The following is a 43,813-nucleotide window of genomic DNA, read 5'->3' on the forward strand; positions in this document are numbered from 1 at the left end:
GTCTATCGTTTTTTGGAATTCCAAAAAACGATAGACTGCAACCGCTATACCCCTATAAAGCATTCTTATATCTTTATATCTTATCTTTTTATACCCTTTCCTGCGATCCCCCTTGTGCGATCGTGCGGGGATCAACCCTATCCCAAAACCCTGAAACCCTTATACAACAAGGCTTTTGGCCCTTTTGTCTCCCACTGCGATCCCCAGCGATCCCCAGACTTACATAAAAAATCCCTATGTTTATAACTGCTATTATATTAATTTCTCATATATATACCTGCGTGAAATGTGGAGACATAAGATATTTATATCAATCAAGGTGAACGAGGTTTCAATGCTTTCAGCCTCTTAGATCTGCGATCGCCCCCTCGATCCTGTGTAGTGAGATCCATGGGAAAACCACAAGAAGCCCTGAAACCCTTGTATAACAAAGGCTTTAGACTGCTTCATAACTGGTTGCGTAATACCTTGACTGCTATTGCATATTTATTGCAGTCAAGGTATTATGTAGTAGTCAGAGTTCAGGCAACGCCCCATGTTTGCTACCTCCGCTACCTCCAATCCAGAAGTGAAGCGCCACCTGGCCCTGGGGCTAGACCCCAAAGATTTGCAATTCCTCGGCCCCCAGCAGCCCCCTCAACCCCCTGCTGAAACCTACATGGGCTTCTCCATCGAATAGCGGCTACACGTCCCCTCATCCTTCCGGTACTCTCCATGAACACCTTAAACGCCCTACTGCACTCTCTTCGTCCCTTTGCGATCGCAGCATCGATCGCCTTTGACTCGGCCATCGCCATCGCCCAACTCACCCGCAATACCGTCCGCACCGTTCTCACCGCCCTCACCTCGGAGGGTGCGATCGCTACCTACCGCACGGCCTGGATCGGCCTACAACTGGCTTTCTGTCTGACCGTCGCCGCTGGCCTGCTCACCGTCCAAGCCGGTCGCCGTTTCCGCGCCTACTACGAGGCCGAATGGGCGGCTGATGTGCAGTGGCTCATTGACTACCCCGATCGCTGCATTACCGCCCCCGTGGGGAGCGTAGAGGCCGTTGTCGAAGCGTTTCTAGATGACACCCTCGACCTCAAAACCGCTGCTACAGCCATCGGCCTCAACCCCGACCACGTACAGAGCGTGATCAATGGTTCTGGCACAGCGACTAAGAAACTGCGCGGCCTCGCCTCCCTCGCTGGCATCCCCTGGCGCAATGCCAGAGGCAAAGGCAAGCACATGAGCAACGCCAACATTCGCTCAGCTATGGCCCCCTTCCTGGCCGCTGAGGTGCTGGCTCAACTCGGTTAACCGTCTCGCCGGAGGGAGTGCGATCGCACTCCCTCGACTCACTACAGCACCTTGCGATCGCCCTCTGCTCAACCGCTCCAGAGACAGCAGACACCCCTATCCCCAAAGCACCATGAACACCACCTTTGAAGCGACGAACAGCCAGTATTACGCCCTAGAGATGGCCAGAGAGACCTTTGGGCGGCAGTGGAAAGCCAAGCTGAGAGTTTGTTGGGAAACCGGGGTGTACCCCCGTTCCCTGAGCCAGTACAAGGCTGAGCTTCAGCAAGTCAGAAATGGCGGCGGGCCTAACTGGTTGACCCAGTCAGATTCGACGGCTAATCCCCTGGGGGCTGCTGTAGGCCCCCTCTGCCGGGTTGCGATCGCACTCTCCCCGCCGTCGCACTCTCCCCGCCTCTGGAGCACCTCATCCAGGGGCATCTCGCAGACTCCCCTATCCCGTTCTCCGGCTCAAGCCATGCCCTCAACAACAGCCAGTCTGCAACTTAGCTTTTTCCCCATGGTGCAACCTGAGAAGGAAGGGCTCTATCTCCCCCCAGTGATTCGGCAGGCCATGGATATGGGCGCTGCCCTGGTGGTCTCGGTGAGCGGCGGCAAGGACTCCGACGCCATGCTGGTGGCTACCGTGAAAGCATACCGAGCCATGGGCTGGAATGGGCCTATCTTCGCTCTCTTCTGTGACCTGGGCCGCATCGAATGGGCTGGGGCATTGGAGCACATTCGCAGCCGCTGCGATCGCCTGGGGGTACGCCTGGTCGTGGTAAAACGGCCCCAGGGTGGACTCGTCGATCGCTGGCGGCAACGGTTTGAGGCGATCGCGGCCAAACAAGACAGCGACGGCAGCGGCGGCGGTGGTGAAAAAGTCGGGGATACCCCTCTGTGGAGTTCGTCGCAAAATCGCTACTGTACGAGCCACCTCAAGGAGCAGCAGGCCGATAAGGTACTCAGGAAAATTGGGAATGCCCCCCTGTGGAGTTCGTCCCAACACCGCTACTGCACCTCTGAACTGAAGGAGGGCCAAGCCGATAAGGCGTTGCGATCGCACTCGCTGGTCGTCTGCGCCCTGGGCATCAGGAAGGAGGAATCGAGCAATCGGGCCAAGAAGCCGGGGGTTTGGGTGCGTCCTGGGCCGACCACGAAGGCGCTCAAGGAACCAGCTGGAATGTCGTTGGCCGCTGAGCGGGAGCAATGGGCCGCTGATGCACTCTCTAGTTGGGTGGAGACGGGCCGCAAGGGGCGGTTGGCGCTCAACTGGCTACCGATCTTCCGGTGGCCCCTACGGCGGGTCTGGGAGGAGCTGGGGGTGTCCCTCGATGAGCTGGAGCGGCGACAGCAGCTCTTTGGGAAGGGGCAATACGTTGAAGCCCTCGATGGCTTCCCCGGTCATTGGGTCTATGTTTCGGGCAACTCCAGGATGAGTTGTTCGATGTGTGTTTTGGCCAGTGGTGCAGACATTCGCAATGGCGCGATTCTCAATCCGCTCACCTGGCTGGAGTTAGCTCTACTGGAACTGGAGTCGGGTTGGAGTTTCAAGGCCGATCTGTGGTTGGCATCCCTGGCTGAGCTGGTGTCCCAATTCCCCCTAGAAAGGCGTAGACAGCTCCTCCATGCCCTCTATACCCTCAACCGGGTACGGCGCTGGCCACCCTCCTACTCTCTGCACCTGCTGGCCGCTCTCGCCCCAGCCATGACGATGTTTTGGTCTGAGACGTTCTTGATCTTCCTGAAGGACTGAACCCCCTGGGGGCCTCTCATCCCCCGTGGCCCAGGGATGCTGCTGGGGCAGCTGCCCCCGCCCCCCTGTGGGTTTCCTCCGCTCAGAGACTTTTGTCGCCTCAGTCAAGTGATTGAGTTCATCTGTACTACACTGCTCTAACGAGTTCCTCTTCAAGGTTCAAATCCTTAGCACACGCGGCTTTTACAGGTGCTCTACCGCTGTTGCGCTGAAGGACGTTTTGCATTGTTTATCGTCACTGTCCCCGCTGGGTTCCCTTCCCCAGCGGAAGATTATGCTGAGGGGCCTCTCGACCTAAACCGCTACCTCATCCACCATCCTGCTGCGACTTTCTTTGTGCGGGTCAAGGGCGACTCGATGATCGGGGCAGGGATCTTCTGTGGGGATCTGCTGATTGTGGATCGGGCGCTGATGCCTAACCACGGCAACGTGGTCATTGCTGTGGTCAATGGCGACCTGACGGTGAAGCGTTTTCATCAAGAGTCCGGGCAGATCCTGCTAATGCCTGAGAATCCAGACTATGCCCCTATCGTGATTGACTGCAATACTGACTTCGCGATCTGGGGTGTGGTCACCAGGGCCATTCACTTCCTGGGGGGCTCATGATCGCTTTGACAGACGCGAACAATTTCTATGTGTCTTGTGAACGAGTGTTCAATCCCAGGCTAGAGGGCAAGCCGGTGGTGGTGCTCTCGAACAACGATGCCTGTGTCGTGGCTCGCTCCAATGAGGTCAAAGCCTTGGGGGTGAAAATGGGTACTCCGCTCTTTCAGATACGATCGCTGATCCAGCAGCACCAGGTTCAGGTGCTTTCGAGCAACTATGCCCTCTATGGCGACCTATCGCGGCGAGTGATGGAGGTGCTTGGACAGTTCACTCCCGCTGTGGAGGTCTATTCGATTGATGAGGCTTTCCTGGGTCTCGCGGGACAGTCCTATGAAATAGTGGCTCACCACCTGCGGCTGATGGTGAAGCAGTGGACGGGCATTCCGGTTTCGGTCGGGGTGGCCACTACCAAAACCTTGGCTAAGATCGCTAACCACCAGGCCAAGCGGATGGGGGGGTCTGTGTGCTGGCCGATCCAGGGCCGGTGCTGGCCCAATTGCCGGTGGCGGAGGTATGGGGCATTGGGCGGCGGCTCTCTCAACGACTGGAAGCCCAGGGCATCACCACTGCTCTACAGCTGCAACAGGCTGACCTGGCTATGGTTCGGCAGCTGCTGAGTATCGTCGGGGTCAGGACGGTGCTGGAGTTGCGTGGGGTGGCCTGTCTACCTCTGGAGTTGTGTCCCCAGCCGAGAAAGAGCTGTTGTGTCTCTAGGGGGTTTGGGCGGCCTGTGGTGTCGCTCGCTGAGCTGAAGCAGGCGATCGCTTCCTATACAGCCACAGCAGCGGCTAAGCTCAGGCGCGATCAACGGGTGGCACAATCCTTGCAGGTGTTTATTAACACCAACCGCTTTCGGCCCCGAGAGCCGCAGTATGCCAATTCAGAGACTCTGGTGTTGCCTTACCCTACCAACGACTCCTCTTCGCTGGTGCGGGCGGCGCTGGGGGCCACTGAGCGGCTATACCGGCCTGGGTATACCTATCACAAGGCCGGGGTGTTGCTGTTGGATCTCAGCCCGGATGGCATTGCTCAGGGCTGTTTGTTCGCAGATGAGTCGAAGAGAGAACGGGCGGGGCGGTTGATGGTGGCGGTGGACGCGCTCAATCGGCGGTTTGGGGCAGGCACGGTGCGCTGGGCGGCGGAAGGGTTACAGCAAGGGTGGCAAATGCGGGCAGAGTGGCGATCGCCCAGGTTCACAACTCGGTGGGATGAACTGCTGGTAGTGAGGTAGTAGAAGGGGATTGAGGGCGATCGCGTCGAAGATGCAGTAAAAAGCCCCCGGCACAGACCAGGGGCTGAGGTGAAATTCCATGGCGCTATTCTATCCAACGCTGACCGATATAGTTTACTGACTGCTATAATTAAGCCTAGTAGATGATGCCGCTCTCTCTCGTTCCGTTTACCGCCTGTAGCTATGGCCTCTCTATCCCAAACCTTCGATACGACCCGCGCCGAAATTGTCGCGGCCATGGAGCAGCGCATCGATAAGGGCGATCGCACTAAGCTGACGAAGAAAGAACTGGAGGAGTTGATCGCTATCCTCGTCGCCAAGCTGGTGGAGATGAATACTCTCGGCACCGACACGAAGACAGCCATCGATAGTCTCTGTGCAGCAGAACAAATGCTATTAGAGAGGGCCTATCCCCGTAGCAGTATCAATTCGGTCTATTTCCCGCGTTACACGAAGGCAATTAAGGCGGCGATTGACGCGGGGCGTATTACCCTCAATGGCAAAAACTCGTACCCTCGGCGGTGGACGAAGCGCAATCCGCTGCCGGGGGAGCCCAGCAGCGGCTCCGAGAATCGTCACTACGCTTTAGACGGGTTCACCTACCCCATTGAGGTGCAGGCGCAGCTCAGAGCCGCTACCACCCAAAATGCCAATGCTCGTCAGGACGATCGCCAGCCCGTCGACCTCGATGCCTATATGGGCAAAATCAATCTCCTGCTGGCCTCGAATGACCCCATCGACTTAATCATCGCGATCGCCGCTGTCACCGGACGACGCCATACGGAGGTCGTCAGCCTCGGGCAGCTCCAACCCCAGGTCGGGGAGATGGCTCAGTTGATTCCCCAGGGGCATCCCTATCTGCTGCACTTTACCGGGCAGCAGAAGGCCGCGAAGCCTGCCTATGACGTGCTGACGCTGGTACCGGCCCAGGATGTCTTGCTGGCGGTGGAGAAGCTCAGGGCGACGGCTGACATTCATGATTTAGACGGGGTCGCCTCCGATGACCCCAGGATGGAGGCGCTGAACGCTCGGGTGAATCGTCGGGTGATTAAGGTGCTCGATGACGTACTGCCGACGCCGAAGGGGTTTACTAATATCTCCATTCATCGCTGCCGGGCGGTCTATGTGCCGATCTCCCTCCACTACTTCTGCCCTCCCAATATGGCGGAACAGCGTCTGGCTCAGCATCTCCTCGGTCATGTGCTACTCGATGACACCACCACTGGAAATGCGTCGGTGACAGGCCATTACTACCAGTACTATCTGACGCGCAATGGGAAACCCCTCACGGCGCGGGGGGTAAAACTGGCCGCGAGTGGCCCCATTCCTCTGCCGCCCGATGAGCTTGACGCACCAGAGATTGAACAACCTTTTATAGACACTGAAGGAGCACTGGCCGTGGTTGATTCTCTTCCCGCTAAGACAACACCGAGTCCGCAGGGTGATGGGGCTGGGGAGGGTGACCCGGTTTGGGCGACGATCTCCACTCAGGCGGCGACAATCTCGACTCAGGCTCAAACCATCTCGGCTCAGGCGGCAACCATCGATCGCCTGGCTCGCTCAGGGGGTGGGCAGAGCGACGATTCAGAACTCAAGGCGTTGAAGGTTGAACATGCTCGACTGGTAGCGATGCTCGATGAGTTGAGGGCGATCGCTGATGACCCCAATCAGCTTCAGGCTGCTCAGCGCTTCTTTGCTTTCAACTTTGACCGGGAGAGCGAGGGGCTCGATGGCGAGGGGGATGAGCTACCGGCAGAGTCACCGGCTGCGCCACTGGCTGCACCTAGACCGGCTCGGCCTAAGGATGAGGATGGCGGCGACCACGATAAGGCCCAAGGCACTAAGCCTTATCAACGTGGGGTGCGGCTCCTTGAGCTCGCCAAGCTATGGGCTCAAGAACATCCTGAGGCAACCGTCAAGTTCTCGGGGGCGTTGCTCAAGGCCGTCGGCGTTCATGCGGCGGCCATTAAGGCCATTACCTCTGATCTTGAAGATGACATTGAGACCTTCAATAAGTCTCTCGGAAGTGACTCCCTCAAAACCCATAACAAGGGTAGAACCGAGCCCTTCCTCAAATTCGCTGCCGAAAAACTCCAAAATGAAGGTCTCTATCACCCTAGAAGCTAAAATAAAGCTTCGCTCTAATTAGGCGTCGTCTTCATTGCCCTCATCGTCAAGTTTAACTAAGTGGATGTGTTTATAGCCCAGCTTAATTTTGAACTCGTCGCCAGTCTTCAGCCCCATCTCTTGCGTATAGGCCGCACCAATCACAATCTGTCCATTCTTGTGAACAGTTAGGGTGTAAGATGCTTCTCGGCCTCGACTCTCTGCACTCTTTTGGGGTTCAAGCTGAATCCCTTTGGCCGCCAGTAACGCATCGTAGAACTCGGCTAAAGCGACACGGGTCTGTCCATCTTTGCTGACGGTGTAATACCCGCATTCCCGAGCTAGTTCTCGCTTGCTCAGGCCATCATTCTCTTTCACCTTGGCCAGAAGCGCTTTGCCTGTCAGTGCTTCTCTCTCTTTTACTGCCATAATTTAGAACGCCCAAAAAATACAGGTCAAAATTCTAAACAATCCATATAAAATTAGTCTAGAGTTGTTTAGAATTCCTTCCCTACTCTATCTAAAAATTTGAATAAAAAGACAAATTTCTAGGGGTAATGAGCATTAATCATGATTTTTAGGTATGAGTCTGACGACTTAATTTAGCTCGAAAATGCCACCATAAATCGCTCTGATGACTCAGTTGCTCGGTTCATCCTCTACGATTCCCAGCCAAATTTCAATTCGCTCTAGACGGCGATCTACCGTCCCTCCGCTGGCACGCACTTCGGTCAGGGCAGCCTGAAACCCGCTGCCTCGGAAGATCAGGTACTGAAGCACTCCCATCACCGCTGTACCCATCAACAACCACACCACCGCCGCTCGCCACTGCGCGAGTTCAGTCCAGATCGACGTTCCGCTTCCGCTTCGCTGTATCGATCGACGCAGCGCCTGCAATTCCGCCTTGACCTCGGTTGCCCTCTGCGGATCGTTGTTCAACTGGTGCACCTGGCTCCCGAGTTTCTCCATCTCCACAATCAAGGTGGGCAGTGATGTGGCCAAGTTCGAGAATGGCCCTTCCGCCCGCTTCAACATCACTTCTGATGACACCAAGTATTGACTGAACCTGACCAAGTGTTCTCCGAGTGTCCTGTAGCCGCTGCTCACTTCGGCTGTCTCTTGGGTGCGCACCTCCAACAGCCGCGATAGGCTCTGGGTGATCTCCTGCCATTGGTCTAAACTCACACGAATGTGGGCAACGTCCTGCTGGTGAACTCGCTCTAGGGACTCCATCCGCAGCAGCAGCTCATGCAGAACGGTTTCAATGCTGGCGATATCCTCAACGCTTGGCTGCCCCATTTACGCCGCTCCTGCTACAGGAACCGGTAGACCGAGAAACTGTCCGGCTGTCTCTATCTGGGCACTTCCACGTCGAACAAACGACCGAGCCAAAAGCTTATCGCCTAAGGGCAGGCTGTCGAGTGCAGTAAATGCAGTGTAGTTGGCTTGCATGGCCTTAAAGGTGGTATCGGCCAATCGTGGCAGCTCAATCTCGACTCCCCCATACTTCTTAACTCGCTTGCGTTCTTTTGACTCGTCCCATAACGAGAATGAGTCTTTCTGGCCTTCAGCGGCAAAATACTGGTTCTTAACCACCACCCAGCGAACGGCGTCGCCGCAGAAGTCTAGCATTCGGCTAATCGACTCAATCGGCGCGTAGCTGGTGCTAATCACGCTGATGATCGTCACGCCATATCCCATCTCGCCACAGGCTGGGATCAGGTCAAAGACATCAATTTGCTCCCGCAATCGGGTGCTTGAGGCGGCGGGCATATCCAAAATCACCACGTCAGCGGGGCAACGACGGGCCAACGCTGGAAGCCGACTAGCAACTGAGGGCGCTACCTCCCCCGACAGCATTGTCACCAAGTTTTTACCGCCATCCAACGACAGGCAATCCATCGTCGGCACCGCAAATCGCTCTGGGTCAGCGTGGAACGATGAAAATTCTGGGTTCTCTTGATCTGAGTCAATGCCAATTACTTTCGACCCAGTTTGATCTAAGGTCGCGTAGAGCAACCGGGCAAACAGTGTTTTACCCGTTCCACCCTTCGCACCATTAATAATATTGACAGTTTTATTCGACATGGGACAATCCCTCTAAACGGCACGTTGAACATCTAGCTTTGTCTAACCATCCCAGTGGGTGGGTGGTCTAATGCCAGGCCGCCGTGGCACCTGAAACCCCGAATCTCCTCCATTAGCCGCTTTTTTTCGGCCTCTACCGGGGGTGGGAGTTGAATCTTTTGGCATGACAGCAGCAGCCTTTGATTCACCCTTATTAGCACCAACCTCCTCACCTACCCCAACAGGCTCAACCTCAATCGGCATCCTGTCTACATTAGGCTTGCTCTTGCTTTTGCTCTTCTTCTTTTTCTTGCCACTAGAGCTAGCCTTAATTGCATAGTAGTAACACCTCAGAGTAGATGAACTAATAGAAATCTTTTGTCCTGTAACAGCCTCAAATGAACTCATCACTTGTTTTGCAGTAACAGCCCAATCCTTCTCTTTTGACCTAAAAAGGGTGATTGAATCAAAACATGATTTGACAACATCATAGGCCGTTATAGACCCACTTCTGACGATTGACGCCTGCGGAGAATGGGCAGCCATATGATCACTGATTTTGCCTCCAACAGACTTGTCTAGAACCATAAATAACTACCTTAACTTACTTGACGATCATTCACGCTTCCTATCGACTCTCCTAGTCTTTTCCTATTGACTCCTCTTATCGACTCTCCCAAACCTCTCTCATCGACCTCCGTTTAAATTTATTTTATCGATTTTATTGGACTCCTACTAGCCTTTTACGTTGACTCTTCTTATCGACTCTCCTATTGACTTTTCTTAGACTTCTACTAGCCTTTTCCTATGGACTCTTTCTAAACTTGTCTTATCAACTTCTCTAGCCTTTTCACGTTTTCTCCTTTTATCGACTCTTCGATTGACTTCCCCTTAGACTTCTCTTATTGACTTCTCCTAGCTTTTCCCATTGATTCCTCATATTGACCTTCCTAGACTTCTTTTCTAGACTTTTTAATTGACTCCATCTAGACTTTTCTAGACTTTTCTAAGATCTTCTTATCGACTCTCTTGACAGCATTTTTTCAATGGCAAGTTGTGGCTACCCTAGCACCTTGTCATTGACTTATACTGGCAACTACAACAGAGAAGATTTCCTATATTCTTTCTGTTCATAACCTGGAAGCACTCCCCTAAACTCACCTTGGATAGTAGCCTTCGAATATCTCCCCCATATCGCAAATCGACCTTTTGGGGCAAAGAATTGTTAAGTATTCCCTGAGCCAATCATGACTACCTCTCGTAATACCCGCATCGTGGTCAACGTTTCTGAGGCTGAGGCGAAAGCCATTCAGCGGGCGGCCAATCCAGCACACCCAGCAACTTTTCTCCGCAACCTGGGACTATGCCCGCCACCGGCTACGGTCACGCATCGAGAGGTGTATGCCCATCTCAGTCGGTGGAACCAAAAAGTAGATGAGTTGGGGCGACGTTACGCCACGGCAGCACCCCCCTCTCTTCTCCAAGACTTGAGAGACCTGCGGCAGTCGATCTTAGACACACAGCGCAGCTTAATCACACCTATCTCTAAGGGCGATCATGCTGATCAAGATCGTTAAAGGCAGCAACGCCCATGGGCTTTGTTCTTATCTACTGAACCCGGCCAAGCAAACGGCAGTCAGTAGCGTTAACCCAATCATTGCCACCAATATGGCGTGGAGTAATCCAGAGGGCTTGGCTCATGAATTTGACTGGGTAACCTCTCGCCCTCGGCAACGTCCTGTGAAACACACCATGGCTCACTTGATGGTCAGCCTCTCACCGGGGGAATGCGTTGATCCAACTCAGATGGCCGATATCTCTTTGAAAATTTTAGACAGCATGGGCTACGGGGATTGCCCTTTTTTTGTCACCCAGCATCACGACAAGGAGTCTGCCAATGGGGTGCAGCATTGGCACATTGCCACCACCACCATTGATGTAGAGGGAGTGTGGGTCAAGGACAGCTTTAGCAAACTCAAACTTCAAAATCTGGCTCGACAGCTAGAGCACGATATGGCCCTCACGCCCCTCACTGTTGCCTCACCATGGCAGCGGCAAAACCTCACCACGGGTGAATATCGGCGTAAGGAACGCACGGGCGAAATCCTGCCCAAGGAGACGCTTTGGGATGAGATTGACCGCGCTACAAACGACCACCCTACCTTGTTTATGCTGGTGACCCGGCTCAAGGCTAGCGGGATTGAGGTACACCTGCGACAGGCACTATCCCCAGACAAAGATCCTATCTTTACGGGCATTTCCTATTCTGTTGATGGTCATTCGTTTGCCGGTCGTCGATTAGGGCCTGCCTATTCCCTGGGGGGGCTTCAGATGCACCGACAGATTGATTATCGCCCCGACCAGGATGCCGTGCTGACTCAATTAATGGAGATGACTCAGGCCCAGTGTCAGCAGCATCTCGACGATTACGAGGCGCTTCAGCAGCTTTGGAGGGAACGCTACGCGCTTTATGCTAGAGCCGTCCAAGGCAGCTCTGGTGAGCTCCAGGGGGGACAATTAGATGTCGCGGTTGCCCGGCTTGCTGTCTCAGATGGAGAACCCACAAAAGACATTGTGGGCATCCTCCGGCAAGGGCCAACGGCGCAAGCCCAACGCCTGAACCAGGGGCACTATGCGGCGCTGGAATACTGCCAACACATCGCCAATCATCTCACCTACCGCCAGAGTGGCCCAGGTCTTCAGCCAACTCAGAAAGCTCTAGATATAGAGCTTTAGCTAAAGCTTTATTTTTTGGCAGCACGCTGCACAGCTTCCTCAATCCGAAGCATCGGCTATGAGCACTTATACTCTGTGCCAGTAGCGCTAAAACGTGGACTAGCTTCGGACTAGGCGGCCTTGTGCCAGTTGTTCAATGCCTGGTTTTCCCGCTCTTCCTAAAAGTTGCAGCTAAAGCTCTCGATTGGCCTGGATGCTTTGCGTAGACTCAGATCTTGCACCTGGTAATCTGAACGTCAATCCCCTGCTGTAGTAACAAGGGGCGTTTTCGCTCGATGTCGGCCAATAACAGGGAAACTACCACATCTGCCAGGGCAACTTCCAGCACAACAGCGGCGGCTTCTGCCCAGTCTGGTAACGCCTCGCTTTCCAACGAGAGGTAGCCCCAGTGGGCCAGGATAAAGGCGACCAGTGATAGGACGAACCAACGGTACATCCCTAGCAAGGTCTGCTGACCGAAGCGATGCAGACCAAAGCGGTGCTTGGCGGTTTTGAAAAACCCTTCAATTTGCCACCGATGCCGCCCCCACCAAACAATCGTGCTGGCTTTGAGAGGTTCGGTCGAGAGCACATAGCGTTTGGAGCGTTTCTTCGCACCGTCACGTTTCAAGTAGAACCAGGCGATGGTGACGGGATAACTCAGCCCTTGGAGATGGACGCGCTGCCCCGGTTTGTGCAATTCAAAGAGGTGCCGTCCATTAGTAAGTTTGCGGTCATAGCGCACCCCAGTAATCGCGTGCAACTTCAACTGGCGGATGCCCTGGAGGAAGTCCACACTGCCGAAGGCGGTATCGGCCAGCACTCTGGCTTTGAACGCTCGTTTGAGCCACTTGGGCAACTGCCGCACCAGGGTCAACCCCAGTTGGGCGGCAGATGGTTGGCCTTTGCCTCGGTAGACGCGAAAGCTCCAGGGCACCCGCCAGGGGCCAACAACCAAGTAGAGCACCACCAGATGCACCCCTCGTTTGCCATGGAACACGCTGATGAGATCCGAGAAGGCTTTGAACTTGCCTCGTTTCTCCAGCGTTGTCATGTCCAGAATCACTTGCAGATGGGGCCGACGGCCCCGAGGTCGATAGCGCTTTAGTTCTTGACGAACCGCCTGGCGCATGTGGCGAATGACCTGGCGCACTGACCAGGTATACACCGTGAGGAACCGGCTCAGGGCGCTGGCAGACTTCAGGTCACTATGCTCAGGCAGCGGTGCCCCTTGTGCTCTGAAAAACAGTTCTAGGAGGGCTTTCAGGCTTTGGCGCTGATAGGCACTCGGCATCCCATCCAACAGTTGGTAAATTAGCTCTTGGGCGTGGGCAAGAATCTTCATGGTCCTTGCAACGTATAAGTTTCACGCCCTTTTCTCTCATCCCCGCTGCCAAGGTGCAAGATCTGAGCATAAAAACCTGACCAAAAGTAAGTGAACAGGTTTTCAGGCTTTCGGATTGTAATGGCCATTACCTAAAATGCAGCAAAATACGGCATTAGCTCTGGTATTGGCGCTAGAAGCGAGCGTTAAGCCCGTTAGACTATAGCTGCAGCCGCCCCTTGAGCACTTCGTACATGACGCGGGAGAGTTCGCGGCGCTGGAGGTTTTGGCGATCGATGGGGGTGCGGCCAAAGGCTTTGTCGTAGACCTCGGGCATGGCCCGCTTGACCAAAAACGAGAGCTGTTCACGGGTAATGGGGGCATCGGGGGCAAAGCGGCTTTTGCCGACTCCGGCAATCATGCCGTGGGCGTAGAGCGTTTCGATCGGAATGTAGGCCCAGTGCTTGCCCGGCAGCACATCGCTAAAGGTAGGTCCAGTGGCCTGGTCGGGCAGGGTCGTGGGCAGTTTGAGCGCATTGACGAGAGCTGTAGCGACGACAGCCCGGTTAACCGGCGCGTAGGGCTTAAAGCTCAGGCTTTTGGGGTCGTCGCTGCGCACAACCCCTGCTGCTGCCAGCACCTGAATCGCTTCAAAGTCGGGGTCGTCGTGGCCAATGTCGTTGAACCAGAAGATGGGCATGCCGTTGCGGGCCATAAAGCCCTGAATTTTGCGAATGTGCGGTTCTTCGGTGGCCAGCACTCTAGGATCTAACCCTGTCCACACCGCAAACACGGCCAGAAAGCCACTGGCCTCGCCGATCGCCCATTCCATCGGGTGCATGCGGTAGGCGGCGTTGGTAATGTGGGTGGTGCCAATGCTCTTGGCCGACAGCACCAGACCGTCGGTATCCTTAGGCACTAGAGCGCCCAGGGGCAGGCTAAAGGGCCGGGCGACCACGTCTTTGCCGCGCGGGCTAACGTGGCCTTTGGCATCGTTGCCGTGCAGATCGAGGTAGTGGTACTGGCCAATGCCCACCGAGTCATTGAAGCAGCGGGCGCGCGCTTGGTCGGGAAAGAAGGTTTCGGCCACATCTTCGTGGCGAATGGTGGTGAGGGCAATGCCTCGGCGGGCTTCGCGAATGTAGGGCTCGAGGGCAATGCCGTCGCTGGTCCAGGTGAGGTCACCGCGCGGTTTGAGGTCGGCGGCCCCGTGGGTTTGCAGGTAGTGGACGTAGGCCTGGGCCCGCTGCCGCGCCCGCTGAATGTGCAGCTGCCGTTCTTCGCGGCTGACCCCTACCAGCCGACCGGGGCGGTAGTCGTTGCCGCAGCAAAAGGCGCGATCGGGTTCGCTAGAGGTGCCCCAGTTGAGCACGGCGACATCGCCGGGGGCAACTTTTTTGTCGTGGGGGTGCGACCTGAACAACCGCCGATAGCGAAAGATGCCGAAGTCGCTAAAGAAATCCCACTTCTGCCATTTGTCGGGCTGGGCCTTGGTCCAGAAGTTGCTGGTGAATTCCTTCAGGCCAATCCAGCCCTCGGTTTCAAAGCCGTTGGGTTTGCCGATCGCGACTCCTTTGCCCCGCGCCGTGTGCTCGACCACCACATCAAAGGTGATCGACTGCTGGCACTGGGGTCGGGCATCTTCGGGCAGAATGGCTTCGCCCGTCTCGTGGCGAGCCTCTTGCCCCACGCGGGAGGGAATGTTGCCCACCTCTAGCAGGTCGCCCAGATCGGTAGCTTCGACGGTGACCTTGGCTCTGACGGTGAAGGTGTAGCCTTGCTGGGTATCGCGACAGATTACTCCCCGAACCCGCGATCGCCCATTTCCCCCTTCTAGAGCTACTTGCACGGGTTCTGCAAAGGGGATGAGCGTGAGGCGACCGTCCCGTAGATAGGGCAGCAGCGCCTCGTTCATTGCTGTCGCGGCAACCACGGGCGTTGTCGCCAATGGGCTGACCCAGCCGCCGCCGGGGTTGGCCACCTTTTTGCCGCCGACGGGCTGTAGCTCGCGCTGGCGATCGCGAAACGCCTTCTGAGCCTTAGAAATTGCAAACTGCTCACCATCCACCGTGTACAGCCCCGCCTTGGCCTGGAGCAGGTCGCCATCGTCGGAGGCGGGCAGCGCCTGGGCGGTAAACTGGCCACCCACCACCCGGTGGGGTTGTACCAGGCACACGTCTAGATTGAGCCTTAACGCGGTGAGCGTGGTGGTGTAAGCGGCAGTCGATCCACCCACCACCAAAATTGAGCAGGTGAGTTCGGCCCCGGCAGGTGGGCGGGTAAACGCCCCATCGGCAAACACCCCGTTGCGCTGAGTAATGGCATTAGACATAGCGGCGGATAGTCTCTAGAGTGCAATGATTTTAGGCCACGCCAGCGGGCGGTGCGCTAGGGAGAGTTCCCCAGTTACATGAATATTTATTCACCCCCAAGGTAGGCCAAAGGTAAGAGATCAGCCCGAGGTCAAATCGGTCTAAATAGTCAGCTTAGGTCTGCCTGCTGAGCGATGCGGTGGCGCGACTGCTCGGTCTATAACTGGGCAAGACCACCACTTATGACTTACCGATAAGTGTGACTTCTTTCAGGAGATTTTTATGACTGTTAATGCGATCGCAGCTAAGCTTCAGCGCATTCTTTGCGTTGGCCTCGCTACTCTTGTGATTGGCTCTGGCCTGCTGTTTGGCTTTAGCACCCCAGCCACAGCCCTGGGTAACGAAGCCGGAGACATTGTGCAAGGACGGGCCGAGCGTGAATTTGACCGCATCACTAAAGATGGCGACACGGTTAACGAGGTCAAGCTCCGGCTTCAAGAAGGTCGGGGTGGTGTACCCGCTGGCGTAGACAAAGGCACCAACGCCACGCTCGGCAGCGGTGCTCAAGAGGTAGGTCGTAAGGCTCAAAGAAGCTTAGATCGTGGCGAGGACGCTATGGAAGACGTCGGCAACGCTGCTCGTGACTCTGCTGAGGACGTTGTGGATTCCGTAAAAGGTTTCTTCAACCGATAGAGTTGTTGCCTCGGCAAGACTTCTCCTAACTTTTCCGTGATTATTGCTGATTTGCTTGTAGCAGCTTCAATTTTGGAGCTGCTTTTTTTCGTTGGCTCAGCAACGCCCCCGCTGCCTGTGGTCCTATTGCCTGTGGTCTTATTGCCTGTGGTTGAAGGAGTTTGGATTTAGACTGAAACTATAGTCGCCGCTCGTCTGGTTGAGACATTGTCCAGTTCTACGTTTGAACGTTCATCTGAAGGGTTTGATGCCCTAGACGGCGCGACTATGGCGATAAATTCTCTGACCCCTCAACGCATTCCATGACCCTGACTGAACAGATGCTCTCTGGCCTACCAGGTCACCCTTTAGCAGGGCTTCAGCGGGCTGACGACCTGTGGCAGCGCTATCGCACCGGCAACTTGCCCACACAGCAGGTCATACACCAGGCCGAAACACCGCTGGAATCGGTAGAGTGGGATGTGGTGATCTGCGGCGGCACCCTGGGCGTGCTGGTGGGAGCGGGGCTGGCGCAGCGGGGCTGGCGCGTGGCTATTCTTGAGCGCGGCCTGTTGCAGGGGCGCGAGCAAGAGTGGAACATTTCGCGGCGAGAACTGGCGGCGCTGACGGAGCTGGGCCTGCTAACGGCAGAGGAATTAGAATCTGCGATCGCCTCGGAGTACAACCCCGCCCGCATTCAGTTTGGCGAGGGCGACCCGCTCTGGGTCGAGGATGTGCTCAACGTTGGGGTTGACCCCAGAGGGCTGCTGGAGCGGCTCAAGGCCAAGTTTCTAGCAGCCGGGGGCAAGCTGTTTGAGCACACCGCCTTCGACTCGGCCTCGGTGCACCCCAACGGCGTGCGGGTCAAGGCCGACCAGCCTTTCACAACCCGGTTGCTGATCGATGCCATGGGCCACTTTTCGCCCCTGGTAAGTCAGGCGCGAGGCGCGAGTAAGCCCGATGCGGTGTGCCTGGTGGTGGGCACCTGTGCCGAGGGCTATCCCAAAAACGACACGGGCGATTTGCTGGTGTCATTTACGCCGCTGCGGCACCAGTGCCAGTACTTTTGGGAGGCGTTTCCGGCCCGAGATGGGCGCACTACCTACATGTTTAGCTATATGGATGCCGACCCCCGGCGACTGAGCCTGAGCGAATTTTTTGAAGAGTACTGGACCCTGCTGCCAGAGTATCAGCAGGTGAACCGGTCGGATCTGCGGGTGCAGCGGGCGCTGTTTGGCTTCTTCCCTTGCTATAAGCAAAGCCCGCTGCGCTACCCCTGGGGGCGCACCCTGGCGGTGGGCGACAGCAGCGGCAGCCAGTCGCCGCTGAGTTTTGGCGGCTTTGGGGCGATGATTCGCCACCTGGAGCGGTTGGTGAATGGCATTGATGGGGCACTGGGATGCGATCGCCTCGGTGCCACCGCCCTGGGTGCCCTCCAGCCCTACCAGCCCAACCTGTCGGTGACCTGGCTGTTCCAAAAATCCATGAGCGTAGGCGTGGATCAAAACCTCTCTGAGCAGCACATCAATATCCTGCTAACATCCATTTTTGCGGCGATGGCCAAGCTAGGCGAACCCACCCTCAAACCTTTTTTGCAGGATGTGGTGCAGTTTTCGGCCCTGGCCAAAACCCTGGCTGTAACATCGATTAACTATCCGGAATTGGTGGCCAAGATTATTCCTCAGGTGGGGGTGGGGGCGTTGGTGAGCTGGCTGGGGCACTACGGCAGCCTGGCCGGGTACAGCGCTCTGGAACCTCTGGTTCGGGCCTTGGGTCCAGTGTTTGAGTCACTACCCCCGGTTCAGCGATACTATAGCCTTCGTTGGCGAGACAGCCTGTTCTATGGCAGCGGTAAGGACTACGACGCCTAAATGACCAATTCTGCACTACCCCGAGAGCGCCTGTATCAAGAGCTGCAGCAGCCGATCGATCAGGTGAGTTTGTCCAGGGCAGCCCTATACATTGCCCAAGAAGACTACCCCTACCTGGTGGTTGACGACTACCTGGCCATGCTCGATCGCATGGCCGATACCCTGAGCCAGCGCCTGCCTGAGGCCCCCTACCCGCTCAAAATTATTCGCGCCATCAACGACTACCTGTTTAGTGAGCTAAATTTTCGTGGCAACAGTGTTGACTACTACGACCCGCGCAACAGCTTTCTCAACGAGGTGCTGGAGCGCCGGGTGGGCATTCCTATTACCCTGTCGCTGGTGTATCTGGAGCTGGCCCGCCGAATTGGCTTCCCCATGGTGGGGGTGAGCATGCCGGGGCATTTTCTCATTCGCCCCACGGTGGATGACATGGATATTTTTGTTGACCCCTTTCACCGGGGCGAGATTTTGTTTGAGCAAGACTGCCGCGATCGCCTCAAGCAAATGTTTGGCGATGCCGCCCAGCTCGAACCGCAGCACCTGGCCCCGATCACCCCGGCCACCTTTCTGGTGCGGATGCTGACCAACCTAAAGATGATTTACTTGCAAAATAGAGATGTACCCAAGGCGCTCGATGCCATTAACCGCATTTTGCTGATTCACCCCAAAGCGGCAAACGAATGGCGCGATCGCGGCCTGATTCACTACCAGCAGGGGCAGCTTGACAACGCCCAGCGCGACCTGGAGCGCTACCTATTTGAGCACCCCGATGCCCCCGATGCCTTTGAAATTCGCCGGGTCATCGAACAAATCGAGAGCGTGCAGGATGAACCATGACCAACACCCTTAAAGCCCCTAACAACCAGGCCGAAACTCCGCCGCCCTCGGCCTCACCGCTGCTGACGTTCTATCGCTCGTCGATCGGCAAAAAACTGATCACCGGATTCACGGGGCTGGCGCTGGTGACGTTTGTGCTGGTGCATATGGCGGGTAATCTGCTGCTGTTTGTGGGCCGAGATGCCTACAATGCCTACGCCCTGCTGGTGAGTAACTTTCACGTTGTCTACTACGCCTTTGAGCTGGCGCTAGCGGCGATCGTGCTGCTGCACGCCTGGGTTGGCATCGAGATTTTTTGGCGGCGGCGGCAGGCCCGCCCCGAGGGCTACAGCGCCTACCAGTCGGCGGGGGGGGCCAGCTATCAAACGCTCAGCTCGCGCACGATGATCATCACTGGCCTGGCGCTGGCGGTATTTTTAGTCATTCACCTACGAACGTTTAGGTTTGGCACCTACTACCCGACTGAGCTAGGCGGCGATACCGTGCGCGACCTGGCCCGGTTGGTGATTGAAAAGTTTAATGAGTGGCCCTACGTGGTGGGCTATACGGTTATTTTGGGGCTGCTGGCCTCTCACCTGCGCCACGGGTTTTGGAGTGCGCTGCAATCGATCGGGCTATTAAATCGAGAGATTCGGCCTCTGGCCTACGGCACGAGTGCGGTGGTGGGTGTTGGCATTGCGGCAGGCTTTTTGCTGCTGCCCTGGGCGATCTATTTAGGTTGGGTGGGCTAGGGGCGATCGCACCTGAACCAGCGCAAGTAGGTTGGCTGAAGCGTTAGCAGAACCCAGAAATCCCCATACTGCTGTGCCAGTTTGATGAATTGAGGGCTGTATTTAATAAGTTGAAGGTGCTGTAAGCTTCACAGCTATGCCAGTTTGCAATTAGAAACCGGGTGTCTGCTGCTTGTAGCCCAATATTGGGACAAGCAATAGGCACCCGGTTTCTTGCAGAGAACCTACTCAATCAGCAGGATCTTGGTCAGTATCGCCATCCACTGGTTGGGCTGGTCGGTGGGCATGGGCTCTGACCAGTCGTTGGGGTCGGCGTAGCCCAGGGCGTGGAGGATTTTGATGGTGCGATCGATGCCTGCTAGGCTGCCGTAGAGCATGTGACGCACCCGCTCTTGACGCGGTTGGGGCTTGCTGAAATTGGCAGGTGGAAGATTTGACGCACCAGATGCGTCAGGCTCAAGATATTCAAACATCGGCTCTGTTTCCTTGTAGTGGGTACGGAAGAAACAGAACGCGAAAACCCTAGCCACCCGCGCTTGCCGTGCAAACTGAGGGGGCTAGGGTACCATGAGCCTAGCCTCGCAATCTGCTGGTTAGATTTGCGGGGTTAGCTGTCGGTTGGTGTTGCGAGCACCTTCCGGCAGCGCCAAAGTTTTCGAGTTCTGTGCAAACACCGCTCGGGCCGAACGGCTTAATGGATGAGTGTATTGGTACAAAAGCTCCCTGTCAAGCGTGGAGAATAGTACGCTGCTTCGACATATAGACAGACTAGTTCTGCCTATCTACCCTCTAAGAGGGATTAAACTGCGGATAATTTGCCTATCTACCCTTTAGAGGAAATTAGACAAACAGGAGCGATCGATTAACTTGTTAGCTAGACAGAACTTACATAGGATGCTTGATATGGCAATTGGCATAGGTAAATTCTGGGCTGCTATTAATACCATTTATAAAGCCGCACTTGATCGTAAAGAGGAAGAGAAAAATGCAGCGCTTTTGCCACTTGCGAGAGTACTAATATCATTCTCTTTGTCAGAGTTGGAAGAATTTGAGCAGCATTTACACGAAGTCTTGTTTGCTATTGATGGTGAAGATTTTTTCGACACATCTGGACAAACAAGTGGTGATGGATTTCTTTACTGTCGGTGCTATGTTGTCGCAAAGGGACTTGAGTTCTACAATCATGTTCTTCAAAATCCCTCTTTGATGCCTGACCAAGAATATGAGCCTCTCCTTTACGTAGCAAGCAATGCGTGGGCAGTGAAAACTGGCAACAAAGCAGATGATTGGCCATTTGTGTCTAGCATAAGTTATGAAACTGGTTGTAATTCAGCACGTTGGTCAGAATTGAACCCTGTTGAGTTGACACTAGAACAAGTTGCAGAGCAACATGAGCTAAACTATCAGCGAGCTTTGTCTTCAGTTGTACATGCTTATCGGAAAGGGTACTTCGAGCAAGTCGTGAAGCTCCTGAAACAATACAGAAGTAGGCTTTCAGAGCAATTCTCAGATATGTTGCAAGATGCCCAATCACAGCTTAGAACCTAGCTAACAATTCGCTGCACTCGACCAAGGCTACGCTGAATCAGGTTCGTCCAAAGCCGATCTTGGTAGGTGATCTCAAGGCCGTTATGCTGTAAACGTCCCTGGCACTACGTTGGCTGAGCGGAGTCGAAGCCAAAGCCCCTCCAATATGTCCCCTTCGGCTCCGCTCAGGGGGCAGTTACGTCATACTTTGCTCCTACAGTGCCTAAATGAGCATTATTCGAGAACCAATTATCTTAGACGGTGATGGCGGTGCTGATGTGTTTCGGACGAAGGAGGAAGCCGAACGCTTCACTGAGCCAATTGATATTAAGAATGGTGACTATATCGCGTATGACGCCGCAGGACGCCTGCTGCACCTTAGCATCAGCCCTGATGGTTTCCGGGGTCAACTCGTGCTACCAGACTCGCCCGAAAACCGAAGCACTGAGCTAGCTGAGGCGCTGAGGACAAAGCTCCGGCACATTGCGGCGGTACGCGATGTGCCGTTCAACTCGACGCGATTGGATGACTATTCGCTAGACCAACTCGTTCAGATCAGCATGAACTACTACACTCGGTGAACTGCGCGGTATGGCAGCTTTAGCCGCAGTGCGATTGCCCGCCCCGTAGATTGGGTTGAGTTTGCGAAACCCAACATTTATAGACTTGGCAAAGATCAGTGATCGTATGAATAGGAGCGAAATTATACAGTTGAATCATTCTCTTTTGGGTAGTTGGTAATGTTGGGTTTCCTATCGTCAACCTAACCTACCAAAGAGCAGCGATCGCACTTTATTCGCATTAAGATCTCCAACCCACGGTCATAAGCAAACGCCCCGTTGGAGTTCATTGAAGCTAAAATTGAGAAGCAAATAACTTGCAAGGCTTATGACTCTGAACTTAGATTTGCCACCCGAACTAGAGCAGTACCTCTTGCAAGAAGCCGAGCAGCAAGGTCTATCGGTTGAAGCCATGACCCTACAGCTTTTGGCTAACTCGCTTCAACTCAGGCAAAAACACACTGAAGCCGTTGATATGCTCCAGTCCTGGCTTGACGATGAGGATGTTGAAGAGCAACAGGAGACAGGTGAGTACTTGGTTCAGGTGCTGGACGAAGATCGGCTCTCTGACCGCAAGTTATTCCCGCTTGAGATGAAAGGGGTTACATGGTAAGGCGCTTAATTGTATTGGATACAGGACCAATCGGCCTGGTTACCAATCCTAAGCTCTCTTCCCAAGGTATTGCTTGTAACCAGTGGCTTCAGTCTCATCTCAAGTTGGATAATCACATAATCGTTCCGGAAATTGCTGATTATGAGGTGCGCCGCGAGTTATTGCGAGCCAACAAAAAGAAGGGCCTTACTCGCCTAGATAGCTTGTGTCAACGACTTGAGTATTTGCCGATTACTACGGCCTCAATGCGGCAGGCAGCTGAACTGTGGGCACAGGCGCGACAACAGGGACAGCCAACGGCAGGGGACAAAACCATTGATGGTGACATGATTCTGATTGCTCAAGCTAAGGCTCTGGGAGGCTCAGATGTGGTGATTGCTACAACTAACGTGGGGCATCTGTCGAGGTTTATTGCAGCCGACTTATGGCAAAACATTCTTCCGACTTAATCGCTACTTAATACCTCTTAGGAAATGCAGTATGGAGCAATTCACTGGCGGTTGCCTGTGCGGCAACGTCCGACTTGTGGCTACAGGGCCGCCAAATCGGGTTGGCCTTTGTCACTGTCTTGACTGCCGCAAGCATCATGGAGCCCTTTTTTACGCTGCCGCGATCTTTCCTCAAGATGCAGTCACCATCAGTGGCGAAACCCGCGACTATAACGGGCGGTTTTTCTGCCCTCGCTGTGGCTCATCCGTTTTTGCGCGTGCCGCAGACGAAATCGAAGTGCACCTGGGCTGCCTAGATGCCCCTGACCAACTGATGCCAACCTACGAAAACTGGACTATCCGTCGCGAGTCTTGGCTGCCGCCGTTTCCGCTGGCAAAGCGATATGAGCGCGATCGCGACGCCACTAGCCCGATTGAAACGTAGGTTGCACGATAAGACCTCCATCTCCAAAGGCCCAGCGGCGGTCATCGAGCCGCTGACCGGCAGCCTATAATCAATGCCATAGAACGGCTTTGGTGCAGAGGTATGATTGCGATCGCGCCTGTCAAGTCTTTACCCAATGGCTCAGTGGCGACTATCCCAATGAGTTGGGCAGAGTACCAGCAGCTAGCAGCGAGCAGGGATGTCTACAGTACTCCGCGACTTAAATATGCCAACAGATACCTGACTCTCAAGATGCCAACCTTTGAGCACGGCCAGCTAGATGCCATTGTTGCCGATCTAATTGTTGCTATTCTCAACCAGCAGCTGCGCGATTACGTTCGAACGACGCCCCTCACCCTGCAAATTCCTGAACGAATGTTTATAAATCCTGGTACGTCAACTCTGGGTTTGCCCAACGGGTTTCTTCTAAAAAATCAGCAAACGTAGTTAGCAGGCCAGGAAACTCTGCTCTCAAAGCAGAAACATCCGCCTGATAGCCCTGCTTGCGATACCACTGAATTAAATCAAACAGCGACTTGCGAAACAAAAGCAAGAAAATCCAGGGCGGTACTTCTTTGTAAGCCACAGAGCTTCCCTGGGCATTAGCAAATGCTGCCGCCATTTGTTTGGGGGTTAACACATCTCCAGCCAGCTCAATATCTTTGCCGACATACTCCGAACGGTGCTGCATCACATACGCAGCCACTCGTCCCATATCTTTTGTTGTAATTAAATGGAGTGGCCTATCGGGTTGAACCGCGAAAGAAAAAGACCCTTTGAGAATAGACGGGCGAGTGTAAGGCTTCCAGAATTCCTCCATAAATAAACAAGCACGCAGCATCGTTGTGGGCAAATTTGCCTGTTTGAGAATTTGCTCTACTCGATACTTTTGCTCAATGTGAGCAATACCAGACTTGCGATCGGCTCCTCCCGCAGAATTATAGACAACGTGGTTAACGTTGGCTTGCTTAGCGGCTTGGGCAATTCGCTGTGCCCTTACCACTTCCTGGGGGTCAGGCTTAGCCAAATCTGGAGCCAATGCGTGACAGTAAACAGCCGAAACACCTGCAAAAGCGGCTTTCAGTGAAGACTCATCGTCAAGATCGGCTTCAACTAGCTCGACACCGCTGTTATGTAGTTTGGATAGGGAAGGACGCTCAAGGTCGATTTTGCGGGTAATGGCACGAAGGTCAGTTACCTTTTGTTCGAGCAACCCTTTAACAGCATTGCTGCCCGTTCCTCCAGTTACACCGATGAGTAGCACTTTACCGATCGCTATTTCTGCACTACCCATAGTCCTTGCTCCACAACGCGCGAATCAGCTGATCTGCTAGCTCTGCCCCAAAAATCTGCGTGGCCGTAGCATTGCCTGGATCACGTTCGGCAACGGTTTTTCGCATCAATAAATCCCGTTTTGCCAATGCAGATTGGCGCTCTACGGGGACGGATTCTGCCTGCTTAACCCAGCTGAGCCAGCGAGAACACATTTCTTGAGCGGTATGTTCAATCAATGAGAGAGAGTCCTGGGTTGCAGGGCACGTAAAGCAAAGCGGCGTTGGGGACTGTAGCTGTCTAATATATAGCGCCTTGCTTACAAACAAAGACAAATTAGGGTTCTCCCGCAACGTCATATAAGTTGCATTCAACGGTTCATAGTAGTGTTCTGTGTAGCTTAATTCAGCCCACAAATCAACTCTAGGGATATAGTCGATGTAAAAGAAGAGCTCGGGCTTGGTGCCAAATTCAACGGCCAGGTGAGGCACCTGAATCGATGGACCTAGCCAAAGGGTAAGGCGCACAGTGCCAAATTTCATTTGAGCGGCATTAAACCACGAGTAGACCAGCCAATCTAGCTCTTCTCCCGTGAAGGTCAGAAGTGAGCCTGTCACCTTGCCGTCAGCGCTGCTAAAGCTTTGCAGTGGTTGATGTGGCTGAGAAAAAGCTGCCAGTTCTTGGGTTACTTCTGTTTGTAAGCCACTCAAAATACCTTGCAGTTGTGCAAATAGGGCAGCATGGTCTAGATCTACTTGAGAAGTCATTCCTGCTTTAGAGGGTTAACTACTTGTCAAATTGTGGTTTTGCAGGTCAGGTATTGAGCAAATTTGTAATGCAAATCTACAAACTAAGCTTTTCTGGGTTTAGGCTTGCAAAAGAGGGCGCGATCGCCGCTGCATAATATTTTCTAGGCGAAGATTTTCTAGACGCAAGACATAACAGAATAATTAGAACTTGCGTTCAGTTAGTCTGCGCTGCACAACGGTGAACTGTCAGACGCAGCTGCGGCAAAGCGTGAATGAGCTGACAGATCTAAAATAGAGGCACACACCGCGCCTCATCTTCCCCATGCTTGACCCCCGCATTCCCGCTGGTCCGCTGAACCAAAAATGGAGCGACTTCAAAGACCACTGTCGCCTGGTCAGTCCCAAAAACAAGGCCAAGCACACCGTTCTCGTCGTCGGCACCGGGCTAGCGGGGGCCTCGGCGGCGGCGACCCTGGCCGAGCTGGGCTACAACGTCAAAAGCTTTTGCATTCAAGACTCGCCGCGCCGCGCCCATAGCATTGCCGCCCAGGGGGGCATCAACGCGACGAAGAATTACCCCAACGATGGCGACAGCGTATGGCGGTTGTTTTACGACACGATCAAAGGCGGCGACTACCGCTCGCGCGAGGCCAATGTGCATCGGCTAGCGGAAATCAGCAGCAGCATTATCGACCAGTGTGTGGCCCAGGGCGTGCCCTTCGCGCGGGAATATGGCGGACTGCTCGACAACCGCTCCTTTGGCGGGGCCCAGGTGTCGCGCACGTTCTACGCCAGGGGGCAGACGGGGCAGCAGCTGCTGCTCGGGGCCTACAGCGCCATGATGCGTATGGTGCAGACGGGCAAGATTGAAGTCTATGCTCGCCGCGAAATGCTGGAGCTGGTGGTGGCTGACGGCAAGGCGCGGGGCATTGTGGTGCGCAACCTGGTGACAGGGGAGCTGGAGCGCTACGCCGGGGATGCGGTGCTGCTGTGCACCGGGGGCTACGGCAATGTGTATTACCTCTCGACCAATGCGAAGAACTCTAACGTGACGGCGGCCTGGCGTTGCCATCGGCGGGGAGCCTACTTTGCCAACCCCTGCTATACGCAGATTCACCCCACCTGCATTCCGGTGTCGGGCGATTATCAGTCGAAGCTGACGCTGATGAGTGAGGGCCTGCGCAACGATGGGCGGGTGTGGGTGCCGCTGAAACCAGGGGATACTCGCCATTCCGACGACATTCCCGATGGGGAGCGCGACTATTACTTAGAAACCCGCTACCCAGCCTTTGGCAACCTGGTACCCCGCGATGTAGCCTCGCGCAATGCCAAGGCGATGACCGATGAGGGTCGCGGCGTAGGCGAAACGGGGCTGGCGGTGTATTTAGATTTTCGGGATGCGATCGCCCAGCAGGGCCGCGATACCATTGCCGCCCGCTACGGCAACCTGTTCGACATGTACCAGCGGATATCGGGCGAGAACCCCTACGAAACGCCGATGCGCATCTACCCCGCTGTGCACTACACCATGGGTGGCCTCTGGGTTGACTACCACCTGATGAGCACAATCCCCGGTTTGTTTGTGCTGGGCGAGGCGAATTTCTCTGACCACGGTGCGAATCGGTTAGGGGCCAGCGCGCTGATGCAGGGCCTGGCGGATGGCTACTTTGTGATTCCCTACACGCTGGGCGACTACATTGCGGGGCAGTCTTTGCCCACCGTGACCACCGACGACGATGCCTTTGGAGAGGCAGAGGCCACTGCTAAGGCCCGGATCACCAAGCTGCTGAGCATTGGGGGCAGCAAGACGGTAATGGAGTTTCACCGCGAGCTGGGCCGCATTGTATGGGATTACGTGGGGATGGCGCGGAACCGGGAGGGGTTGGAGAGTGCGATCGCCCAAATTCAGGACCTGCGGACCGAGTTCTGGCAAAACCTCAAACTTCCCGGCGAGGCCAATACCCTGAACAAAAACCTGGAGTTCGCCGGGCGTGTGTCCGACTTTATCGACCTGGGTGAGCTGATGGCACGAGACGCCCTGCAGCGCGAAGAGTCCTGCGGCGGGCACTTTCGCGAAGAGTATCAAACCCCCGACGGCGAAGCCAAGCGCGACGATAAGCACTTCGCCTTTGTCGCAGCGTGGGAGTACGGGGGAGATAGGCGATCGCCCCAGCTGCACCGCGAAACTCTCGACTTTGAAAACGTGCAGCTCACCCAGCGGAGCTATAAATGAGTCATACCACAGCCCTTGGAAGCAATGATTCCAAGGGCTTTAGCTTTAGTCAGCAGCGTGTACATAGTGCCGGACGAATAGATAGATTTCTATAAATTTCACATACCAAGATTCCGAAGCTTTCTCCTGAGCTCTTGATCTTTATCTTGCATGATTATTTTTCTCATCCTTGCCTCTAATTTACCCTCTATTTGTTGCGCCTGCAAAGTCTGAAGCTCTTCAATATTTTTATATTCCCCTTTATTATTAAGCCAGGAAGCCAACTTTATTCCAAGCAAGCTTAATCGAAAAATATCAGAATTATTAGCATCTAGAACACGACTTTGCTTCAGGCCCTCACATGCCAATTGAACATCTTGCATGTCCATGCCTGGAAGCGCTTCCCGAATAAACTCTTGTCCAAAAGCTAGTACATTTTCCTTCCAAGCGTTTTGCACTATCGCAAAAACTTGTAACTCTTCATCTGACATTTGTGAAACTATACGAACAAATGCGAGCTTTCCATTCAATTTGCTTGTGTGACATAAGGTAGAGTTGATCAGTCCTTTAGCAAACGCCTCTTGCTTCAGTGAAGACTCCGTCAAAACAGATTCATTCCAGATACGCAGAACTATCTCCTTAAACTCAGAAGATTGAAGTGCTTCTTTATCTAATTTTTCCTGATCCAGTTGAGAAAGCTCTTGCTCAATGCGCTTCTGAAAGCTTTTCTGATTCTCTGTTTGCCAAGCACTAAGTAAAACCGTGCCACCTGCACCGAAAGCCGTAAGTGCAATGCCCGAAGGTCCACTAGCAACGGCTGCTAAAAGACTTAAAATTTGTAACACTCCCGATGCAGCTATTTCGCCTGAATTACCTAGTTCTCCAGCTTTCCCTGAGGATTTTGACTCGTAATGATCAAGATTTGACATAAAGGTTAAGTTGTTGAAAAAGGCCATTAATTAGAGCTAACGGAATTTATCAGTTTCGTTAGCTCACGGTAGAGTATTCCAAGAATAGTGACTTGTCCATAAAGCTGAGCTAAAAGCTGTAAGTGTTGGATAGCTGCCAGATTAGTGATGACAGATGTGTGACTAATAACAATCACAGCCGACCTAATGCCCTCAAATTTTTCAAATCTAGGTTAAAATCCTCAACATCGTAGACGTAGAGTGGAATCTTTCGTTGCTTGAGCAGTTGACGAAATGCGTTAAGCGGCATCTCTGCAAGCTGGCTAGCATAGCCTATGGTTAAACGCCCAGTTTGAAATAGGTGCAGAGCAATTTCTTGGCGAAATTCGCTTGGAGTCAGTTGAGAAGCTTTTACCAACTTATCTAAAATAACAACGCTCATAGCAAAACAACCCTTCTAACGCATACTACAGGCTTTAAAGAATCAAGTGGCGTAGGTTTACTACAACATCTGGCAATAGCAGTGGTGCAATCTGATCGTTTTCAGTGAAGGTTTGTTCAGACTGATACGAACCGTCTTGGAGGTCTTGCAATACAACGAGCTGCTGCCTTTTGATGTCAACAATCCAATATTCGCCAATGCCAGCGTTGGCGTAGATTCGGGCCTTGTGGGTGCGGTCGCGCTTCATCGTCGAATCGGCCACTTCAATCAACAGCAGCACATCCTGCGGCTGAGGGTGGCGATCGCGATAGCGATTTTCGTCAATGCGAACAATGGCAAAATCAGGCTCCGGCTCCGACCCTGGGGCTAGGGTGATGGGTAGCTGCACCCGCACCTTAGCTCGGTTGGCAAAGAGAGTCTTGAGATAATCGCCCCCGTCATCAATACGAGAGGCGTGGGGCGGGTCTTGTGGTGCCATTTCAACAATTTGACCATCCAACAGCTCCACCCGATCGTCTGGCGTTAAAATTCCAGCAGAAATCATGCGGTGGTAATCATCAACCGTCCATCGCTTTAGGAAAAGGTCAGCGCTAGTTAGAGAAGACGCTTGCACCATACCGACTTAAGTATCCTCTGTTTGGGAACTAGCGGCATTAAGCAGGGCTTGAGCTGTTATATTCAGCGGACCCAGTTGGAGCGATCGCAGCTCGTCTCCACCGCTAAACGTCACCGCTTCGCAATACACCCCATCCCTCAGCTCCAGAACCAGAACGGTAGCTGTCTGCGGATCCACAATCCAGTATTCAGGTATGCCCAAGTCTTGATACTGGCTGCGCTTGGCTATATAGTCTCGGTTGCGCTGCACTTCCCCAGGGCTCACGATCTCTACCACCAGCATCGGTGGCCCCATCAAAATCCGCAGTGTGTTGCGTCGCCTAAGCGGCTCGATCTGATTCTCATAAATGACCGACAAATCTGGGTAGCGATTTCTTGGCTCACCGCGCACCTCCAGTTCTAGGCCATGTCCTCTAAGGCGACGATGGCCAACTAGAGGCAGCAATACTGCAAAAAGGAAGTTCGCCGTTTCAACATTGAACCCAGACTCTGGCGGCACCTCAATTAATTCTCCGTTGAATAACTCATAGAGATTTTCTGTCCCATCGTCGTAGGCCAGGTAGTCCTCAAAGCTCTGAAAGCGTTGCTTGAGCTGAACCATAGTGCAGACTGACAAATGGAAGCGCAGCGTGCCGTGCGGAGATGAATCTATTTTAGGGGGTTGAGGCTGAGTGTTACCGATGTGCTTGAGGAGGCAGGGGCAGCTACGGGCGGGAGCCTTTGGAGGGTAGTAGAGCCTGTAGCGTTTGCCAGGGCCGACCTCGCCTTGGTCCCACCAGTACCCCATGCTGGGGGCTGAGCAAAAATGACAGGGCAAACAGCGCCGACACCACCATCACGATCGCTGGCCCCGAGGGCAGATTGACGTAGTAGCTCAGGTACATGCCGCTGACGCTAGAGAATACACCGATCGTGGCCCCCAGCAGCATGACCTGGTGCAGGCGCGGCACCAGCAGGTAGGCTGTCGCCCCCGGCGCAATCAGTAGCGACAGTACCAAAATCACCCCCACCACCTTCATGCTGGCCACCACGGTGAGGGCAATCAGCACCATCAGCCCAGCGTTGAGCAGGCCCGTGGGTAGGCCGCCCGCCTGGGCACCGAGGGGGTCAAAGCTGTAGAACAGCAGCTCTTTGTAGAGCAAAAAAACAGCAATCAGCACCAGAACGGCAATAATAGCCGTGTCGCGCACGTCCCCAGGGGTAACGCCCAAAATATTGCCAAACAGAAAGTGGTTGAGGTCGATTTTGTTGTCCTTTTGAATGGTGGTAATTAGCGTAATGCCCAGCGCAAAGAAGGCCGAAAACACAATGCCCATGGCGGCATCTTCTTTAATCGGCGATCGCGTGTGAATCCAGCCAATAATCACCGTGCTGATCACCCCGGCGATAAAGGCCCCCACAAAAATGTTGACCCCCAGCCAAAAGGCGATCGCCAGCCCCGGCAGCACCGAGTGGCTGATGGCGTCGCCTAATAGCGCTAACCGCTGCACCATCAGGTAGCTGCCCACCACCGAGCAAATAATGCCCACCATGACCGCGACCGCCAGCGATCGCTGCATAAAGGCAAACTGTAGGGGTTCAAAGAACCAGTCAAGCACAGCTAACTCAAGCGACATGGCCAAAGAAGCCCACGTGGCCGCCGTAGGCGCGGGTCATGTTGTCGCGGGTGAGCACCCAGTCGCGGGGGCCAGCGGCGATCAGCTCCTTGTTGAGCAGAATTAGCTGATCAAAGTTGGTGATCGACTCGCCTAAGTCGTGGTTGATGACCATCACAATTTTGCCGGCTTGGGCCAGTTCGCGAAAAATGTTGAACAGCACCGTCTCAGTCTTTTGGTCAACGCCCACAAAGGGTTCGTCAAAGCAAAAAATCTCCGCCTCCTGGGCCAGGGCGCGGGCCAAAAACACCCGCTGCTGTTGACCGCCCGAGAGGGCACCAATGGGGCGATCGCGAAACTCCAGCATTCCCACCCGTTCCAGTGCTGCTGTGGCAATCTGGCGACTGCTGGCCGAAAAGCGGTTAAACCAGCCGGTCTTCTTCACCCGGCCCATCATCACCACGTCCCACACGGTGGCGGGAAAGGTCCAGTCAATCTGCGATCGCTGAGGCACGTAGGCAACGCGATCGAGCTGATGGGCCAGGGTGTTGTCGCCATAGGTTACACGCCCAGTCACCACCGGCATAAGCCCCAGCATAGCTTTGATGAGCGTGCTCTTGCCCGCCCCATTGGGGCCAAAAATGCCCACCAGCTTACCCGGCCGAACGGTGAGATTGACGTTTCGCAGAGCCTGTACGTCGCGATAGTTGACGCTGAGGTGGTCAACAACGATTTTAGGAGAAGTCGCCATAGCAGTAGTTCCAGCGCGATCTAAGTTTTAGGTCTCAGGGCTTCCACTATCCCTGCATGAGGAAGATGTTCCGGGTCAGCAGGAATTGTAGAGTCTAGTCTTAAGCCATTCCAAACCAGTGGGGCAGGAACGACTAAGTGCAAAAATGAAATGATTATGAAATGTATTGTATCGTAAAAATGAAAGGAATATGAAATGCAGTCTATGCAACGGATTACTATAGTTCCAAGGTATGCAAGCCTAGCAGCTGTGGTATTTGCCGCAGGGTTAGGATTAGCGGGCTGCAATGCGACCGGAAGAGAGACATCTGCTCCCGATAGTGCCAATGCCCCAGACGATCGCCCCGCCGTCGTCGCCACCAGCACCCTGATTGCTGACTGGGCTACCGAAGTGGGCGGTGACCAAATTGAGCTGACCAGCATTTTGCAGCCCGGTGCCGATCCCCACGTTTACGAACCCGTACCCGCCGACAGCATTGCCTTTGAACAAGCCGATCTGATTCTCTACAACGGCTACAATCTAGAGCCCAATTTGATTCGTTTGCTCAATGCTGCTGGGGTCAACGCCCGCCAGTTTGCCGTTGGCGAAGTAGTACCACCCTTAGATTTAGAAACAGGCAATAGCACCGTACCCGACCCCCACGTATGGGGCGATGTGAGCAATGCGGTGCCTATGGTCGAAGCCATTCGCGATCAGCTGATTGAGGTGGCCCCCGAGCAGGAGGCCCTGTTTACCCAAAACGCCGCCGCCTATATTGACGAACTGAACCAACTGCACGCCTGGATTGAGGCACAAACGGCCACCATTCCTGCCGACCAGCGGCAGCTGGTGACTACCCACGACGCCTTTCAGTACTACGCCCGTGCCTACGGTCTGACGGTGGTAGGCACCCTAATCGGTCTCAGCACCGAGGAGCAGCCCAGCGCCCGCACCGTGCAGGAGCTAGTGACGTCTATTCAGGGGCTGAGAGTGCCCGCTATTTTTGCCGAAACCACCATTAACCCCCGGCTGATTACTACGGTGGCCAACGAAGCCGGTGTTACTCTGGCTCCGGCTCAGCTCTATTCTGACTCCATTGGCGCGCCCGGCAGCGACGGTGATACCTATCTAAAAATGATGGCCGCCAACACTCGGGCCATTGTCGAAAGTCTGGGTGGCACAGTAGCGGAGCCAGAATTCTAAGGCCCAGATTCGCCTGGGATTTTAGGAGCCGTTATCAATTAGCCGCTGATGCTTCAAAAATCAGGAGTTATAGCCCTGAGCCCACTGTTTGAGTCGGGCGTGGCAATGCTGATGGCCTCAGGACTTTAGCCGAAATTGATAACAGCCCTAAGGCTTAGGTGCCGAGGGGGGCAGGCCTTCTAGCACGACCAGGGCTTCAGTCACCTTTTTCACCAGGGGAGCCGCTACGGTCGAGCCGTAGGCGTCATCGCCCTGGGGTTCGTCGATTACGGCCAGCACCACGTAGCGGGGCGCGTCAATGGGCAGAATGCCGACAAAGCTGGTTACTCGGCCCCGGCCATAGCCGCCGGAAGCCGCCGCCTTTTGCGCGGTCCCGGTCTTGCCCCCCACACGATAGCCAGGCAGCTTGGCCGGGCTGCCGGTGCCGGTATCCACCACGGCTTCCATCATGTCGAGTACCTGCTGCGTGGTTTGGGGCGAAAAAATCGTCTTGGGCTCGGGCAGGCCTGGAGCCCAAACCTCTTCTCCCTCGGCGGTGACCATCCCGCTGACCAGATGGGGGGTAACGAGCTTACCGCCGTTTGCTAGGGTGGCCTGCAGCTGCATCATTTTAATGGGCGACAGCGAGAAGCCCTGACCAAAAGCCGTCGTTGCCGACTCTACTTTGCTTTTGACAAATTGCTCGCGATCCTTCATTTGCCCAGCGGCTTCGGCGGGCAAATCGATGCCGCTGGGTTGGTCGAGGCCAAGGCGCTGGAGCCAGGTATAGTAGTCGGCGGCGGGCATTTTTTGCATAATCCGCACCATACCGACGTTGCTGGAATACTTCAGCACGTCAGTGATCGAAATTGGCCCACGCCCGCCCGCGGTGGCGTAGTCGTGGTTTCTGATTTTCCACTCGCCAAACTGCATCTGGCCACTGTCGTTGACCACTTCGCCGGGCGTAATTAGCTCAGCTTCGAGGGCGATCGCAATATTAATCGGTTTAAAGGTTGACCCCGGTTCGTAGAGATCGCTGATTACCCAGCTTCTGAGGTCGCTGAGATCGGCTTTGTAGTACTGGTTAGGGTCGTAGGTTGGAACGCTAGCCAGAGCTAGCATTTCGCCGCTGTGGGCATCCATCACCATGACGGTGCCTCGCTTGGCCCTGTGGCGATCGACTACGGCCTGCAGCTCCTGCTGAGCCGCTCGCTGGAGGCGACTATCGAGGGTGAGGCGCAGACTGACATTGCCAGTCAGTGAGGGATCGTTGAGAACAGCGTTAGCTTCTGAGCCATTGACCTCTGGACTAATAGCCTCTAAACCATTGGCCTCTGAGTCAGCAACCTCCGTTGATGCTGCTGTTAATAGTTCTAATGGGGGGCCGTAAACCTCTGCAGCGCCGGTTTCGCTCTCAGCGCCAGTCTCGTTCTGCGGCGCTTTTGCCACGGAGGGAGCCAGGGAGAGTTGCTCCTGATAGACAATTTCTAGTCCGGCCTGGGGCTGCCCTTCAACGTTGACAAACCCTACAACGGGAGCAAACAACTGCTGCTGAGGGTAAAACCGCTGCTGCTGGGGTTCTAGCTCTATCCCATTCAAACGCAGGGCGCGAATGTGGTCAACGGTGGCTTCGCTCAGCCCATCTACAAGACGAATGCCCGTCGGCTGGCGACTGAACTGGCTGAGTAGCTTAGATTCTGCTGTGTCAAGGAGGGGACTGAGAACGGCAGCCACCTCCTGCATCGTTAGATTAAAGAGGCGGGGGTGGGCGTAGAGGGTGTAAACCACCTGGTCAACAGCCAGCACATTGCCCTGGCGATCGATCATTGAGTGGCGCACCTGTCGTTGCACGGAGGGTAAAAGCCGCTGCTGCTGCGCCAAATTGGTGAGATTGTCGCTCTGGGCTAGCTGTAGCCATGCCAGTCGCCCTGCGATCGCCACTAGCGAAAGCACCAGCAACCCCCACACTATGAGCACCCGCACTCGGGTCGTCGTCGGGTTAAAGGCGACGACAGCGGGGGGGCGAGTTCGTTTGCGACGGCGACGGCGAGCAGAGTAGGCAGAACTAGCCATGGATCAAGCAGTAGGTAAAGAATGGGCTAGCGCTTAGTAACCCAGGGGCACGTCTACCTTGGGTAGGGCAAATCGATTGACTACCGAAGCCGGCCCCTGAGCTGAAGCGGCTGCCTGGGGCGTGGGCTTCAAAAAAATAACGCTCCCCGGCTGAGGGGGTTGAAATCCCATTTCGGGGGCTTCAACTTGATGAGCTAAGTGATTTTTGAGCACTTCATTGGCGGTGGTAAGCTGCTGCTCACTGCGCTGCAGTCGATTGAGCCGTTGATTGGCCTGGTTGAGCTGGCGGTTGATATAGACCGACGTGCCGTAGCTGAGTAGGGTGAGGGACACCAGCGACACCGCCAGCGCCGACGAGACCAGGTGCAGCTGAGACAGCCGCCGCACCACAGGGCTAGGAGAGTCTAGCCCTGGTGCCGTCGGCAGTATTGCGGGCGCAGAAACCCCGGGTCTGGTTTCTGCGGGTAGAGCGGCAGAACTCTGGCGCGCTGAGGTGGGGGCTGTTGCTGCCCGAGTCCGAGATGGCAACGGACGTGGCACATAGGATTTCAGCGCAGCAGACATAGACGACCCACACCAGTAGTGAAACTGAAGTCAGGATACTGCATTCTGAAAAATTTGGGCCATTGCCCGGCAAAACTGCCTCAGCCTATGCAATCTATAGCTTAGTACCGCATTCTGAGCAGAAATTGCTGGTCGAAGTATTTTGGTGACCGCAGCTGACACAGGGATCCGCTCCGTTGCTCATACCAATGCCGTGCACTTCGGGTAAGCCGATCATTTGGTGGTTGCCCTTGCCGGGGGCGACCATGGGGTAGCAGTTCTCATCGCGGCGCACGCGCACGTCTAGCAGCACGGGGCCACTGTGGGCCAGCATGGTAGCGACGGTGGTGCTGAGATCGCTGCGATCGCGCACCACCATGCCCTTAATGCCGTAGGCCTGAGCTAGCAGCTCAAAATCGGGCATGCCCACCTCCATGTTGGAGGACGAATAGCGCTCGCCGTGGAAGGCCTGCTGCCACTGGCGCACCATGCCCTGCCAGCCGTTGTTGATGACGACGGTTTTGACCGGAATGTTGTACTGGGCCAGGGTACCTAGCTCTTGCAGGTTCATCTGGAAGCTGGCGTCGCCGCTGATGCAAATCACTGTTTCGTTGGGCAGCGCCACCTGCACCCCCATCGCGGCTGGCATCCCAAAGCCCATTGTGCCAAGCCCAGCGCTCGATACCCACTGGCGGGGGCCATTCTTTAAGAACTGGGCCGACCACATCTGGTGCTGCCCCACATCGGTGGTGTAGTAGGCATTGGGGGCCTGGGTAGCTAGCTCGGAGATCACTTCCTGGGGCGACAGCACGTCGGGGTAGGTGGGCACCACCAGGGGGTAGTCGCGCTTCCAGCGATCGATGCGATCGCGCCAGGCGGCAGTTTGGTTGGGGGGCGGTGGCTGGTTCTCTTCCTCTAGGCGGTTGAGCATGGTGGCCAGCACCTGCTTCACATCGCCCACAATAGGCACCTGGGGAGCACGGTTTTTGCCCACCTCCGCCGGGTCAATATCGATATGAATGACCTGGGCGCGGGAGGCAAACTCGTCAAGCTTACCGGTAACGCGATCGTCAAAGCGGGCACCGACCGCGATGAGCAGGTCGCACTCGCTGACGGCAAAGTTGGCGTAGGCGGTGCCGTGCATACCCAGCATACCCAGGGCCAGGGGATGGTGCTCGTTGAAGGCACCTTTGCCCATCAGCGTAGTCGTCACCGGAATTTGGAAGTACTCGGCCAGCTGGCGAATCTCGGCGTGGGCTCCAGCGGTAATCGCGCCGCCGCCCACGTACAACAGCGGGCGCTCACTCTGGCGCAGCAGCCGCAGGGCCGGGTTGACCTGACGAGGGTTACCCTTAACCGTAGGTTTGTAGCCGGGCAAGTTGATCTGCCCAGGCTCTACCGGCACATAGTCAAACTCTGCCAGTCCAATGTCTTTGGGAATGTCGATCAGTACCGGACCAGGGCGACCGGTCTGAGCAATATAGAAGGCCTCTGCCACCATTCGAGGAATTTGGTCGGGGGTGCGAGCCACGTAGGAATGCTTGACCAGCGGCAGGGTAATGCCAAAAATATCGGTTTCCTGAAAGGCATCGCTGCCGATCGCATGGCTAGGTACCTGGCCAGTGATGACCACCATCGGCACCGAGTCCATCTGGGCGGTGGCAATACCCGTGACCAGATTGGTAGCACCGGGGCCAGAGGTGCCAAAGCAAACGCCTACCTTGCCGGTGGCGCGAGCGTAGCCATCGGCGGCGTGGGCTCCACCCTGCTCATGGCGCACCAGAATGTGGCTAATGCCCCCTACCGCCTCAGCCCGGTACAGCTCATCGTAAATAGGCAGAATCGCCCCGCCAGGATACCCAAAAATATGTTCTACCCCGTGCCGTCTGAGGCTATCGATCAGGGCAAAGGCACCGGAGGCGCGGCGCACGAGAACACTGTTAGGAGCGGCAATGGGAGTCGTCATAGCGGCGGGTGCTTGGGTTTGGCTAGGGTGCATTGCTTAAGAGAAAACCAAATCAGAACATTTTCTCCTTCGGGCCACACGGGCAGTGAAAGGCTCACCGCCGCTGCTTTACAGGAATGGTGCTGCTAAATGCTGTTAAATGAAGAACATTTCTCCTCATATTAGCAGCAGAGGCTGGGGTCTTTAATAGCCACAGGGTCTACATTGTAGGTCGCTAGTTATGAGCTGTTGATATTCAGCTACTGGTTAAGCCCTAGCAACTGGTGCTGTAGCGGTGGATGGCCGCACGCGATCGCCGACATAGAAAGTCGGCAGCAGTCAGCCTTTCGCTCGGCTTGCCTTTTTCTACTGCCCAGCCTGCGACTGCCTGGGGCTGACGCCACAGGGTTAAATGCGGCACCGCTGGATCCGCGTAAAAATCGACATCGCCTGCACCCAGCCAGCGAGAGGTGTAGTGGGTTGTAGCGTCATGGCTGAGCCGATAGGTTGGCACCTCTGGGTCGCGGGGTACTCCCCACCCATCCACCATAAACAGCGCCAGCACAGGTCCCCGCTGCCGTTGCCAGTAGGTTGCCAGAGCCGCCGCCCCCACACAGCCCGCGCTAAACGCCCACAGTACCAACGCTGGAGGTTCTGCTTCCAGCGCTGGGCCGGCCAGAGTAACGCCGGTCTTGATGCTATTTATGTGGGCCGCAAGAGTTTGGCGCAGGGCAAAGGGTGAGAGTACTTCTAGAGAACCGTGGGGCGCGCAGACAACACTACTAAGCTGCAGCACCTCATCTTGGGCGATGGTAGCGAGCATTTGGCCCGTATAGCTGGGGGGGTGCATGCCGCCACAAATCATCAAAACAACCTGCTGTAGTGCCAATTTCACCTCCAAAACGCACGCTAAGCACAATCTTCAGCCATCATCCAGGCGGTTGTCCTACCTTAGCCAGCTCTATCGAGAACGGTACATCAATGCCTGCGGCGCTCTAGAACGACCTTCACCCGAAAATATTGCCCAGAAAATTACTTTACGTAACAACCAGGAGACCAACACTCCTGCTAGAAACAACAACGATTGAGAAACGATTCACTTTACGTAGTTTTTATAAACGTCTGAAAGAGAATAATTATTTTTTTCTAAAACTTAAGTAGGACCATCATCACTGTCGCGTTTATTTAGGGAATACCTGATGGAGGTGGGACGTGTTTCGCTTCAGTGCTTTAAGACTTTTTCAGTTGCTGCCTTTGGCCGCCGCCTCAAAACGATTCTTGAGCTGACTATGCCTGATTCGAAAAATTAATTTTTCGGCGTTTCAATTTTGCTTGCCCCCTTTCTTCGGTTGTTTAGTCTGATCTCTGCCCTAAACAGTCGTCGATCCAATGTCTGACCTTGCTACAAGCTTTCCTGGAGTTTCAACCCAATGACCCAAACGATTGTCAACTTAACTTTACCGATCGTAACGGATAAGATCGATGACATTTTAGCTGCCTACCCGCTCTACGAATATCGTCAGGTTTTTGCCGTTCCTGAGCTGCGTCAAAAACTAACGGCCTACGTTTTGGCGCGGCTGCCAGTAGTGTACGTGACTATGGATAGCGGTGTTGCCTGCGACATGACCTCAACCGGGCACTGCTATTCCTCTGAGCAGCACGACCAAATTAAGCAGCTAATTCATCAAGGCATTGATGCTCTGCTGGGTCGGCCTGAAACTTGGCAGCGACGTCCCAGCGCTGAGCGGGCCGAGGCCGAATCGGTTCCATCCAGCTGGTTTGGCTAGCTAGTTTAGCTCAGACTGTTTCAGCTAAATACTGACTCAGGGTTGCACCGCGATCGCTCGATGGGTTGAATTGGCATCCTTTGGAAGGCGTTGTAGCAAAACATCATAAAGATGTTTCGACGCATAACTTCTCTAAAACGCTTGTCTTCAACCCCGCCGGATCAGTCTAACTGCTCTGCTGACTGGCCTCTTGGCTAAACAGGTGTGCGATTGAAGACTCTAGGGAATGGCCGGGTTTCCGTTCGGTTCTACCCATAGCTCAATGGGTGGCTAAGGGCGTAGTCTCGTAATAGATGGCGAGTTGGCTGAAGTGGCTAACCTGCCAACTGTGGCTTGGGTGCTGCAGTTAGTCTATCGCAGAGACAGGTGACGCCTTGGTGCAGCAGTTTCTACCGCTTAGTGCATTACTTAACGAGCAGCAGGCTCCTGCGGTCGCTGGGGCAGAGGGTGCCCATTGGCAGCCTGGCGAGGCTTTAGACTCGTTTGGCGGTAGCGACCCTTTGCCTCAGGCTCACCTACAGGCTGAGCACGAGTGGCTAGGCGGCTTGACAGCCCTGATTAAGCTGCTGCTCGAACTGCCTTCGGATTCGGATTTACCCGCAACAGGCGCAACGATACCGTCGACGGGGCCGCTGATGGGAGGAGTGCTGTCAGGGCCGTTTCCAGTGCTGCCCGATCGCCTGATGGGGCAGCGACTCTCCCACTGGCTGCTGGTGCCAGAACCGCTGGAGCAAATTTTTGCGGTAACGCGCCCCCTACTGCCAGGTCGTGGCTATGGGGAGGCTAAAGGCCCGGCCTGCGATCTGCAGATGGTGCCTTTAGTTAACCATGACCCTTTGATTGGCGAGCGGTTTTGTCTGCTGCTAACCCGCCGGTTTAGCCTGCTGCTGGTGTTGGGGTATGCCGCCAATGGACTACCCCTGTTTCAGTTCTCCTTTGACCCAGAGGTTGTGGGACAGGGGTGCCAGCAGCTGCGCGATCGCGTTTCTGCCACCCGTCCTCCCCTGGTAGACTCGCTCGATCGCCTACTTGCTCAGTTTCCCCCGGTTGCCCCCGACTATCGGCTGGTCACCCGCTACAGCCAGTTGCTCCTGGCCCAGCTGCGCCAGCGGTCCCAGCCAGAGGTAAGCGCCGATTTTCGGCCGCCACTGGGCATTATGCCTGCCTTGGCGCTGCCCGGTCGCCCCACGCTGGCGGCGTTTCAAACCGAGCCTAGCCCCCACGTTAGGGTCGGTCTAAATCAGGCGGCCTTTGCTGAGCCATCGCCTCCCCCAGCGGCGGAAGACAGCCCCGACACTGAGCTGCTGAAGGCGATGGCTCACGAAATTCGCACCCCCCTAACCACCATTCGCACCCTGACGCGATCGCTACTCAAACGCAAGGATATCGGTGGCGAGGTCGCTAAGCGCCTGCAGCTCATCGATCGGGAATGCACCCAGCAGATCGATCGCTTCAGCCTAATCTTTCGCGCTGTAGAGCTTGAGACGGACCACAGCCCCAGGCCGCGATCGCCCCTGTCTGCAATTTCCCTCAACCAGCTTTTTGACGACGCCATTCCCCGCTGGCAGCAGCAGGCTAGTCGCCGCAACCTTGACTTGACTGTGAATGTGCCTCCCTGCCTACCGATGGTCAACAGTGACCCGGCCATGTTGACCCAGGTTTTGACTGGGCTAATCGACCGCTTTACCCACAGTCTGCCTCCCTACAGCCACATTGAGCTAGCGGTGACGCTGGCGGGCCATCAGCTCAAGCTTCAGTTTCAGTCACAGCCCCCCGGCGGCGATGACGCCCAAGCTCAAACTCAGAGTGACCCCTTAACGTCGCCCTTTAAGGCGCTGGGGCAGCTCCTCATGTTTCAGCCCGAAACTGGCGGGCTGAGTCTAAACCTCAACGCTACCAAGAATCTGTTTCAAGCCCTAGGCGGCAAGCTAATCGTGCGGCAGCGCCCCCAAGCTGGAGAAGTGCTAACCGTATTTTTGCCCTTAGAAACCAAAACGCTCTGACGAGCTAGCGCGATACGCTTTCGAACTGGGCTGCCCGCAACCGCGATTCCACTGCATTGAGGGGTCCGTAGATACCCGTAGATGGTTATGGGGGTAGCTGAGTTTCGCTGCATATATCTAGGGGTTATTCGCTAAATCACTGGTTTTGCTCCTAAAGTCGCAATTTTGGGAGTATCTCTGGGCAATCTCAAACCAAGCTTTTGTGTAGACCCAGTTTGCTTCCATCGGTACGCCTGGCCGTAGGCGTAGTGATGGTGAAACGCGGTTGCCCAACCCCCAGGAGACTCCCGATGCTCAAGAATTTTTGGTACGCCGTTGAGTTTAGCGCTGCCATCACTAGCGCACCGACGCCCGTGCGGCTGATGGGCGAAAGCTATGTCCTCTACCGGGGAGAGGATGGTCAGGTCGTGGCCATGGCCGATCGCTGCATTCACCGGGGGGCATCGCTAGCAGGAGGCTGGGTCGAAGGCAACTGCATTCGCTGCCCTTACCACGGCTGGCGCTATGAGGCCGATGGCACCTGCGTTCACATTCCGGCCGACCAGGCGGGCACCCCCATCCCCAAACGGGCAAGAATTGCATCATTTCCGGTCGAAGAACACTACGGCATGGTGTGGCTGTTTGTGGGCGACCTGCCCGCCGAGCAGCGTCCGCCGATTCCGGCCCTGCCCGAGTATGGTGACCCGGCCTGGCGCGTCATTACGGGTGAATACACCTGGAACGCCCACTACACGCGGGTGGTCGAAAGCGGTCTAGACAGCTCCCACGCCCCCTTTGTGCATTCCGTCTTTTTTAACCTGCGGGATGATGCCCAAGTGCCGCCCTACGAAGTGCAGATGGATGACTGGAGCGCTACGGCCCGCACCGTCTCGAAGCCACCCAAGCGGGCCGGGCTGCTGAAGCTGATCGTAAAGCGCGATCGCCCCTTTTCCAGCGCCACGCTCACCGCCCACATGCCCAACATCAACCGCATTCACCTCGACTTCAACTTTCGCGGCTACCAGTACATCTACTTCGCCAGCAACATTCCGGTCGACGAAAACACCACCCTGACCAAGTGGATTGGTCTGCGCAACTTCTTGCCCCAGGCCTGGGCCGACTGGAACTCGCGCAAAAACACCAACGACACCTATCTCGAAGACAAAGCCGTGATCGAGAGCCAAGTGCCCCGCGTGGTGCCCCTGACTGGGGAGATTCTGCTGGCCTCCGACAGCCTGCAGCTGGCCTACCGCAAGCTGATTCGTCAGTGCGTCGAGCGCGGCTGGGCCGTGGGCAGTGACTACGGCATTCTGCCAGTCCCTGTCTCAGCCAATGGCAAAGCCCCTGTCGAAGTGAGCGTCGGGTAGATTACTTTTTCCTAAATTTCTGGTGGGCACTGCCCACCCTACGCAGATCTATTGCCCTTACAAGGGGGTGGAGGGGATCCCTTTCCAGTCATCTGCACCCGTCATTCGACCCGCTGAACTGGAATCATACCGCCATGCTGGAGAATTTTTGGTACGCCGTAGAACTCAGTCATGAGGTTGGCACCAGGCCCACACCGCTGAGGCTGCTGGGCAAGGACTATGTACTCTACCGCAATAGCCAGGGCCAAATCGTTGCCCTCGACAACCAGTGCGCTCACCGGGGGGCCAGTCTAGCCCTGGGCTGGGTTGAAGGCAACTGCCTGCGCTGCCCCTACCACGGCTGGAGCTACGAAACCGATGGTCAGTGTAGCCACATTCCTGCCGATGCCGCCGGTACGTCTATTCCTAAGCGGGCACGGGTGCAGTCGTACCCGGTGCAGGAAAAGTACGGCCTAGTTTGGGTTTTCATCGGCAGTTTAGATCTACCAGCGGATCGCCGTCCGCCAATCCCAGATTTCCCGCAGTTTGAGGCACCCGTGCGGCCCGCTACCTACAGCCGCCACGAGTTCGCTGCCCACTTTACCCGCACGATGGAAAATGCCATCGACACCTCCCACGCGCTGTTTATGCACAAGGGTGCGATCGGGGCCAGTAACGCCCCCCAGAACACCGAAATCGACGACTACGAGGTGACGGTGAGCGACTATGAACTAGCCGCCAGTCTGCCCATCAAGGTCAATCGTCTCAATGGCGTAATGCGATTTGTGCTGCAGCAGGATGACCCCGAAGCCCACAAGAGCTATCGCTTTGCCCTGCCCAACGTCACCTATTCGGCGGTCCAGTTTGGCCGCTACAAAATCGAGAGCATCATGGTTCACATTCCAGTGGATGACGAGACCACGGTGGTCAAGTCGGTGAACCTTCGCAACTTCCTTAACCAGGTGCCGGGCTTGGGCCACTGGCTTGACGGAAACACCGCCCAAGTAGGCAACAAAATTATGCAGGAAGACGATGTGGTAGTCAAAACCCAGGTGCCCCAGGTTGCTCCCTACGGTGACATGCGCCAAGAGCTGCTGGTGGCCTCTGACGCCACCTTAATTGCCTACCGCAAGCTGCTGAAGCGCTACTCAGTGCCATCGGTACTACCTGAGGCGGTTTTGCCTGCGCAGCAAACCGCAGGTTAAAGCATGCGGTGGGCGCTGCCCACCCTTGTATCTTAAAAAGTGTGGCAGACCGTCCCACCCTAGGTTAAGCAAACCGCGTGTAGCTTGGGTCGCCGCACCTTTAAGGATAAAACTCGAAAAATCGCCAGGAGCCTGTGACTCCGTA

Annotated in this window: 43 protein-coding genes and 1 pseudogene; 24 read left to right on the plus strand and 20 right to left on the minus strand. The window is 55.3% G+C overall.

Features of this window, described 5'->3' with window-relative positions:
• The first annotated feature begins 535 nt into the window (after window positions 1-535).
• The 7 genes from IQ265_RS26270 (at window position 536) to IQ265_RS26295 (ending at window position 7,001) form a co-directional block, all read left to right on the plus strand.
• A complete protein-coding gene (locus IQ265_RS26270; RefSeq protein WP_194059122.1) occupies window positions 536-679 on the plus strand; it encodes a hypothetical protein in 144 nt (47 codons plus the stop codon).
• Between the two features lie 35 nt (window positions 680-714).
• Entirely contained in the window at window positions 715-1,302 is a 588-nt protein-coding gene (locus IQ265_RS26275; RefSeq protein WP_194059124.1) for a hypothetical protein, read from the plus strand.
• 112 nt (window positions 1,303-1,414) lie between these two features.
• A complete protein-coding gene (locus IQ265_RS26280; protein ID WP_194059130.1) occupies window positions 1,415-3,037 on the plus strand; it encodes a phosphoadenosine phosphosulfate reductase family protein in 1,623 nt (540 codons plus the stop codon).
• Window positions 3,038-3,262: 225 nt separating this feature from the next.
• Window positions 3,263-3,643, plus strand: a complete 381-nt coding sequence (gene umuD / locus IQ265_RS26285) for a translesion error-prone DNA polymerase V autoproteolytic subunit (protein ID WP_228038541.1) — start codon at window positions 3,263-3,265, stop codon at window positions 3,641-3,643.
• Window positions 3,644-3,672: 29 nt separating this feature from the next.
• Window positions 3,673-4,260, plus strand: coding sequence for a hypothetical protein (locus IQ265_RS30925; protein ID WP_347405024.1), 588 nt, complete (start codon window positions 3,673-3,675; stop codon window positions 4,258-4,260).
• Window positions 4,242-4,874, plus strand: coding sequence for a DUF4113 domain-containing protein (locus tag IQ265_RS30930; protein WP_347405026.1), 633 nt, complete (start codon window positions 4,242-4,244; stop codon window positions 4,872-4,874). The genes IQ265_RS30925 and IQ265_RS30930 overlap by 19 nt, the downstream gene beginning before the upstream one ends.
• Before the next feature lie 183 nt (window positions 4,875-5,057).
• Complete coding sequence (locus tag IQ265_RS26295) at window positions 5,058-7,001, plus strand: protelomerase family protein (protein WP_194059132.1); 1,944 nt, start codon at window positions 5,058-5,060, stop codon at window positions 6,999-7,001.
• Between the two features lie 18 nt (window positions 7,002-7,019).
• Here the strand turns inward: IQ265_RS26295 and IQ265_RS26300 are convergent, their stop codons facing one another.
• From IQ265_RS26300 to IQ265_RS26315, 4 genes are all read right to left on the minus strand, one after another.
• Complete coding sequence (locus tag IQ265_RS26300) at window positions 7,020-7,409, minus strand: AbrB family transcriptional regulator (RefSeq protein ID WP_194059133.1); 390 nt, start codon at window positions 7,407-7,409, stop codon at window positions 7,020-7,022.
• Window positions 7,410-7,619: 210 nt separating this feature from the next.
• Entirely contained in the window at window positions 7,620-8,279 is a 660-nt protein-coding gene (locus IQ265_RS26305) for a hypothetical protein (RefSeq protein WP_194059134.1), read from the minus strand.
• A complete protein-coding gene (locus tag IQ265_RS26310) occupies window positions 8,280-9,068 on the minus strand; it encodes a hypothetical protein (RefSeq protein WP_194059136.1) in 789 nt (262 codons plus the stop codon).
• A gap of 42 nt (window positions 9,069-9,110) precedes the next feature.
• Window positions 9,111-9,635: a hypothetical protein gene (locus IQ265_RS26315; protein WP_194059138.1), complete on the minus strand. Its 525-nt coding sequence runs from the start codon at window positions 9,633-9,635 to the stop codon at window positions 9,111-9,113.
• A 659-nt stretch (window positions 9,636-10,294) separates the two neighbouring features.
• Here IQ265_RS26315 and IQ265_RS26320 point away from each other — a divergent pair.
• Window positions 10,295-10,624 (plus strand): hypothetical protein, encoded by a 330-nt coding sequence (locus IQ265_RS26320; RefSeq protein WP_194059140.1) that lies wholly within the window; start codon window positions 10,295-10,297, stop codon window positions 10,622-10,624.
• A complete protein-coding gene (locus IQ265_RS26325) occupies window positions 10,605-11,783 on the plus strand; it encodes a relaxase/mobilization nuclease domain-containing protein (RefSeq protein WP_194059148.1) in 1,179 nt (392 codons plus the stop codon). The genes IQ265_RS26320 and IQ265_RS26325 overlap by 20 nt, the downstream gene beginning before the upstream one ends.
• A 208-nt stretch (window positions 11,784-11,991) precedes the next feature.
• Here IQ265_RS26325 and IQ265_RS26330 read toward each other — a convergent pair whose 3' ends face one another.
• Together IQ265_RS26330 and IQ265_RS26335 are read right to left on the minus strand one after the other, a co-directional pair.
• On the minus strand, window positions 11,992-13,107 hold the full coding sequence (locus IQ265_RS26330) for a transposase (protein WP_228038543.1): 1,116 nt from the start codon (window positions 13,105-13,107) through the stop codon (window positions 11,992-11,994).
• Between the two features lie 199 nt (window positions 13,108-13,306).
• A complete protein-coding gene (locus IQ265_RS26335) occupies window positions 13,307-15,418 on the minus strand; it encodes an FAD-dependent oxidoreductase (RefSeq protein ID WP_194059157.1) in 2,112 nt (703 codons plus the stop codon).
• Window positions 15,419-15,680: 262 nt separating this feature from the next.
• On the opposite strand from IQ265_RS26335, the gene IQ265_RS26340 reads away from it, so the two are divergent.
• The 4 genes from IQ265_RS26340 (at window position 15,681) to IQ265_RS26355 (ending at window position 19,509) form a co-directional block, all read left to right on the plus strand.
• Window positions 15,681-16,091 (plus strand): hypothetical protein, encoded by a 411-nt coding sequence (locus tag IQ265_RS26340; RefSeq protein ID WP_194059160.1) that lies wholly within the window; start codon window positions 15,681-15,683, stop codon window positions 16,089-16,091.
• Window positions 16,092-16,393: 302 nt separating this feature from the next.
• On the plus strand, window positions 16,394-17,941 hold the full coding sequence (locus tag IQ265_RS26345) for an FAD-binding oxidoreductase (RefSeq protein WP_194059162.1): 1,548 nt from the start codon (window positions 16,394-16,396) through the stop codon (window positions 17,939-17,941).
• Window positions 17,942-18,778, plus strand: coding sequence for a transglutaminase-like domain-containing protein (locus IQ265_RS26350; RefSeq protein ID WP_194059164.1), 837 nt, complete (start codon window positions 17,942-17,944; stop codon window positions 18,776-18,778).
• Window positions 18,775-19,509: a succinate dehydrogenase cytochrome b subunit gene (locus tag IQ265_RS26355; protein ID WP_194059166.1), complete on the plus strand. Its 735-nt coding sequence runs from the start codon at window positions 18,775-18,777 to the stop codon at window positions 19,507-19,509. Before IQ265_RS26350 ends, IQ265_RS26355 begins: the two co-directional genes overlap by 4 nt.
• Before the next feature lie 224 nt (window positions 19,510-19,733).
• Here IQ265_RS26355 and IQ265_RS26360 read toward each other — a convergent pair whose 3' ends face one another.
• Window positions 19,734-19,982 carry a hypothetical protein gene (locus IQ265_RS26360; protein ID WP_194059168.1) on the minus strand — a complete coding sequence of 83 codons (249 nt, stop codon included), beginning with the start codon at window positions 19,980-19,982 and terminating at the stop codon, window positions 19,734-19,736.
• A 430-nt stretch (window positions 19,983-20,412) separates the two neighbouring features.
• Here IQ265_RS26360 and IQ265_RS26365 point away from each other — a divergent pair, with 430 nt between their 5' ends.
• The 5 genes from IQ265_RS26365 (at window position 20,413) to IQ265_RS26385 (ending at window position 23,082) form a co-directional block, all read left to right on the plus strand.
• Complete coding sequence (locus IQ265_RS26365) at window positions 20,413-21,057, plus strand: DUF4240 domain-containing protein (RefSeq protein ID WP_194059170.1); 645 nt, start codon at window positions 20,413-20,415, stop codon at window positions 21,055-21,057.
• Window positions 21,058-21,263: 206 nt separating this feature from the next.
• A complete protein-coding gene (locus IQ265_RS26370; protein ID WP_194059171.1) occupies window positions 21,264-21,617 on the plus strand; it encodes a hypothetical protein in 354 nt (117 codons plus the stop codon).
• 307 nt (window positions 21,618-21,924) lie between these two features.
• Window positions 21,925-22,209: a hypothetical protein gene (locus IQ265_RS26375; RefSeq protein WP_194059172.1), complete on the plus strand. Its 285-nt coding sequence runs from the start codon at window positions 21,925-21,927 to the stop codon at window positions 22,207-22,209.
• Complete coding sequence (locus tag IQ265_RS26380; RefSeq protein ID WP_194059173.1) at window positions 22,203-22,658, plus strand: PIN domain-containing protein; 456 nt, start codon at window positions 22,203-22,205, stop codon at window positions 22,656-22,658. Before IQ265_RS26375 ends, IQ265_RS26380 begins: the two co-directional genes overlap by 7 nt.
• A 31-nt stretch (window positions 22,659-22,689) precedes the next feature.
• On the plus strand, window positions 22,690-23,082 hold the full coding sequence (locus tag IQ265_RS26385) for a GFA family protein (RefSeq protein ID WP_194059174.1): 393 nt from the start codon (window positions 22,690-22,692) through the stop codon (window positions 23,080-23,082).
• A gap of 379 nt (window positions 23,083-23,461) precedes the next feature.
• Here the strand turns inward: IQ265_RS26385 and IQ265_RS26390 are convergent, their stop codons facing one another.
• Both IQ265_RS26390 and IQ265_RS26395 read right to left on the minus strand, forming a co-directional pair.
• On the minus strand, window positions 23,462-24,376 hold the full coding sequence (locus IQ265_RS26390) for an NmrA/HSCARG family protein (RefSeq protein WP_194059175.1): 915 nt from the start codon (window positions 24,374-24,376) through the stop codon (window positions 23,462-23,464).
• Entirely contained in the window at window positions 24,369-25,121 is a 753-nt protein-coding gene (locus IQ265_RS26395) for a red chlorophyll catabolite reductase (protein WP_194059176.1), read from the minus strand. The genes IQ265_RS26390 and IQ265_RS26395 overlap by 8 nt, the downstream gene beginning before the upstream one ends.
• Window positions 25,122-25,425: 304 nt before the next feature.
• Here IQ265_RS26395 and IQ265_RS26400 point away from each other — a divergent pair, with 304 nt between their 5' ends.
• A complete protein-coding gene (locus IQ265_RS26400; RefSeq protein ID WP_194059178.1) occupies window positions 25,426-27,336 on the plus strand; it encodes a fumarate reductase/succinate dehydrogenase flavoprotein subunit in 1,911 nt (636 codons plus the stop codon).
• A gap of 98 nt (window positions 27,337-27,434) precedes the next feature.
• Here the strand turns inward: IQ265_RS26400 and IQ265_RS26405 are convergent, their stop codons facing one another.
• From IQ265_RS26405 to IQ265_RS26430, 7 genes and pseudogenes are all read right to left on the minus strand, one after another.
• Window positions 27,435-28,271 (minus strand): hypothetical protein, encoded by an 837-nt coding sequence (locus IQ265_RS26405; protein ID WP_194059180.1) that lies wholly within the window; start codon window positions 28,269-28,271, stop codon window positions 27,435-27,437.
• Window positions 28,272-28,303: 32 nt separating this feature from the next.
• Window positions 28,304-28,420: pseudogene (locus IQ265_RS30935) on the minus strand (DUF3368 domain-containing protein); the annotation flags it as partial.
• Window positions 28,417-28,665 carry a UPF0175 family protein gene (locus IQ265_RS26410; protein WP_194059182.1) on the minus strand — a complete coding sequence of 83 codons (249 nt, stop codon included), beginning with the start codon at window positions 28,663-28,665 and terminating at the stop codon, window positions 28,417-28,419. The gene IQ265_RS26410 and the pseudogene IQ265_RS30935, both read right to left, overlap by 4 nt.
• 34 nt (window positions 28,666-28,699) lie before the next feature.
• A complete protein-coding gene (locus tag IQ265_RS26415) occupies window positions 28,700-29,281 on the minus strand; it encodes a Uma2 family endonuclease (protein ID WP_194059184.1) in 582 nt (193 codons plus the stop codon).
• Between the two features lie 6 nt (window positions 29,282-29,287).
• Window positions 29,288-29,881: a Uma2 family endonuclease gene (locus IQ265_RS26420; RefSeq protein ID WP_194059186.1), complete on the minus strand. Its 594-nt coding sequence runs from the start codon at window positions 29,879-29,881 to the stop codon at window positions 29,288-29,290.
• Window positions 29,882-29,984: 103 nt separating this feature from the next.
• On the minus strand, window positions 29,985-30,896 hold the full coding sequence (locus IQ265_RS26425) for a metal ABC transporter permease (RefSeq protein WP_194059188.1): 912 nt from the start codon (window positions 30,894-30,896) through the stop codon (window positions 29,985-29,987).
• A complete protein-coding gene (locus IQ265_RS26430) occupies window positions 30,886-31,626 on the minus strand; it encodes a metal ABC transporter ATP-binding protein (RefSeq protein WP_194059190.1) in 741 nt (246 codons plus the stop codon). Before IQ265_RS26430 ends, IQ265_RS26425 begins: the two co-directional genes overlap by 11 nt.
• A 249-nt stretch (window positions 31,627-31,875) precedes the next feature.
• Here IQ265_RS26430 and IQ265_RS26435 point away from each other — a divergent pair, with 249 nt between their 5' ends.
• The gene (locus IQ265_RS26435) at window positions 31,876-32,808 is read left to right on the plus strand and encodes a zinc ABC transporter substrate-binding protein (RefSeq protein WP_347405025.1); all 933 of its coding nucleotides are present in this window, start codon (window positions 31,876-31,878) and stop codon (window positions 32,806-32,808) included.
• Between the two features lie 147 nt (window positions 32,809-32,955).
• Here IQ265_RS26435 and IQ265_RS26440 read toward each other — a convergent pair whose 3' ends face one another.
• The 4 genes from IQ265_RS26440 to IQ265_RS26455 all read right to left on the minus strand — a co-directional run bounded on the left by IQ265_RS26440 (window position 32,956) and on the right by IQ265_RS26455 (window position 38,237).
• Window positions 32,956-34,860 (minus strand): penicillin-binding protein 2, encoded by a 1,905-nt coding sequence (locus IQ265_RS26440; RefSeq protein ID WP_194059201.1) that lies wholly within the window; start codon window positions 34,858-34,860, stop codon window positions 32,956-32,958.
• A gap of 33 nt (window positions 34,861-34,893) precedes the next feature.
• Entirely contained in the window at window positions 34,894-35,250 is a 357-nt protein-coding gene (locus IQ265_RS26445; RefSeq protein ID WP_194059203.1) for a hypothetical protein, read from the minus strand.
• A gap of 268 nt (window positions 35,251-35,518) precedes the next feature.
• Entirely contained in the window at window positions 35,519-37,369 is a 1,851-nt protein-coding gene (gene ilvB, locus IQ265_RS26450; protein ID WP_194059213.1) for a biosynthetic-type acetolactate synthase large subunit, read from the minus strand.
• 253 nt (window positions 37,370-37,622) lie between these two features.
• Complete coding sequence (locus IQ265_RS26455; RefSeq protein ID WP_194059215.1) at window positions 37,623-38,237, minus strand: hypothetical protein; 615 nt, start codon at window positions 38,235-38,237, stop codon at window positions 37,623-37,625.
• 541 nt (window positions 38,238-38,778) lie between these two features.
• Here IQ265_RS26455 and IQ265_RS26460 point away from each other — a divergent pair.
• The 4 genes from IQ265_RS26460 (at window position 38,779) to IQ265_RS26475 (ending at window position 43,668) form a co-directional block, all read left to right on the plus strand.
• The gene (locus tag IQ265_RS26460; RefSeq protein ID WP_194059217.1) at window positions 38,779-39,135 is read left to right on the plus strand and encodes a late competence development ComFB family protein; all 357 of its coding nucleotides are present in this window, start codon (window positions 38,779-38,781) and stop codon (window positions 39,133-39,135) included.
• 377 nt (window positions 39,136-39,512) lie between these two features.
• A complete protein-coding gene (locus IQ265_RS26465; protein ID WP_347405027.1) occupies window positions 39,513-41,138 on the plus strand; it encodes a HAMP domain-containing sensor histidine kinase in 1,626 nt (541 codons plus the stop codon).
• Window positions 41,139-41,428: 290 nt separating this feature from the next.
• On the plus strand, window positions 41,429-42,484 hold the full coding sequence (locus IQ265_RS26470; RefSeq protein ID WP_194059222.1) for an aromatic ring-hydroxylating dioxygenase subunit alpha: 1,056 nt from the start codon (window positions 41,429-41,431) through the stop codon (window positions 42,482-42,484).
• A gap of 134 nt (window positions 42,485-42,618) precedes the next feature.
• Window positions 42,619-43,668: an aromatic ring-hydroxylating dioxygenase subunit alpha gene (locus IQ265_RS26475; RefSeq protein WP_194059224.1), complete on the plus strand. Its 1,050-nt coding sequence runs from the start codon at window positions 42,619-42,621 to the stop codon at window positions 43,666-43,668.
• Window positions 43,669-43,813 lie beyond the last annotated feature (145 nt).

Source organism: Nodosilinea sp. LEGE 06152, from assembly GCF_015207525.1.
Classification (GTDB): domain Bacteria; phylum Cyanobacteriota; class Cyanobacteriia; order Phormidesmidales; family Phormidesmidaceae; genus Nodosilinea.

What these genes read in the sequence shown, in the direction of transcription:
- IQ265_RS26270 (WP_194059122.1), top strand. Translation starts at nt 536, where the DNA reads ATGTTTGCTACCTCCGCTACCTCCAATCCAGAAGTGAAGCGCCACCTG.
- IQ265_RS26275 (WP_194059124.1), top strand. Translation starts at nt 715, where the DNA reads ATGAACACCTTAAACGCCCTACTGCACTCTCTTCGTCCCTTTGCGATC.
- IQ265_RS26280 (WP_194059130.1), top strand. Translation starts at nt 1,415, where the DNA reads ATGAACACCACCTTTGAAGCGACGAACAGCCAGTATTACGCCCTAGAG.
- IQ265_RS30930 (WP_347405026.1), top strand. Translation starts at nt 4,242, where the DNA reads ATGGTTCGGCAGCTGCTGAGTATCGTCGGGGTCAGGACGGTGCTGGAG.
- IQ265_RS26295 (WP_194059132.1), top strand. Translation starts at nt 5,058, where the DNA reads ATGGCCTCTCTATCCCAAACCTTCGATACGACCCGCGCCGAAATTGTC.
- IQ265_RS26300 (WP_194059133.1), bottom strand. Translation starts at nt 7,409, where the DNA reads ATGGCAGTAAAAGAGAGAGAAGCACTGACAGGCAAAGCGCTTCTGGCC.
- IQ265_RS26305 (WP_194059134.1), bottom strand. Translation starts at nt 8,279, where the DNA reads ATGGGGCAGCCAAGCGTTGAGGATATCGCCAGCATTGAAACCGTTCTG.
- IQ265_RS26310 (WP_194059136.1), bottom strand. Translation starts at nt 9,068, where the DNA reads ATGTCGAATAAAACTGTCAATATTATTAATGGTGCGAAGGGTGGAACG.
- IQ265_RS26315 (WP_194059138.1), bottom strand. Translation starts at nt 9,635, where the DNA reads ATGGTTCTAGACAAGTCTGTTGGAGGCAAAATCAGTGATCATATGGCT.
- IQ265_RS26320 (WP_194059140.1), top strand. Translation starts at nt 10,295, where the DNA reads ATGACTACCTCTCGTAATACCCGCATCGTGGTCAACGTTTCTGAGGCT.
- IQ265_RS26325 (WP_194059148.1), top strand. Translation starts at nt 10,605, where the DNA reads ATGCTGATCAAGATCGTTAAAGGCAGCAACGCCCATGGGCTTTGTTCT.
- IQ265_RS26330 (WP_228038543.1), bottom strand. Translation starts at nt 13,107, where the DNA reads ATGAAGATTCTTGCCCACGCCCAAGAGCTAATTTACCAACTGTTGGAT.
- IQ265_RS26335 (WP_194059157.1), bottom strand. Translation starts at nt 15,418, where the DNA reads ATGTCTAATGCCATTACTCAGCGCAACGGGGTGTTTGCCGATGGGGCG.
- IQ265_RS26340 (WP_194059160.1), top strand. Translation starts at nt 15,681, where the DNA reads ATGACTGTTAATGCGATCGCAGCTAAGCTTCAGCGCATTCTTTGCGTT.
- IQ265_RS26345 (WP_194059162.1), top strand. Translation starts at nt 16,394, where the DNA reads ATGACCCTGACTGAACAGATGCTCTCTGGCCTACCAGGTCACCCTTTA.
- IQ265_RS26350 (WP_194059164.1), top strand. Translation starts at nt 17,942, where the DNA reads ATGACCAATTCTGCACTACCCCGAGAGCGCCTGTATCAAGAGCTGCAG.
- IQ265_RS26355 (WP_194059166.1), top strand. Translation starts at nt 18,775, where the DNA reads ATGACCAACACCCTTAAAGCCCCTAACAACCAGGCCGAAACTCCGCCG.
- IQ265_RS26360 (WP_194059168.1), bottom strand. Translation starts at nt 19,982, where the DNA reads ATGTTTGAATATCTTGAGCCTGACGCATCTGGTGCGTCAAATCTTCCA.
- IQ265_RS26365 (WP_194059170.1), top strand. Translation starts at nt 20,413, where the DNA reads ATGGCAATTGGCATAGGTAAATTCTGGGCTGCTATTAATACCATTTAT.
- IQ265_RS26370 (WP_194059171.1), top strand. Translation starts at nt 21,264, where the DNA reads ATGAGCATTATTCGAGAACCAATTATCTTAGACGGTGATGGCGGTGCT.
- IQ265_RS26375 (WP_194059172.1), top strand. Translation starts at nt 21,925, where the DNA reads ATGACTCTGAACTTAGATTTGCCACCCGAACTAGAGCAGTACCTCTTG.
- IQ265_RS26380 (WP_194059173.1), top strand. Translation starts at nt 22,203, where the DNA reads ATGGTAAGGCGCTTAATTGTATTGGATACAGGACCAATCGGCCTGGTT.
- IQ265_RS26385 (WP_194059174.1), top strand. Translation starts at nt 22,690, where the DNA reads ATGGAGCAATTCACTGGCGGTTGCCTGTGCGGCAACGTCCGACTTGTG.
- IQ265_RS26390 (WP_194059175.1), bottom strand. Translation starts at nt 24,376, where the DNA reads ATGGGTAGTGCAGAAATAGCGATCGGTAAAGTGCTACTCATCGGTGTA.
- IQ265_RS26395 (WP_194059176.1), bottom strand. Translation starts at nt 25,121, where the DNA reads ATGACTTCTCAAGTAGATCTAGACCATGCTGCCCTATTTGCACAACTG.
- IQ265_RS26400 (WP_194059178.1), top strand. Translation starts at nt 25,426, where the DNA reads ATGCTTGACCCCCGCATTCCCGCTGGTCCGCTGAACCAAAAATGGAGC.
- IQ265_RS26405 (WP_194059180.1), bottom strand. Translation starts at nt 28,271, where the DNA reads ATGGCCTTTTTCAACAACTTAACCTTTATGTCAAATCTTGATCATTAC.
- IQ265_RS26410 (WP_194059182.1), bottom strand. Translation starts at nt 28,665, where the DNA reads ATGAGCGTTGTTATTTTAGATAAGTTGGTAAAAGCTTCTCAACTGACT.
- IQ265_RS26415 (WP_194059184.1), bottom strand. Translation starts at nt 29,281, where the DNA reads ATGGTGCAAGCGTCTTCTCTAACTAGCGCTGACCTTTTCCTAAAGCGA.
- IQ265_RS26420 (WP_194059186.1), bottom strand. Translation starts at nt 29,881, where the DNA reads ATGGTTCAGCTCAAGCAACGCTTTCAGAGCTTTGAGGACTACCTGGCC.
- IQ265_RS26425 (WP_194059188.1), bottom strand. Translation starts at nt 30,896, where the DNA reads ATGTCGCTTGAGTTAGCTGTGCTTGACTGGTTCTTTGAACCCCTACAG.
- IQ265_RS26430 (WP_194059190.1), bottom strand. Translation starts at nt 31,626, where the DNA reads ATGGCGACTTCTCCTAAAATCGTTGTTGACCACCTCAGCGTCAACTAT.
- IQ265_RS26440 (WP_194059201.1), bottom strand. Translation starts at nt 34,860, where the DNA reads ATGGCTAGTTCTGCCTACTCTGCTCGCCGTCGCCGTCGCAAACGAACT.
- ilvB (WP_194059213.1), bottom strand. Translation starts at nt 37,369, where the DNA reads ATGACGACTCCCATTGCCGCTCCTAACAGTGTTCTCGTGCGCCGCGCC.
- IQ265_RS26460 (WP_194059217.1), top strand. Translation starts at nt 38,779, where the DNA reads ATGACCCAAACGATTGTCAACTTAACTTTACCGATCGTAACGGATAAG.
- IQ265_RS26470 (WP_194059222.1), top strand. Translation starts at nt 41,429, where the DNA reads ATGCTCAAGAATTTTTGGTACGCCGTTGAGTTTAGCGCTGCCATCACT.
- IQ265_RS26475 (WP_194059224.1), top strand. Translation starts at nt 42,619, where the DNA reads ATGCTGGAGAATTTTTGGTACGCCGTAGAACTCAGTCATGAGGTTGGC.